The following is a 54,837-nucleotide window of genomic DNA, read 5'->3' as shown; positions in this document are numbered from 1 at the left end:
GTGGATCGCGTACGGCCTGCGGCCGCCCCGCCCGATCAAGGCGGGGGAGGCGCCGGACTTCAACCCGGTCTTCTACACGCTCGACCTGATGCTGCCGATCATCGGCTTCGGCCAGGAGCAGGCCTTCGCGCCGAGCGGCTGGTACCAGTGGCTGTCGTACCTGCTGATCGTGACCGGCTGGATCCTCGCCACCACCACGGCGGCGGGCGTCAGCCGGTCACTCCAGCGGCAGTAGGGCGGGAGGGGCTACGCGGCCTTCGCCTTGGTGGCGTACATGTCCACGTACTCCTGCCCCGAGAGCCGCATGACCTCGGCCATCACCGAGTCGGTGACGGCGCGCAGCACGTACCGGTCGCGGTCCATGCCCTCGTAGCGGGAGAACTCCATCGCCTCGCCGAAGCGGACCGTGACCCGGCCCGGGCGCGGCATGCCGGCGCCGCCGGGCTGGAGCTTATCGGTGCCGATCATCGCGAACGGGACCACGGGGGCGCCGGTCATCAGCGTCAGGCGGGCGATGCCGGTGCGGCCGCGGTAGAGCCGGCCGTCGGGGGAGCGGGTGCCCTCGGGGTAGATGCCGAAGATCTTGCCCTCTTCGAGGATGCGGCGGCCGGTCATCAGGGCCGCGACTCCGCCGTTGGCCCCGTCGCGGTCGACGGGGATCATGCCGGCGCCGGTGAAGAACCAGGCCATGAGCCGGCCCTTGAGGCCCTTGCCGGTGACGTACTCGTCCTTGCCGATGAAGTGGACCGTGCGGTCGCACACCAGCGGCAGGATCATCGAGTCGATGAAGGTGAGGTGGTTGCCCGCCAAAATCACCGGTCCGGAGCCCGGGATGTTCTCGATGCCCTCCACGCGGGTGCGGAACATCAGGCGCATGACCGGTCCGACAGTGGCTTTGATGAGGCGCGTACGGAACAACGTGGGCCCTCCGGCATCGAAAAGCGGATCGCGCATCCCAGCGTACGGCGGTAGCGCAGGTGAGGACGATACTCGCGGCCCGGTGCTGATCGCACATCGGGTTCACGCAGTGGATACGCAGTGTTGACGCACGTTTCCGCCATGTTCCTCGCGCGCTGGCCCCCCGGACATCCCCACCCGCCTACGATCGCCACGCAATTTCGGCCTTTTCACGAGCGGGGAGTGGCACTCATGACGCAGGGTGGGGCAGCGCGGCGCACGGTTCTGGGAGCGGCCGTCCTGGCGGCGGGCACGGGCATCGCCGGACTTTCGGCGGGACCGGCCTCGGCCTCCGAGGACGCAGCGGGCCACCGGGACCTTCCCTACCCCACGGTGATCGGGCACCGCGGGGCCAGCGGCTACCGGCCGGAGCACACGCTCGGCTCCTACCAGCTCGCCCTGGACATGGGCGCCGACGTCATCGAGCAGGACCTGGTCCCCACCCGTGACGGGCACCTGGTCTGCCGTCACGAGAACGAGATCGGCGGGACCACGGACGTCGCCGACCACCCCGAGTTCGCCTCCCGGCGCACGACCAAGTCGGTCGACGGGGTCTCCGTGACCGGCTGGTTCACCGAGGACTTCACCCTCGCCGAGCTGAAGACCCTGCGCGCGAAGGAACGCATCCCCGCCCTGCGCCAGCGCAACACCCTCTACGACGGCCAGTGGGCGGTGCCCAGCTTCGAAGAGGTGCTGCGCTGGGCCAACCGCGAGAGCCGCCGACGGGACAGGCAGGTCTGGCTGCACGTGGAGACCAAGCACCCCAGCTACTTCCGGGGGCTCGGCCTCGGCCTGGAGGAGCCCCTCGCCAAGCTGCTGCGCCGCTACGGACGCGACCGCCGGGATTCGGCGGTCTTCGTCCAGTCCTTCGAGCCCTCCAGCATCCAGCGGCTCTCCCGGCTGGTCTCCGCGCCCCGCGTGGTGCTGCTGTCCGCGGCCGGCACCCGCCCGTGGGACTTCGAACAGGCCAAGGACCCCCGCACGGTCGCCGACCTGGTCAAGCCTGAGGGACTGAAGTGGATCGCCGGCTTCGCCCAGGGCATCGGCCCCACCATGGACCTGATCCTCCCGCGCACCGCGGACGGCAGGCTCGGCGCCCCGACCACCCTCGTCAAGGACGCCCACGCCCAGGGGCTGCTGCTGCACCCCTATACCGCGCGCAACGAGAACAACTTCCTGCCGGCCGAGTACCGCAAGGGCACCGACCCGACCGCGTACGGGGACGCCCTCGGCGCCTTCAAGACGTACTTCGAACAGGGCATCGACGGGATCTTCACCGACAACCCGGACACCGGGCTGCTCGCGGCGGAGGCCTTCCGGCCCGGCCGACGCCCCGTCAACCGCTGAGCGGAGCTTCCCGTACGAGTGGGCCGGGCCCGGTGGGGAAACCACCGGGCCCGGCCCGTTCGTCCCGCCCGGCATGGACCTGCTGAACGAACTGGGCCCGCTGCTCTCCGCCGAAGCGGCGGCGGAGGCACCGGGCACCGGAGTGGACGCGGCCGATCTGGAACAGGCCGTCTGGGTCAGGCTGCTGGAGCAGGGGGGACGCACCCCCGATCCGGACGGGCCGGCCCGCTGGCTGCGCCGGGCCGTGCGCGCGGAGGCCCGCCGCGCCCGGCGCCGCGCCCGCCGCGAGATCCCCTATGACCACCGCCATCACTCCGTGGACGGCCACCGCACGCACCGCTCACCCGGCGCCGCCGAACCGGAAGACGCCCTGCTGCACGGCGAGGAGAACCGGGCCCTGCGGTCGGCCGTCGCCCGATTGCCCGGACGGTGTCCCGAGCTGATGAAGGCACTTCTTTCACCCAGAGACCTCACTTACCGTGAAATCGCAGGAGAGTTGGGTATCTCACAAGGAAGTTTGGGGCCCGTCCGTTCCCGTTGCCTGGGATGTCTGCGCAGAATGCTGGCTGCAGAGGTTGCGGCTCCTGGCCCGTGGGGAAAGGAGCGGTAGACCAACGGGCTACCAGGTGAGCGGGAGGCATGCGCACATGGGCATGAGCGTGACCATTTCGGCGGCGGCTGCCGAGGACGCGGAGCAGATCTTCAAACTGCAGTACCTGGCCTTCCAGAGCGAGGCCGAGCTGTACGGCAACTACCTCATCCAGCCGCTCACCCAGTCCCTGGACTCCCTCAAGGGCGAGCTGGCGACGGACACCGTCCTGGTGGCCCGGCTCGGCGACGAAGTGGTCGGCGCCGTCCGCGGCAGCGTCGACGAGGAGGGCACGGGCAAGATCGCCAAGCTGTGCGTCCACCCGCGCCTGCAGGGTCACGGCCTCGGGTCCCGCCTGCTGGGCGCGGTGGAGGAAGCCCTCGCGGGCGACGGCGCCACCACCCGCTTCCGCCTGCACACCGGCGACAAGAGCGAGTCCAACCTGCGGCTCTACCGCAAGGCGGGCTACACCCGGGTCGGCGGCCGCACCGCCTCGGACGGCGTGCGGCTGGTGATCCTGGAGAAGGAAGCCAAGGACCCGACGGATTTTGCCGTCAGCGCCTAGTGCCCAGCGCTCAGCGCTTGCGCAGCCAGAGCATCCCGGTGATCGGAAGGATCACCGGGATGAACAGGTAGCCCATCCCGAAGTCCGACCACACGGTCGCCTCCGGGAAGGCCTCGGGGCGGACCAGGGTCCACGCGCCGACGGCCAGTACGCCGGCCAGCTCGGCGGCGCAGCACAGCAGCGCCGCCCTGCGGGCCTTCTCCCCGCCGCGCACCAGCGAGTACGTGATGAACGCGTAGACCAGCGCCGCGACCGCGGACAGCGAGTACGCCAGCGGCGCCCGGTCGAACGCGGTGGAGATCTGGTAGGCCGAGCGCGACAGCGCGCCCACCACCATCACCCCGTACAGCCACACGAGCAGCAGCCCGGGCCCGGACACCAGCCGCTTGCGCTCCGCCGGCACGGCGCTCGTCGTGTCAGGCACCGGGGGTCCCCCAGATGTCATAGAGCCGTACTTCGAGGACGGCGAGGACGAACGCGCCCGCGGCCACCGTCACCGAACCCCACTTGGTGCGCTCGGTGAGCGAGAGCATCCCGGCGGCCGGTACGGCGGCGAACGCGCCGATCAGGTAGGCCGCGAAGATCACGCCGCCCTCGTCGGGCTTCTCGCCCCGGGCCAGCTGCACCAGGCCGATGACCAGCTGGGCCAGGACCAGCAGGGTCACCACGGCCATGCCGATGAAGTGCCAGTCCTTGGTCGGCGTGTCCCGCCATGCGGCGTGGCCGCACCAGGCGGCGAGGGCGAGTGCGGCCACGCCGATGGCGACCGTCAGGGCGTCGAGCATGCTGCGAGGGTATTACGGGCCGAAAGACCCGATGCGCGCACCCCTCGCCCCGGGCCCCGCTGCGGATTTGGCCGTGGCCCGAAGCGCCGTCGGCCTCACTCGAGGCCAACCCGCCCCGGAGCCCCTCCCGCTTGCCGCGCGGCGCCTCGGCGTGGTCTTCGAGGACGCCCCGGCCGGCCTCGCGGCAGGTCGCGCGGCCGGGATGAAGACCGTGGCGTTGACCACAACGCATCCGGCCCGCGAGCTCGACGCGGACGTGGTCGTACGGGACCTGTCGGCCGTGTCGGCGCAGGTGACCGACGGGGTCCTGACGCTTGAGACGGACGGCTGAGCCGGACCGGTGTCGTCCGGTATGCGGCCGGATTCCGTCCGCTATCCGGACACTGTTGATCGGTGAAGCGACATGTCTGCTTTACTGGGGCCCATGACCACGACGAGCAGCCGCACCCTTGCGACCGAGGCGACGATGACGCCCGGTGCTCGTTGTATGTGTCGAATGCGCGCCTTCTGAGGGCCCCTTCCGCACGCCTCGCGCCCCGAAGCGAGACCGGCCGAGCCCGTCCGTGCACCCCGGACCGCTCCTGCCCCGCGCACGCGTCGAGACCGCCGATTCCTCCCGGTTTCAGCCCGTACCGCGTCCCCAGATGTTTGCCCCGTGCCCGGCACCCGCACGCGCCGTGCACTCGACAGCGACGGAATTCCTGTGATCACCACATCGGGCCTCACGAAGGTCTACCAGTCCCGTGACCGCGAGGTCACCGCCCTGGACGGCGTCGACCTGCACGTCCGCGAGGGCGAGGTCTACGGAGTCATCGGCCAGAGCGGCGCCGGCAAGTCCTCCCTGATCCGCTGCGTGAACCTGCTCGAGCGCCCCACCACCGGGACCGTGACCGTCGACGGCGTCGACCTCACCGCGCTCGCCGGCCGGGGCCGCCGCGCCGGCAAGGAACTCCGCCAGGCCCGCAGCCGCATCGGCATGGTCTTCCAGCACTTCAACCTGCTGTCCTCGCGCACGGTCCAGGGCAACGTCGAACTGCCCCTGGAGATCCTCGGCGTCTCCGGCCGCGACCGCTCCCGCAAGGCCCTCGAACTCCTCGACCTGGTCGGCCTCGCCGACAAGGCCAAGGCCTACCCGACTCAGCTCTCCGGCGGCCAGAAGCAGCGCGTCGGCATCGCCCGCGCCCTGGCCGGCGACCCCAAGGTGCTGCTCTCCGACGAGGCCACCAGCGCTCTGGACCCCGAGACCACCCGCTCCATCCTCCAGCTGCTGCGCGACCTCAACCAGCAGCTCGGCCTCACCGTCCTGCTCATCACGCATGAGATGGACGTGGTCAAGTCCGTCTGCGACTCGGCCGCCCTCATGAAGCGGGGCCGGATCATCGAATCCGGCACCGTGGCCGAACTGCTCGCCACCCCCGGCTCGGAGCTCGCCGGCGAACTCTTCCCGGTCACGGGCTCCGCGACCGGGCCCGACCGCACGGTCGTCGACGTCACCTTCCACGGCGACGCTGCCACCCAGCCGGTCATCTCCCAGCTCTCGCGGACCTACAACGTCGACATCTCCATCCTCGGCGCCGCGATGGACACCGTCGCGGGCCGGCAGATCGGCCGGATGCGCATCGAGCTGCCCGGCCGCTACGAGGACAACGTCGTCCCGGTGGGCTTCCTGCGCGAGCAGGGCCTCCAGGTCGAAGTCGTCGGAGGCGCCGAGAGCGCCGACGGCCTGGCCGACGAACTCGCCGCACTGGTCAAGGATGGTGCCAAGTGACCTGGTCCGAGATGCAGCCCCTGCTCACCCAGGGCACCTACGACACCCTCTACATGGTGCTGTGGTCCACCCTGGTGACCGTCCTCGGCGGACTGCCCATCGGCATCCTGCTCGTCCTGACCGACAAGGGCGGCCTCCTGCGGAACCGGCCGCTCAACAAGGTCCTCGGCGTGATCGTGAACACGGGCCGCTCGCTCCCGTTCATCATCCTGCTGATCTTCCTGATCCCGGTCACCACGGCGATCGTCGGCACCTTCATCGGCCCCACCGCCATGATCGTCCCGCTCGCCATCGGCGCCATCCCCTTCTTCGCCCGGCTCGTCGAGACCGCCGTCCGCGAGGTGGACCACGGCCTCGTCGAAGCCGTCGAGTCCATGGGCGGCGGCATCCCCACCCTCGTCGGCAAGGTGCTCCTCCCGCAGGCCCTGCCCTCCCTGGTCGCCGGAGTCACCACCACCGTCATCACCCTGGTCGGCTACTCGGCGATGGCCGGCGCCGTCGGCGGCGAAGGCCTCGGCTCCAAGGCCATCACCTACGGCTTCCAGCGCTTCGAGACCGGCTTCATGGTCGCCACCGTCGTCGTCCTGGTCGCCATCGTCACGGTGATCCAGCTGATCGGCGACGGCGTGGTCCGCCTCCTGGCCCGCCGCGGCCGGACAGCCTGAACAGACTTTCCCCTTCGAAAGCCCGCACTTGTCGTGCTTGGGCCACCACCCGGAATAAGCAAGAAAGGCACTCTTCGTGCGTAAGAACATCAAGCTCACCGCCCTCGCCGCCACCGCCTCCGCGCTCGCCCTCGGACTGACCGCCTGCGGCAGCTCCTCGGACCCGTCCTCCACCAAGGCCGACGGCGGCAAGACCGACGAGAGCAAGCCGCTCGTCATCGCGGCCTCCCCGAGCCCGCACGCCGACATCCTCAACTTCGTCAAGGACAAGCTCGCGGCCAAGGAAGGCCTCAAGCTGGAGGTCAAGGAGTTCACGGACTACGTCCTGCCGAACACCGCCACCGAGCAGGGCCAGGTCGACGGCAACTACTTCCAGCACAAGCCGTACCTCGACGACTTCAACAAGAAGAACGGCACGCACATAGTGCCCGTCGTGAACGTGCACCTGGAGCCCCTCGGCCTCTACTCCAAGAAGGTCAAGGCCCTCTCCGACATCAAGGCCGGCCAGACCATCGCCGTCCCCAACGACACCACCAACGAGGGCCGCGCCCTCCAGCTGCTCGCCGCGAACAACCTCATCACCCTCAAGGAGGGCGTCGGCACCGGCGCCAAGCTGTCCGACATCACCGACAAGAAGGGCCTGGAGTTCAAGGAGCTGGAGGCCGCCACCGTCCCCCGCGCCCTGAACGACGTGGACGCCGCCGTCATCAACGGCAACTACGCCATCGAGGCCGACCTGTCGCCCGCCAAGGACGCGCTCATCCTGGAGAAGGCCGAGGGCAACCCCTACGCCAACTTCCTCGCGGTCAAGGACGGCAACCAGGACGACCCGCGGATCCAGAAGCTGGCCAAGCTCCTGAACTCCGACGAGGTCAAGAAGTTCATCGAGGACAAGTACCAGGGCTCGGTCATCCCGGCCTTCGGCACCCCGAAGTCCTGACCACCAGCCGGAACACGGCCCCGCACCCCTCCGGGGGTCGCGGGGCCGAGCTCTGCCCGCTTCCGGGCAACCCGGCCATGCACTTCCCGCGGCGCATGCTGCATGCTGTGGCCTACGACCCCCACAAACGGTCCAGCAAAGGCGATGGAGCTGCGCATGACTACCACCTTCCCGGACGTCACCATCAGCACGGACCGGCTGGTGCTGCGCCCCTTCGAGGAAGACGACGTCACCGCGCTCACCGAGATGATGAACGACGAGCACGTCACGGCCTGGACCTCCGCACCACACCCCTACACCCCGGCGGACGCGCACGGATGGGCCACCCGCCAGTCCCACGCCGAACGCACCGAGGGCCGCGGCATCGTCTTCGCCGTCACCGAGTTCCTCACCCAGCGCCTCGTCGGCATCGTCCACCTCAAGAACACCAACTGGCGCACCCGCTCCACCGAAGTCGGCTACGTCACCGCCCCCTGGGCCCGCGGAGAGGGCTACGCGAGCGAGTCCGTACTCGCCGTCGCCCAGTGGCTCTTCCGCGACCAGGGCTTCGAACGCCTCGAACTGCGCACCGCGGCCGACAACACCGCCTCCCAGCAGGTGGCCCAGAAGATCGGCTGCATCAGCGAAGGCGTCCTGCGGGGCGCGTGGATAGTGCGCGCGCAGAACCCCGACGGCACCTGGACCGACACCCGTACCGACCTCATCGTCTGGAGCCTGCTCCCCGAGGACCTCGACGAATCCGACGCGTACGACAACGGATACGGATACGAAGACGCCTACGCCTACCGACAGCCGGCCGACGCGAACGGCTACGCCGTCGGCGCCGACTGGAGCTGAGCCGGTGACCAGGTAGTCTCACCGTGCCCGACCCCCAACCCCGACGAATCGCACCATGCGCCTGCCCCCACACCAGGAGACCGACGACGATGGCAGACCGGGTCACGGTGATCGGCTGGGACGGCTCGCCCCTGACCGCGGCCGCCCGGTCAGCGCTCTCCGCCGCCACCCTGGTGGCCGGCGCGGCCCACCACCTCGCACTCCCCGAGGTCCCGCCCACCGCGGAACGCATCCGCCTCGGCAGCCTCGGCCTCGCCGCCCGCCGCATCGCCGGCCACCGCGGCACCGCCGTCGTCCTCGCCGACGGCGACCCCGGCTTCTTCGGCGTCGTACGCACCCTGCGCGCGCCCGAACACGGCCTGGAGGTGGAAGTCGTCCCCGCCGTCTCCGCAGTCGCCGCCGCATTCGCCCGCGCCGGGATGCCCTGGGACGACGCCCAGGTCGTCGTCGCCCACCGCCGCACCCTGCGCCGCGCCGTCAACGTCTGCCGCGCCCACCCCAAGGTCGCCGTCCTCACCTCGCCCGGCGCCGGGCCCGCCGAACTCGCGCTGCTCCTCGAAGGAGTCCACCGCACCTTCGTCGTCTGCGAGGAACTCGGCACCGACCGCGAACAGGTCAGCGTCCTCACCTCCGACAAGGCCGCCGACCACAACTGGCGCGACCCGAACGTCGTCATCGTCATCGGCGGCGGGGGACAGGACCCCGAAGCCGAACCGGGCTGGCTGCTCGGCCGCCGCCCCGCCGCCGCCGAGCGTGGCTGGGCCGGGCCGCAGGCCGAGGCCGGGGAGGGGCAGTCCGCGCAGCTGCGCGCCGCGCAGCTCGCCCGGCTCGGCCCCCGCACCGGGGACCTCGTCTGGGACATCGGCGCCGGCACCGGCGGCGTGTCCGTGGACGCCGCCGCCTTCGGCGCGGCCGTCATCGCCGTCGACTCCGACCCCGACGCCTGTGAACGCGTAACTGCCGCCGCCCGCAAGCGCGGAGTGCAGGTCCAGGTCGTCGCCGGGCGCGCCCCCCACGTACTGGAGGACCTGCCCGAGCCCGATGTCGTACGCGTCGGAGGCGGCGGGGCCGAAGTCGTCGCGGCCGTCGCCGACCGGCGCCCCGAACGGATCGTCAGCCACGCCTCCACGCGCGACGAGGCGGAGGCCATCGGCCGGGCCCTCACCGAACACGGGTACGCCGTCGAGTGCGCGCTGCTCCAGTCCGTCGGCCTGGACACCCGGACCTGGGCCGAACAGGACCGTTCCGTCGTGTTCCTGCTGGCAGCCGAACGCCCGGTGAACCGCTGACCCGGAGGCCGGGGTAGGCTGGCCGATCGTCGTACCGCCCAGGACGATTCGGGCATCACGGCACCGCTGCTACGCGCGACGTGGCGCAGTCCACAGAGGACCGCGGCGGTTATGGCCGCCATGACGGCGAACGGGCGCGACAATGCTTACTGGTTGTCGCGCGGACCGTTCGTTCGTCACGTGGACGCCGGGCGATCGAAGAGGCAACACCGATGGGCGAGGGGTACGCATGACTGACACCGGCCAGGTCCCGGGCGAGGGTCACCCGGACAACGCGGGCATGGTGGATCAGCAGGGCATCCCCGCTCCGGTCCAGATCCCGGCACCGATGCCCGCCGGCTACGCCTTCCAGGACCTCGTGGACGACCCGGCCGAGCCGGAGGACGAGGAACTCCTGCTGATGCCGAGCGGCCAGGGCGCGTGGAGCGACCCCCAGGTCGTCCCGCCGGCCCCCGAGTTCCCGGCCTACGGCACCGAGCCCGCGTACGCCGAGGCCCCGGTCTACACCGAGCCGGCCGCGTACCCCGAATTCCCCTCCTACGGCGCCGGCGCGCACGAGGCGGGCGGCCGTGACTCCGGCGCGCTCGACCTCGGCGGGCTCGCCGTCCCTCCCGCAGACCCCCTCCAGGGCTACCCCCAGCCGGTGGCCCCGGCCGCCGCCGCTTCCCCGGTCCGCCGCCCGCTGCACATGGGTCCGCCCGTACCCGAGGCCACCGGCGGGGTCGTACGCTCCCTCGCGGACCGCGGTCCCGCCGCGGCGCCCGCGCCCGTGCGCCAGCCCGGTCCGCCGACCACGGGCCCCGAGTACCTGGACGTCCCGGCGGCCCCCGCCCCGCAGCTGACCGAGATCCCGCCGCAGGCCGGCGCCCCGTGGACCCCGGAACCGCCGCTCGCCGAGCCCGTGCAGCAGCCCGTGATGGAGGCCGCCCAGGCCCCCGAGCCGGAGCCGCAGCCCGCCTTCGCCCCGGAGCCCGCCGCGGCCCCCGCCGCCCCGGCCGAGCCGGAGCCGTTCCCGGCCGCCCCCGCGGCGGTGGAACTCCCGGCCGAGCCCGCCGCCCCGGAGCCGTTCCAGGCGGCCCCGCAGGCGATCGAGCTCCCCGCCGAGCCCGTGGCGCTGCCCGCCCCCGCAGAAGCGGTGGTCCAGGCCGCCGAGCCGGTGCCCGCCGAGGCGCCCCCGGCGCAGGCCCTGCCGGTCGAGCCGCTCGCCGTCGAGCCCGTCGCCGACGCGCCCGCGCCCGCGGAGCCGGTCATGACGGAAGCCCTGCCGGTCGAGCCGGCCGTCGCCGAACAGGCCCCCGCCGAGCCCGTCGCCGCCGTACCGGCCGAGCCCGCTCCCACCGAGCCGGAGCCGGTGCCCGCCCCCGTCGTGGACGCCCCGGCCGACCAGCCCGCCCCCGTACTCGCCGAGGCGCAGCCCGAGCCGCTCGCCCCGGCCGAGCCCGCCGCAGGCGAAGCGGCAGGCGAGGGCGAGCCCGAGCTGCCGACCCCCGCCGAGCCCACCGCAGCTGAACCGGCCGAGCCCACCGCAGGTGAACCGGCCGAGCCCGCCGCAGGCGACCCGGCTCCGGCCTACGACGACGCCGAGCGCGAGGCCGTCCTGCGCGTGATGCGCGAGCGCCGCGACATCCGCAAGGGCTTCCGCACCGACCCGATCCCGCACGAGGTGCTGCTCCGCGTCCTGGAGGCGGCCCACACCGCCCCCAGCGTCGGCCACTCCCAGCCCTGGGACTTCGTCGTGATCCGCTCCGGCGAGACCCGCCGCACGATGCACGAGCTCGCCCAGCGCCAGCGCGAGGCCTACGCGAACTCGCTGCCCAAGGCCCGGGCGAAGCAGTTCAAGGAACTCAAGATCGAGGCCATCCTCGACACCCCGGTGAACATCGTCGTCACCGCCGACCCCACCCGCGGCGGCCGCCACACCCTCGGCCGGCACACCCAGCCGCAGATGGCCCCGTACTCCTCGGCCCTCGCCGTCGAGAACCTCTGGCTCGCCGCGCGCGCCGAAGGCCTCGGCGTCGGCTGGGTCAGCTTCTTCGACGAGCGCGAGATGGTCCGCGCCCTCGGCCTCCCCGAGCACCTGGAGGTCGTCGCCTACCTCTGCGTCGGCTACGTCGACGAGTTCCCCGAGGAGCCCGAGCTGGCCCAGGCCGGCTGGTCGCAGCGCCGGCCGCTGTCCTGGGTGGTCCACGAGGAGACGTACGGGCGCCGCGCGCTGCCCGGCGAGGAGCCGCACGACCTCCTCTCCGAGACCGTCGCCAGCATCCGCCCCCTCGACGCGAAGGCGCTCGGCGAGGCGTGGGAGCGGCAGAAGCGCATGACCAAGCCCGCCGGGGCGCTCGGCATGCTCGAAATCATCTCCGCGCAGCTCGCGGGCCTCTCCCGGGTCTGCCCGCCGCCGATCCCGGAGCCCGCGGCCGTCGCGATCTTCGCGGGCGACCACGGGGTCCACGCCCAGGGAGTCACCCCCTGGCCGCAGGAGGTCACCACCCAGATGGTGGCCAACTTCCTCGGCGGCGGAGCGGTCTGCAACGCCTTCGCCAACCAGGTCGGCGCGGAGGTCTGCGTGATCGACGTGGGCGTCGCGGGCGACCTGCCGGCCACGCCCGGCCTGCTGCCCCGCAAGGTCCGCCCGGGCACGGCGGACCTGTCCACCGGCCCGGCGATGACCCGCGAGGAAGCGATCGCGGCCATCGAGGTCGGCATCGAGACCGCGCGCGACCTCGTCGCGGCCGGCAACAAGGCCCTCCTCACCGGCGAGATGGGCATCGCCAACACCACCGTCTCCGCGGCCCTCATCTCGGTCTTCACGGGTGTCGACCCGTCCGAGGTCACCGGCCGCGGCACGGGCATCAACGACGAGACCCACGCCCGCAAGGTCGAGGTCGTACGCCGTGCCCTGGAACTCCACCAGCCGGACCCCGCGGACCCGATCGGCGTCCTGGCGGCCATCGGCGGCCTGGAGCACGCGGCTATCGTCGGTCTCCTCCTCGGCGGAGCCTCCCTCCGTACGCCCGTCATCCTCGACGGCGTCAGCGCGGGAGCCGCCGCCCTGGTGGCCCGCGCCATCGCCCCGGAGGCCCTGTCCGCCTGCATCGCGGGCCACCGCAGCGCCGAGCCGGGCCACGTGGCGGCCCTCAACAAGCTCGGCCTGCGCCCGCTGGTCGACCTGGACCTCCGCCTCGGCGAGGGCACGGGCGCCCTGCTGGCCCTCCCGCTGGTCCAGAGCGCGGCCCGCGCGATGCACGAGGTCGCCACCTTCGACTCGGCTGGCGTCACGGAGAAGTAGCCCGCCGTTGCCGGGGGCTCCGCCCCCGGCCCCCCCGCCGGGCGAAGATCCAGCCCCTCCGGCGTTTGAGGAGCGGGGTCTGGGGCGGAGCCCCGGTTTCGGGAAGGGGCGGGTAGGGGAAAGCCGCCCGCAGGGCCCGCCCCGCGCCCCCGTCCCCGCCGGGCCGTATCGTGGACCCGCACGAGAAACCGCACGTCAGCACCGCACACCGCACACGCACCCCCGCCGCTCCAAAGCCGCAGCGGCAAGACAGAACGACCGCCGCATCAGGAGCCGCACCGCCATGGCCGAACACCCCGCGTACCCCGTCGGTCTCCGACTCGCCGGCCGCCGCGTCGTCGTCATCGGCGGCGGCCAGGTGGCCCAGCGCCGCCTCCCCGCGCTCATCGCGGCCGGCGCCGACGTCCTCCTGATCTCCCCGTCCGCCACCCCCTCCGTGGACGCCATGGCCGAGACCGGCGAGATCCGTTGGGAGCGCCGCCGCTACGAGGACGGCGACCTCGCCGGTGCCTGGTACGCCCTGATCGCCACCCGGGACCGCGCCGCCAACGACGCCGCCTCCGCCGAGGCCGAGGCCAACCGCGTCTGGTGCGTCCGCGCCGACGACGCCGAGGCCGCCACCGCCTGGACCCCGGCCACCGGCCGCGTCGAGGGCGTCACCGTCGCCGTGCTGAGCGGCAACGACCCCCGCCGCTCCGCCGCCGTCCGGGACGCGGTCGTCGAGGGACTGCGCGACGGCTCCCTCACCGCGGCCCGCCCGCACACCCCCGGCGTGTCCCTCGTCGGCGGCGGCCCCGGCGACCCCGACCTGATCACGGTGCGCGGCCGCCGCCTCCTCGCCGAGGCCGACGTGGTCATCGCCGACCGGCTCGGCCCCCGCGACCTGCTCGACGAGCTCCCCCCGCACGTCGAGGTCATCGACGCGGCGAAGATCCCGTACGGCCGCTACATGGCCCAGGAGGCCATCAACAACGCCCTGATCGAGCACGCCAAGGCCGGCAAGGCAGTGGTTCGCCTCAAGGGCGGGGACCCGTACGTCTTCGGCCGCGGCATGGAGGAGCTCCAGGCCCTCGCCGAAGAGGGCATCCCCTGCACCGTCGTCCCCGGCATCTCCAGCTCCATCTCGGTGCCCGGCGCCGTCGGCATTCCGGTCACCCACCGGGGCGTGGCCCACGAGTTCACCGTGGTCAGCGGGCATGTCGGCCCCGACGACCCGCGCTCGCTCGTGGACTGGGCCTCCCTCGCCAAGCTCACCGGCACGCTCGTCATCCTCATGGGCGTGGACAAGATCGGCCTGATCGCCGAGGCCCTGGTCCGCCACGGCCGCGCCGCAGACACCCCGGTCGCGGTCGTCCAGGAGGGCACCACCGCCTCCCAGCGCCGGGTGGACGCCACCCTCGCCACCGTCGGCGAGCGGGTCCGCGCCGAGGAGGTCCGCCCGCCGGCCGTCATCGTGATCGGCGACGTCGTCCGGGTCAACGCCCCCGGCGACGCGCTTCCCAGCACCAACGCCTGACAGGCCGTTGGCACCGCACCCAGGACAAGGCAGTATCACCCTGTGGCTGATCTCATCACCGTCGAAGACCCCGACGACCCGCGCCTGCGCGACTACACGGGCCTGACCGACGTCGAACTCCGCCGCCGGCGCGAGCCCGCGGAAGGCCTCTTCATCGCCGAGGGCGAGAAGGTCATCAGACGTGCCAAGGACGCCGGGTACGAGATGCGGTCGATGCTGCTCTCCGCCAAGTGGGTCGACGTCATGCGCGACGTCATCGACGAGCTCCCGGCCCCGGTGTACGCCGTCAGCCCCGAGCTCGCCGAGCGCGTCACCGGCTACCACGTGCACCGCGGGGCGCTGGCCTCCATGCAGCGCAAGCCGCTGCCGACGGCCGAGGAACTCCTCGCCACGACCCGGCGCGTGGTCGTCATGGAAGCGGTCAACGACCACACCAACATCGGTGCCATCTTCCGCAGCGCGGCCGCCCTCGGCATGGACGCGGTGCTGCTGTCGCCGGACTGCGCGGACCCGCTCTACCGCCGTTCGGTGAAGGTCTCCATGGGCGCGGTCTTCTCCGTCCCCTACGCCCGCCTGGAGGCCTGGCCCAAGAGCCTGGACTCGGTCCGCGAGGCCGGCTTCAAGCTGCTCGCCCTCACCCCGCACGAGAAGGCCACGCCGATCGACGTGGCCGCCCCGCAGTCCCTGGAGCGGGTCGCGCTGATGCTCGGCGCCGAGGGCGACGGCCTGTCCACGCAGGCGCTGGTCGCCGCCGACGAGTGGGTACGGATCCCCATGGCGCACGGCGTGGACTCGCTGAACGTGGGCGCCGCGGCCGCCGTCGCCTTCTACGCGGTGGCCAGCGGCCGCCCGTAGGACCGCCGGCTACAGCTTCTGGGCCGCCGCGATGCCCAGGGCCACGATCAGCGTCACCACGACGAACACGATCAGCCGCTGCCGCATCAGCCTCGGGTCCGGCCGCGAAGGGCGCCGCCCCGTCCCGGTCGTCCGGGGCGCCGGACGGCCCCCCGTCCGCCCCGCCGTCGGCCGCGAGGACGGGCCGCCGGGGCCCTGCGGGTGGCGCGAGGACGAGGGCCGCGAGTGCGGTCCGCTGGGGGCCGCGCCCTTGCCCCGGGGCACGGTGCCGCCGCCCGTACGACGCTCCGTGCGCTGGTCGGCGTGGTGTTCGACCCCCTCCGGGAGCCGCCCTGTCGGCCGGTCGGCGCGGCCGCCGCGCTGGGCCGGCGGGCGGACCTCCGACAGCCCCTGCGCCTCGCGGGCCGCGATCTCCTTGAGCCGCATCGACAGCTGGAGCGTGCTGGGCCGGTCTTCGGGGTCCTTGGCCAGGCAGGCCCGCACGAGCGGCGCGAGCGCGTCCGGGACCCCCTGCAGGTGGGGCTCCTCGTGCACCACGCGGTACAGCATGACCTCGGAACTGCCGTGCCCGAAGGGCGAGTCGGCGGTCGCCGCGTAGGCGAGGGTGGCGCCGAGGGCGAAGACGTCGGTGGCCGGGGTGACGGCAGCGCCGCGCACCTGCTCGGGCGCGAGGAAGCCGGGGGAGCCGACGGCGGTGCCCACGTGGGTGAGGGTGCTCGCCCCGGTGGCCCAGGCGATCCCGAAGTCGATGATCCGCGGGCCCTTGGGGGAGAGCAGGATGTTCGAGGGCTTGAGGTCCCGGTGGACGACCCCCGCCTCGTGCACGGCGACCAGCCCCTCGGACAGGGCGGCGCCGATCGCGGCGATCTGCGAGGCCGTGAGGGGGCCTTCCTCGGCCACCTTGTCGTGCAGCGAGGGCCCGGGAACGTACTGGGTCGCGAACCACGGCCGCTCGGCCTCCAGGTCCGCCGCCACCAGGCGCGCGGTGCACCCGCCCCGGATCCGCCGGGCGGCGGACACCTCGCGGGCGAACCGGGAGCGGAACTCCTGATCCTCGGCCAGGTCCGGCCGGATCACCTTGAGCGCGACGCGCTGCCCGCGCCGGTCCGACCCCAGGTAGACCACGCCCATGCCGCCGGCGCCGAGCCGTCGGTGCAGTCTGAACGAGCCGACGACACGCGGGTCCTCGCGCCGGAGCCGCATCATCGCCATGTCCACCCCGCTGACCGGTCGTCCTGTTGACGTGGCACAGCTTACGGACCATCCGGCATGCGCGCTCAGAGGCCGCGCCCTCGCCGGGGGATTCGATCGTCAGTACGGCACAACACACTTGAGGGATTCTCAGGGAACCGGCCCCGCGCCGGCCGCCCCGCCCGGCCCCCCGTCAAATCGCCTTCACCTCAAGGAGGTTGGGGCATCCGGGCCCTCGTTCGCGGCCACCGGGGCCCATCGGGAGGCACCGGTACGCCGCCCGCATCGAGTGGATCTCCACGACACGCGGCAGAGGGACACCCATGTGCGGGGAGTGACGGAAGTGAGCGAAGTCACTACGCTCCGGTCATCCCCTCCGGGAAGACCCCGACTCGCGGGGGACGGTCTCCACCCAGGGGAGTACACCGGGCAGGGCCCGTCATCCTCCTGGAGGCCCGCCAAAGGGTACGAGGGCATGAGGCCACGCGACCCCCGCCCACCTAGTGTTGAAGTCAAGCGGCGGGCAGCTCTCGTCCCCCGAGGTCAAGCCCGCCGCTGCCGAATCGACAGGGAGAGGACCATGGCGGACATCGCACGGCAGGGACGCAAGGCATTCGCGTTCAACGGCCATGAGTCCGGTACGCGCCACCCGCTGGTGGCCGCGGCCATGGTCCTCCCCCTGGCCGCCCTCCTGCTCTTCCTCTTCGGAGGTTTCGACCAGGTGGCGGCACAGGCGTCGTCCGTTGGCGTGATGCTGGGGCGCTGAGCGGCGCCCCGGGTCCGGGAGAGCGGCCCGGACCGGGACATCGGCCTGTCGAACCCCGTGGGGACGGGGGAGCGACGACGGACGGCAGGTGAAGGGTGCTGCCCGTACGACTGGGGAGTCGGACGGGCAGCACCCTTTTTCATGCCCGGATGCACTGCCCCGATGTCCGCATTGCGGCGTACGATCCCCGGGAGGCCGCTGCCGCACCACCCACCCCGGGGTTCCCATGACCGACTCGCTGCCCGAGGCCCTCGCCGCCTGTACCGCCCAACCGCTTCCGTACGCCCTCCTCGCGGACCGCGACGACGGCACCGTGGTGCGCTGCGGGGAGGTCGTGGCCAAGGCCCACGCCGGGGACGCCGACCACGCGGCCCTCGCCGTACGCCTGCGCATCGCCGGCCACCAGGCGCTCGGCGGTGTCCTGCTGCCCCCGCTGCTCCCCGTGCCCGGCCGGGTGCAGGACCGGCCGGTCTCCCTGTGGCCCTACGGGGCCCCCGTCGACCCGCAGCGCCCCGAGGAGGCCCCCTGGGAGGCCACCGCCGGGCTCCTGGCCGCCCTGCACCGGACACCGCTCGCCGCCCTCCCCGGCCCGCTCCCGCCGATGCGCGGACCGGCCAAGCTCGCCCGCGCCCTGGAGCGGCTGCGGCTGGCGGAGGCCCTGCCCGCCGGCCCCGACCCGGGCGCGGTGCGCTCCGTACGGACCGCCGCGGGGACGCTGCCCGCCTGGGCGCGCGGAGAGGCACAGGCGCCGCCCGGCGGCGCGCTGTGCCACGGGGACCTGCACCTCGGCCAGCTGGTCCGCTATCCCGCCCCCCAGGGGCCCTGGTTCCTCATCGACGTCGACGACCTCGGCCTCGGCACCCCCACCTGGGACCTCGGCCGGCCCGCCGCCTGGTACGCCGCCGGGCTGCTCGCCCCCGAGGCCTGGCAGCGCTTCCTCGACGCCTACCGGGCCGCAGGCGGCCCGGCCGCGGGACCGCCCGGCACCGACCCGTGGCCGGAACTCGATCTCGCCGCCCGCGCGCTCACCGTGCAGACGGCGGCCCTCGCCCTGGCCAAGGCGGCGGAAGGGCGGCGCCGGCTCGACGAGGGGGAGCGGCTGATGGTGGACGCCTGTGCCCGAATAGCAGCCCTCCCGGGCGACTTGGAACGAGAGCCTCCGTCGTAGGGTGAGCTCCGCGCCACCGGGCATGCATCCGGTCAGCCGGTGGCCCGTCCACGCCGAGGAGTTGAACCGCCCATGCAGTGTCCGAAGTGTCACGCGATGATGCACACCTACAACCGCAACGGTGTCCAGATAGAGCAGTGCAGCGGCTGCCGCGGCATCTTCCTCGACTACGGCGAGCTGGAGGCGCTGACCCGCCTGGAGTCCCAGTACACGTCCCAGCAGTACGGCCAGGTCCCCCCGCCCGCCGCGCCGCCGGCCCCGTACCCGCCGCAGCACGTGGCCCCCGCCCCCGCCTGGGGCGCCCCGCACCAGGGCGGCCACCACGGCCACCACCACCGCGGCGGCTTCGGCCGGATGCTCTTCTCCTCCTGAGCGGTGCGGACAACGCGGAAGCCCCGGCCGTGGGACGGCCGGGGCTTCCGGATGGTGCGCGATACTGGGATTGAACCAGTGACCTCTTCCGTGTCAGGGAAGCGCTCTCCCGCTGAGCTAATCGCGCGGGAACGGCATGGAGCCGCAGGTGATGCAGGTGGTGCTGATGCTGCGTGCGCGATACTGGGATTGAACCAGTGACCTCTTCCGTGTCAGGGAAGCGCTCTCCCGCTGAGCTAATCGCGCGGGGGTCCTTGCGGACCAGTGGACGATACTGGGATTGAACCAGTGACCTCTTCCGTGTCAGGGAAGCGCTCTCCCGCTGAGCTAATCGTCCTTGGAGGTGGAGACGGGATTTGAACCCGTGTAGACGGCTTTGCAGGCCGTTGCCTCGCCTCTCGGCCACTCCACCATGGAGCTGCGGGGGTTCTCGGGAAGAAGACCCCCACTTCGAGCGGACGACGAGACTCGAACTCGCGACATCCACCTTGGCAAGGTGGTGCTCTACCAACTGAGCTACGTCCGCAGGTCACCGTGTTCGCTCCGGGGTTTTTCCCCTTCGCTCCCTGGCGACGTGTTGAACTCTAGCGGATTCCCGGGCCAGCTCAAAAACGCGTTTCCGCAGCGTGCTGCCGCTCGATCACCAGCGGTCACCCGACCGTCACCTCTCCGGCGCCGCCGCGTCACCGGTCATAGACTCACAGCCGTGCACGACCTGCCTCCCATGGCCCGCTTCGGCGGCCTCCTCGCGACCGACCTCCGAGACGTCACCAGCGACCCTGGTGCCCTCGACTCCACCGGCTTCTGGGCGGTGGCCGCCGACTTCGAAGGTCGGCTGGTCTGCGCGCGCTTCGGGGACATACGCCCCGATCCCGTCCCCGCTCCCGTGCCCGGCGCCTGGCACGGCCCCGGTGCCGACCAGTGGACCTCCTCCCTGGACCGGGCCGCCTACCTGGCCGGCGTCCGCCGCATCCGCGAGCACATCGCCGCCGGCGAGGTCTACCAGGCCAACCTCTGCCGCGTGATGTCCGCGCCGCTGCCCGACGCGGCCCGCGCCGATGTCGACGCCCTCACCGCACTCCTCGCGCGCGGCAACCCCGCCCCCTACGCAGGAACGATTCGGCTGCCCGCGCACGGCGTGGAGATCGCCACCGCCTCCCCGGAGCTGTTCCTGCGCCGCGACGGCCGCCACGTCGAGTCCGGCCCCATCAAGGGCACCGGCCGCACCGCGGCCGACCTGCTGCCCAAGGACCACGCCGAGAACGTGATGATCGTGGACCTCGTACGCAACGACCTCGGCCGCGTCTGCGCCACCGGCTCCGTCACCGTCCCCGAACTGTGCGCCGTCGAGGAGCACCCCGGCCTGGTCCACCTCGTCTCCACCGTCAGCGGAGAACTCGCCGACGGCGCGGGCTGGCCCGAGCTGCTCGCGGCCACCTTCCCGCCCGGCTCCGTCACCGGGGCCCCCAAGTCCTCCGCCCTGCGGATCATCGAGGCCCTCGAGACCGCCCCCCGCGGCCCCTACTGCGGCGGGCTGGGCTGGGTCGACGCCGACCGGGGCACCGCCGAGCTCGCCGTCGGCATCCGCACCTTCTGGATCGACCGCGAGGCCCCCGGCGGCCCCCGCCTGCTCTTCGGCACCGGCGCCGGCATCACCTGGGGCTCCGACCCCGACCGCGAATGGGCGGAGACCGAGCTGAAGGCCGCCCGGCTGCTGCGGGTAGCGTCGGGGGCGCATCAGACGACAGGCCGAACGGGATCTTGAGAGGGGCCGCACGGTGAGCATCTGGCTCGACGGAGCACTTCGGGACGTGGACAGCGCGAAGGTGTCCGTCTTCGACCACGGGCTGACCGTGGGAGACGGCGTCTTCGAGACGCTCAAGGCGGAGCGGGGCCGCGCCTTCGCGCTCACCCGCCACCTGGACCGGCTGACCCGATCGGCCCGCGGCCTCGGCCTGCCGGACCCCGACCACGACGAGGTGCGCCGGGCCTGCGCCGCGGTCCTGGAGGCCAACCCGATCGAGCACGGGCGACTGCGCGTCACCTACACCGGCGGCGTCTCCCCGCTCGGCTCCGACCGCGGGGACGGCGGCCCCACCCTGATCGTGGCCGTCGCGCCGTCCTTCCGCCGCCCCGACACCACCGCAGTCGTCACGGTGCCCTGGGTCCGCAACGAGCGCTCCGCCGTGGCCGGCCTGAAGAGCACCTCCTACGCGGAGAACGTCGTCGCGCTCGCCGCCGCCCACAAGGCCCGCGCCTCCGAGGCGCTCCTGGCCAACACCGTCGGCCGGCTCTGCGAGGGCACCGGCTCCAACGTCTTCGTCGTCCTCGACGGACAGCTGCACACCCCGCCCCTGGCCTCCGGCTGCCTGGCGGGCATCACCCGCGCCCTCGTCGTCGAATGGGCCGGCGCCAAGGAGACCGACCTGCCGTTCGAGGTCCTGGAGCAGGCCGACGAGGTCTTCCTGACCTCCTCGCTGCGCGATGTCCAGGCGGTCGTACGGATCGACGCGCGCGAGCTGGGCACGGCCCCCGGCCCGGTCACGGCCGAGGCCATGCGGATCTTCGACGCGAAGGCCGGCGCGGATCTCGATCCGTAAACCCCGGTGACGCGGGCCCGCCGGGCAGGTAGAACACCAAGTGATGACCACTACCCTGCGGCCCGCACAGCCGCTCCAGCGCAACACAGACGGCACCCGCTCGCGGACGTACGAGGTCCGGGTGAACAGCCGGCGCGTGGGCAGCGTCGAACTGGCCACCCGCTCGGCAGCCCAGCCCGGGACCGGGGTGATCAGGGGGCTGTGGATCGACGAGCCGGACCGGCGGCGCGGGCGCGGCACGGTCGCCGCGCTCGCCGCCGAGGAGGTGCTGCGTTCCTGGGGCTGCACGGCCATCGCCGTGTCGGTGCCCGCCGACGAGGCGCCGGCTCTTCGGATGGCCGAGACCCTCGGCTACCGGGTGACCGGCCGGGTCCAGGTCAAGGAGCTGCCAGCCGAGCCGCCCGCGCTCCCGTCGGGCGCGGTCGGCCGCCCGATGACCCGGGCCGAGTACGACGTCTGGCACGAGCAGGCCGTCGTCGAGTACAGCCACCACCTGGTCGCCCCCGGCATGTCTGCCGAGCAGGCCCTGGCCGCGTCCCGAGCCGAGCACGCCGAGCTGCTGCCGGCCGGGCGGGACACCCCTGGCGCGGCCTTCCTCCTCCTCCAGGCGCCGGACCGGGCCGTCCTCGGCACCCTGTGGGTGGGGGCCCGCGATCTGCCCGGCGGGGGCCGGGTCCCGTACGTATGGGACGTGGACGTCGCCGCCGAGCACCGCAGGCAGGGGCACGGCCGGACCCTCATGCTGCTGGCCGAACACGCCGCCCTGGCCACGGGCGCCCGCCGGCTGGCGCTGCACGTCCACGAGGACAACACCCCGGCCCGGCGCCTCTACGAGTCGCTCGGCTACCGGGACAGCACCGTGAACGCCCGGAAGGAGCTGATCTAGGGGGCCTGGCCGAGCAGGCGGTCGGCGATCTCCTCGATGCGGGCGCGCAGGCCCTCCTGGCTCTTGCCGCCGTCGAGGCGTTCGCCGTCGATCACGTAGGTCGGGGTGCCGGTCACGCCGATCGCCTTGCCCTCGGCCTGGTCGGCGTCCACGATCAGGATGTGCCGGCCGTCGATCAGGGCGGTGTCGAACTCCTCGACGTCCAGGCCCAGTTCACGTGCCACGTCCAGCAGTACCGACTCGCCGCGCTCGCTGAGCTCCGCGGTCCTGGCCAGTACGGCCTCCGCGTACGCCCAGCCCTGCCCCTGCTCCAGGGCCTCCTCGGCGGCCTGCGCCGCGGCGAAGGCGTGCTTGTGCTTCTCCAGCGGGAAGTGGCGCAGCCGGATGTCCAGCCGGTCGCCGTAGCGGGCCCGCAGGGCGCGTACGTCGTCCAGAGCGCTGAGGCAGTCCGGGCACTGGAGTTCGCACCAGACGTCGAGGATCACGGAATCGGTCATGCCCCCAGTCTCCCAGCCTCCGCGCACGCCCACCGACCGGCACCTGCGGATGAGGTCCGACCCCGAGATGTCCCGGAGATCCGCCCGGGGGCGGCTCCGGGCCTGGCAGCCGGGGGGAGGGCCGGTGCAGGATGGATGGGGACAGACCGCCCAGCCGTCGAACCGCCGGAGGACCGCATGCTCGCCGAGACCATATGTTCCGCGGTGTCCGCGGCGGGCCTGGGCATCGCCGCGCTGACCGCCTACCGCAAGCGGTTCCTGGCGGCCACGCGGATCGCCGCGTACTCGCTGGTGCCGGTCGCCCTCGTGATGACGGGCCTGGTGGAGTGGGTGTCCGGGATCGTCTTCAACCCGACCGTCTGGATCGGCTTCGGGCTGCTCGGGCTGGCCTGGCTGCTCCTGTTCACCACCCGCGCCGTCGAGCGGCGGGGCCTGGGCAAGAAGGCCGGTCGGACCCCCGAGGCCGTCGCCCCGGCCGCCTCCGCGCCCTCGCTCGGCGCCGGATCCGCCTCCGGGCCGCAGGGCGCGGCGGGCCGGAAGCCGTCGGCCGCGGCGGGGGACGACTTCTCCGACATCGAGGCCATTCTCAAGAAGCACGGCATCTGACCCGAGGTCCCGGAATCCGGCGGTGATCCACAAGATCGGGCGAACTGCCGCACGGATATTGGCGTGTTGAAGCGCGGTTGGCGGCGCGCTGCGTCATCATCGCCCCGACATGCTCGAGACATCGCAGGGTGAGCCGTCGGTTCCCGCGCCGGCCACCGCCCCCGTTGCCGAGGAGCCGCGAGGCTGCCTCTTCGCCCTGTCCCAGCCGCCCCTGATGATCTTCCTAGCCGTGATCGGCGTCCTGCTGCTGCTCGCCGCCGTGCACGACCTCTTCATGCTCTGACGGCCCCGCGTCGGCTCCCTTGCGCCGGGCCCGGTACGCCGCCACGTGCAGCCGGTTCCCGCAGGTCCGGCTGTCGCAGTAGCGCCGCGAGCGGTTGCGGGAGAGGTCGACGAAGGCGCGGCGGCAGTCCGGGGCCTCGCAGCGGCGCAGCCGCTCCTGTTCGCCGGAGACCACGATGAAGGCCAGGGCCATGCCGCCGTCGGCCGCCAGGTGGTCGCCCACCGACGCGCCCGGCGCGAAGTAGTGCACGTGCCAGTCGTAGCCGTCGTGGTCGGTCAGCTGGGGGGTGGTGCCGGCCGTCGCCACCAGTTCGTTGATCAGCGTGGCTGCGGCGCGCGGGTTCGGCGAGGCGAAGACCTTCGCGAACTTCGAGCGCACCGTCCGGACGCCCGCCAGATCGCGGGCGCCGAGCTCGCCGACGTCGCTGATCGCGTACTCCTGGACGAAACCGCGCAGCGCACCGAGGTCCGCGAGCCCGTCGGGCTGCCCCGGCTCGGCCGCGGTGTTCACCAGCGCGACGACGACGTCGAGTGCGCGACGGGTGTCGTGGGGGATCTGCACGGGGTCTCCCTCAAGGGCCGGGCCTGCGGCGACGACCTCTGCCGCCGCTGGTGGCCGACTCTAGCGGGTCGTCCCAACGCGCAACGGCGCCGTCCACGCGGGTGGCTTCCGCGGGAACAGCGCCGGTGCGTCCGTATGTGGTTTTCCGACACGCACCGTCGCCCCGAGTCGGACGGTGTCGCGCGGGTGTGGGCCTGGCTCAGCTTTCGGCCAGGATGTGGGAGAGCTCCTTGTCGAGGTCGAAGTGCCGGTGCTCGGTCCCCGGTGGGACCGCGGCATCCGTCCGCTTGAGGAATGACTCCAGTGCTCGGGCTGGTGCTTCGAGCAGTGCTTCTCCCTCCGGTGAGCTCAGGGCGATGCAGACGACGCCCTGACCGTGGCTGCGGGACGGCCAGACGCGGACGTCGCCGGTACCGGTGGGCCGGTGGAGGCCCTCTGCGAGGAGGTCGCGGGCGAATACCCATTCGACCGTCTCCTCGGCGCCGGTGTGGAAGGTGGCGTGCACGGCGTAGGGGTCGGCCGTGTCATACCGCAGGCCCGCGGGAACAGGCAGTGAGGACTCGCTCGACACAACGAGGCGCAGGTGCAGCTCGCAGCTGACCGTGGTGTTCATAAGCGCCAGGGCCTTTCGCTCAGTGTGCGCTCGGGGATTCGCACGTCGGCGAAATCGACATGCCACCTACGGTGCCGTTGTAAACCCCTCTGACCGTTTTGCGGACCTCTGGGTCCCTCGGACGGCGGATCCAAAGCGGCATTCACGTGTGCTTCCGGCTCCGGTAGATTCGGTCCCATGAATACGGGGAGTGACCGCGGGGCCAACGAGCCCGCAGCCGACGAATCCGCCACCGAGGCCGCTGCAGAGACCACTGCCGAGGCCGCCGAGGAGGCGCCGCACGTATCGAAGGCGCCCGCCTTCATCAAGGCCAGCCGGGGCCTGCACCTGAGCTGGCAGGTCGGCGTCTTCGTCGTCGGCCTGGCCGTCATCGGCGCCGGTGTCGCGATGCTCGTCCTGCCCGGCCCCGGCTGGGTGGCGATCTTCGCGGGCCTGGCGATCTGGGCCACCGAGTTCGCCTGGGCCCACCTCGTGCTGCGCTGGACCAAGCGCAAGGTCACCGAGGCCGCGCAGGCGGCGCTCGATCCGAAGGTCCGCCGCCGCAACATCATCCTGACCAGCGTGGGCCTCGTCATCGCGGGCGCGCTGATCGGCTTCTACCTGTGGAAGTACGGGCTCGTCCTGCCCTGGAACATCAAGGACCAGTGACGGACCGGGGATGGTCAAGGAGCACCGCTGACATGCGGTAATGTTTGCGGTGCGTCCGGGCGATTAGCTCAGTGGGAGAGCACTTCGTTCACACCGAAGGGGTCACTGGTTCGAACCCAGTATCGCCCACCCGGACCAGAGGCCCGGAGACTTTCACAGTCTCCGGGCCTCTGGCGTTCAGCCCAGCCTCGCGATCGCGTCCCGCAGGCGGCGGGCGTCGCGCAGCCGCTTCTCGTACGTCGCGCCCACCATCAGCAGCAGCAGTCCCGCCAGCGCCGGCGGCACCCAGCGCGGCAGCGCCCCCGCCACCTGCACCACGTACGGGGCCAGCTCGTGCAGCGCCACCACCGCCAGCACCCCGCCGCCCAGCAGCAGCGGGGCCTGGAGGCGCCGCTGGGCGCCCGCCAGGGTCACCGCCAGCGCGGCCGCGCCGAGCAGCAGCGGGCGCACCCAGTCCGGGTCTCCCCAGGCCGCCAGCAGGCTCGGCAGCAGCGTCGCCGAGAGACCCGGGCCGTAGGCCGTCCACGAGGACGCCGCCGGGTCCCTGCGCCGCCGCAGCAGGCCCACCGCCAGGGCGGGCAGCGTCACCGGGAGGGTGTACGCCTCCGGCGCCGCCACCCCGGCATCGGCCAGCCGGACCCAGGTCGCCGCCACGAACAGCGCCCCCGCCGCCCAGCCCAGCACGCGCCGCTCCGGCCGCACCGCCGCGCCCGCGCAGACCACCCCGAGCAGCGCCAGGACCAGTGCGAGGGTCCCGGCCCGCCCGGCCGACAGGGCCAGCGCCAAGACGCCCGCCGCGCCCGCCGCGATCTCCGCGGGCAGCCGCACCCCGCCGAGCCGGGGCCCGAGCGCCGCCACCGAGGCCGGGACCGCGAGCACGGGCAGCGCCCACCACACCACCGCCAGGTCCGTCAGGGCCGCCGCGGCCGCCGGCAGCCCCGTGGCGTACCCGACGGCGCACGCGGCCGCCCCGGAGCGGGCCCAGCGCGCGGCCGGCCCGTACGCCGCCGCGGCCGCGCAGAGGGCGCCCAGCAGCCCCCACACCGCGAAGGTCGCCACCCGGCCGTCCAGCGCGCCCAGGGACACGTTCGCGGCCCCGGCCAGCGCGCAGACGCCGGCCGTGATCCCGGTCCCGCGGTCCGGGGAGCGCAGCGCGAGCAGCCCCGCCCCCGCCGTCACCGCGAGCTGTGCGGCGAACACCGCCGCCGGCGGGAAGCCGAGCAGCAGTGGAGCCGTGAACAGCCCCGCCCAGGCGAGGACCGCCGCGACCGCCGCCGGCTCCGGACGGGACAGCACCCGCGACAGCCACCAGGCGGCCCCCGCCGCCAGCAGCAGACCCACCGTGACGGCCGCCCCCGCCCCGAACGGATCGGCGGCCGGGGTCGTCGCGGCCCACACCTCCTCCAGCACCCCGACCCGGGCCAGCAGCGCCGGCGCCACCGCCGTCCAGCCGAACAGCGCCGTCAGGGCGCCCACCACCGCCCCGGCCCAGCCCAGCCCGCGCCGGACGTGCGCCGGGAGCGCGTGGACCCGTACGGCGGCCAGCAGCGGCAGCGCCACCAGCAGGTGCACCACCACCGCCCACGAGAGGGCGAGCTCCGGCCGGGGCAGGCCGCCCACGGCCAGGACCGCCAGCAGGCCGCCCGCCAGGGCGGCGGCCCAGGCGCGCGGCTCCCGCCAGGCCGCGGCCACCCCCAGGGCCGCGCCCGCCAGCAGCAGCGCCGACGGGTGCCACGCCTCGGCGGCCGAAGCGGCCGACCAGGACTCGGACACCCCGGTCAGCACCGCGGCCACCCCCAGCGCGGCCCCCGGGAGCGCCGCCCACCGCAGCCGCAGCGCGAGCGCCGCGTCCAGCGCGGCCGTCGCCAGCAGCGCCCAGGCCAGGTCCAGCGGGCCCGCCTGCGCGGCCAGCGCCGCCAGCGGCAGCGGGAACTGCGCCGCGAGCACCGCCGCCCCGGGCGGGATCCGCAGCGTGCGCAGGGCGGACCCGTACCCGGCCCAGACGCCCGCGAGCACCGCGGCCGCCCCCGCCGCGTACGCCCGGGGGTCGGTGTCCGGCATGCCGACCCGGTGGAGCGCGTAGGCGTCCAGCACCGTCAGCAGCAGCCCCACCGCCGCGACCGACTCCGCCGTCGAGCGCAGCCCGCGGCGCAGCAGCGGCACGGGCGCGGCCAGCGCCGCGGCGGTCACCGCGCCGAGGACCGCCGCGCGCCCGGTGATCCCCAGGGAGCCCCAGCTCACCAGCGTGAACGCCAGCGCGGCCACGGCCAGCAGGACCGCGCCCAGGACGAGCAGCACGTTCTGCGCGCTCGGAGCCGAGGCGTCCTTGGCGGGCCCGGCCGCGGGCCAGGCCGCCGGGCCGGGCGCGGACACCGGCACGGGTGCGTTCAGCAGGCGCAGCAGCCAGTCCCGGCGGCCCAGCAAGTAGTGGCGGCGGGCGTCGAGTTGAGCCAGCTCGCGGTCGATGAGCGCCAGCTCCTCGGCCGGCGGCAGGGGGGTGTTCATATCCGGAGTGTGGCGCCGGTCACGTGGTCAGGACATGGGCGTGCGTACTCAGATGTGCCTGAGTACCTGCGAAGCGGGCACACGGGCACCCGTCGCGGGCCACACTGGATCCATGGACCGCAGCCACTGGGACCGCTGGAACCGCTACCGGTTCCGCAGCGTGTGGGACCTGGACGCCCCGCCCGCGCGGGTGTTCGCCGTACTGGAGCTCCCGGGGGAGTACCCGCAGTGGTGGCCGCAGATACGCCGGGTCGAGGAGCTCGACGAACGCAGCGGCACCGCCACCATCCGCTCGGTCCTGCCGTACTCCCTCCACGTCACCGCCACCCAGCTCCTGCGCGACCCGGGGCGGGGCCTCCTGGAAGTGTCGCTGCGCGGCGATCTCGACGGCTGGGCGCGATGGACCGTACGGGCCCGCCGAACGCCCGGCGGAGCCCCGCGCACGCGGGCGCTGTACGAGCAGGAGGTCGAGGTGCGGCTGCCGCTGATGCGCCGGCTCGCGCTGCCCGGGCGGCCGGTGTTCCGGCTCAACCACGCCCTGATGATGCGGGCCGGACGGCGCGGTCTGGCGGCCCGACTGGCCCGCCCGCCGGAAGCGGTTTGAACCAGCCCCAAGCCTTCTGTATTGTTCAGTGCGTTCCCGGGCGATTAGCTCAGCGGGAGAGCACTTCGTTCACACCGAAGGGGTCACTGGTTCGATCCCAGTATCGCCCACCGGGACAGGCCGGTCCGTCGTAAGACGGACCGGCCTTCCGCATTTCCCGGCCGTGGCCGCTAGGCCGCCGTCGACAGGTCCGGGCGCAGCGGCCAGTGCGGATCTACCGGCTCCGGCGTCCCCTGGCGCGCGAACCAGGCCTGCAGGCCGCGCGCCTGTGCCGCGTGCCACACCGCTTGCAGCGTGTGCAGTTCGGCAGGGGTCAGCCGCTCCAGGCGGGCCGCGAACCGGCGCCCCACCGCCCGTACGAGCTCCAGCGAGGCCTGCGCGTCCGCCGCCGCGTCGTGGGCGCCCTCCAGCTCGATCCCGTAGTGCTCGCACAGGTCCGTCAGCGTCCGGCGGCCCTTGCGGTACCGGTCGAGGTGCTTGTCCAGCACCCGCGGATCCAGCACCGTCAGCGGCCGGTTGTCCAGGTGCCGGGCCAGCGAGGACGCCCGGTGCCGGCGCAACTCCCGGTCCAGCAGGGTCAGATCGAACGGCGCGTTCATCACCACCACCGGGCGGCCCGCCACCTGCTGCTCACCGAGGGCACGGGCTATCTCCTCCACGACCGGCGCCGGCCAGCGGCCGTGGCGCTGCAGGTGCTCGTCGGTGAGGCCGTGCACTTCCGTGGCGCCCGGGGGCACCGGAATCCCGGGATTGACCAGCCAGCGCGTGGTGCGGACCCGGCCGCCCGCACACTCCTGGACGATGAGCGCGGCGGACACGATCCGGTCCTGCTCGACGTCCACCCCGGTCGTCTCCGTGTCAAATGCGGCCAGCGGGCCCTCGTACCAGCGTGTCATGGCGAACTCCTCGTCCACGGTCGGCAGATGGCGGCGCCCGGATCACGCCGACCTTGCCCGAATCGGTGATACCCGGGCTGTTTGCCGCGTACGCCGTTTGCGCGGGCCCGGGTGCGGAGACAACACCCCTGGGGGGCCGTACACATGACCGGTCGTCACCCCGCCACCAGACACGGCAGAGCCCGGAAGGCATGGGGGAGCCGGCCATGGCGCTCGCGCAGCCCGAACCGAGCGGGGTGCCGGCGCTGCAGATCGATCCGCGCACCGGCGAGCCGGGGGCAGCGCGGAGCGGACCGCTGCGCGGCACACTCGCCACCACCGCCTGCATGGAGACCCTTCAGGTGGGATACCTGCACGCCGTCGCGGCCGCGGCCGGCTGCTCGCTCTCGCAGCCCTTTCCCGACAACGGCATCGACTGGCACGTCAGCCACGGCGCCCCCGAACACACCGTCGACGACGAGGTCACCATCAAGGTGCAGTTGAAGGCGACCTACCAGATACCGCCGCGGCCGGCCGGGCCCACCTTCGCCTTCACCCTCGACAACGAGCACCTGGTGAAACTGGCCCGCACCCCGGTCGCCGTCCACAAGATCCTCGTCGTGATGCTCGTCCCGCGCGAGCGCGACCAGTGGCTCGCCGCCGGCCACGACCGGCTCGACCTGCGGCACTGCTGCTACTGGACCAACCTCGCGGGACACCCCGTGACCGGCCGGCGCCGGACCACCGTACGGATCCCGACCACGCGGATCTTCGACGACCGCGCGCTGTGCGAGATCATGACCCGGGTCGGGTCGGGAGGGACACCCTGATGCACTGGAACCCGCCGCACCTCGAACCGCTGCCGCCCCCCGAGTTCGCGGACCCCGCCGTGCCCGACCCCGGGCAGATCGACCCCGCGGTGCTGGGCGCGCTGCTGCACCGGCACGGCTGGCTGCGGCGCGGCGGGGCCGCCGGGAGGTACGGGCGCTGGACGCCGCCCGGGTTCCAGGGGACCAGCGTGCTCGTCCCCGAGACCCGGACCTTCCCCGACTGCGCGGACCTGCTGGAGGAAGCGCTGACCGCGCTCTCGCGCTGCGGACTGCCGTCGGCGCGGGAGGTGCTGTTCGGCCTGAGCGTGCCCAGTGACGAGGTCCGATGGGAGCGCGAGGTCCCGGAGGGGCCGTACGGGCTCCAGAGCGAGGCGGCCTGGACCGTGCAGGAGCAGCTGCGCTCGGCGGCCCGCCGGATGCTGCTGGCCGGCGCGCTGGCGGACCGGGCCCGCGCCGGGTACTACGGCGCCCGCCACCGGGCCCAGGCCGAGCGCACCCTCGACGGAGTCCTGGTGGGGCCCGCCCCGGGCGGGCGCAGGCTGGCCGCCTACGTACCGGTGGACGGCGGCCGGGGAGCGGTCACGCGGCTGCACCACGCGCTGCACGCGGCGCGCGAGGCGGTGGACTACCAGCGGGCCACCGGAGGCATGGAGGCCTTCGACGCGGCGGTCGAGGCGGGCGTCAGCCGGGAACTCGCCGACGCCCTGATCGCGCTGGTCCACGGTTCGGAAGGGGCCCGGATCGTCCTGGCCTGGGCGCCCGCGGCCGGTGTCCCTGCGGGCTGCGCGGCACGGCCCGAGCCGGTGGAGTTCTCGCCCGGGGACCTTCCGGTGCTGCGGGAGGCCGCCGCCCGCTACACGCGGGACGAACCGGCCGTCCCGGTCCGGATCGCGGGCGCGGTGGTGCGGATGCGGCGGGCGGCGGCGGGCGGCGGCGGCACCGTGCGGCTGCGGGTCCTCGCCGGGGCGGAGGTCCCGCAGGTACGGGCCGCGCTCGACGAGGAGGCGTACCGGATCGCGGTCCACGCCCACCTGGCGGGCCTGCCGGTCCGGGTCAGCGGCCGCCTCCAGCGCCGCGGCGGCTTCCGACGGCTGGCGGACGCCGCGGACGTGGCGCCCGTACCGCTGGACGAGGTCGAGCGGGACCGGCTGATGAAGTCCCTGGACGAGGCCTTCGACCCGGCGGACGTCCTGCCGTCGGACGACTAGCGGCACGGCGATGCCCCCGCCTTCCCGGAAGGCGGGGGCATCGCCGTGGCTCAGGCCGTGGTGCGGCGCCGGCGGCCGGTGCCGGCGACGAGGGCCACGCCCATGGCCACGGCCACGCCGGCGCCGCCGAGGGCCCAGGAGGTGGCCGGGTCGGCGCCGGTGGCGGCGAGTTCGCCGCCGACGGGGGCGGTGCCGACCGGGGTGGCGCCGCCGTTGGGCTCCGGCTGGTTGCCCGGAGTGCCGGGGTTCCCGTTGCCGGTGTCGCCGCCGTTGTCCGTGTCGCCGCCGTTGTCCGAGTCCGCGGCGACGATCTTGGTCAGGCGGGCCTTGGAGCGCGAGAGGACCTGCGTCTCGGTCTCCTCGTCGTACGATCCGCCCCAGAACCGGATGCTGAGGTCGCCCGTGGGCGCATCGGCGGACACCCGGATCCGGACCTGGACGTCGAACGCCTTGCCGCTGCCGACCGGCCCGGACGCGATCTCGTAGGCGAAGTGGTCCTGGTCCCCGATCCTGTCTTCCGTCGGGTGCCAGCCGAGGACACCGTTCTCGTCCTTGCTGTAGACCTCGACCTGGACCTGGTCGCGGGTCATGCCGGACGGGTCCAGGCGGTCCAGGCTCATCCCCAGGCCGAAGTCCGGCAGGGCGTCCTTGCCGGCGTTGTCGACGTGGACGGTCACGTTGGCCCAGCCACCGCCGGCGGAGAGGGAGCCGGGAGCCTCGCTCACCGTCAGGGCGGGTCCCTCGACGACCGTCGGCTGTCCTTCGCCCCCGTCCTCGCTGCCCTCGATCTTGGTCTGGTACCAGGAGCCGGGGGAGGAGCTGACGACCGAGCCGTCACGGCTGGTGCCGTCGGTGTACATCTCGAAGGGGAGGGCCGGGGTGTCGGCGGCGAAGCTGATGCGCACCTTCACCGTGTAGTCCGCCTCGGCGGCCACCGAGGCGGTGGTCCCGAGGTAGTACTTGAACCCGGGCCCCATCTGCTCGGCGGTGACGGCCTTGACGGGCTGCCACGCGCCGCCGACCAGCCGCTCGACCTTGACCTGCGAGGTCGTGAAGGCCCCGTCCCACTGCATGATGTTGAGGCTCGGGGTGTAGTTGGGGACGGTGCGGTGGCCGGCGTTGTCGACCTCCACGGTCAGGTTCGCCCAGCTGCCGTCCTTCTTGAACCCGTCCTTGGGGATGCCGTGGAGGGTGACCTCCGGGCCCATCAGGATGCCGGTGGGCTGCTCGTACTCGTCCTCGGCGGGGCTCTCGGCCGCCTTGGGTGCCGTCGGCGTCCGGACCTCGGGCTGCTTCGTCTCCGGGGCGGCCGGAGCCTCGGGCGCCGGAGCGGGCGCGGTGTCGTCCTTCGGCTCGGAGTCCGGGACGGTCACGGCGGGCTGGGCCGCCTCGTCGGCCATCGCGGGCGTGGCCATGAGCATGGTCGGGCCGACCACCGCGGCGGCGGCGACTGCGGCCAGACGCTTGTTGAGCTTCACTGCTCTGTTCCCCCTCTGATTTGAACGGGATCAGATTAGGAGGCGGGTGACGCTTCAACCATCAATCCGGGTCACAGCTTGGCCTCGATACCGCCGACCGCCTTGGCGAAGGAGGCCATGCGCAGGCGCGGAACGGGGGAGAAGTCCGCGCCCCGGACGAAGCCGAGACGTTCGTACAGGGCCACCGCGGGGGCGTTGGCGGCGCCGGTGGTGACCTCGACGCGACAGCCGGGGAACAGCTCGGCCAGCGCGTGGCGCAGGAGCAGCGACGCGACGCCCCGGCGGAACCAGGCCGGGTCCACGCAGAGCCGGTCCAGGCAGACAGTGCCGTCAGCCGGTGCCTCCCAGGCGAGGAATCCGGCGATCTCCCCGTCCCCGGAGACGGCGCCGACCCACTCCAGCTGCCGTGCCCGCATCTCGGCGAGGCTCTCGCGGAGGGCCGGGATCCCGTCGAAGCCGATGAGCTCCGCCTCCACCGCGTACGCGGCCCGCCCGATCCGGTGCACGGCGGCCGCCGTGGCCTCGTCGGCCAGGTCCAGCGGGCATATCCGCATGAGGGTCCCTCCGGAAAGTCGTCAGTACGGACCAAGCTACCCGCGGCTCCGCCCCCCGGGCCCCGCGTCTCAAAGGTTGTGGGCTCGGCCCGGCACCCGGTCGTCACTGTGGGGGCCGCGCTTCGGGTGGGGCGGGGACACTCCGGGGCGTCCCCGCAGGTCGAGCGAACCCAATGCCGGGCAACAGGCCGGTCCGCTCGGGGTTCGCGAGCCGAGGAGACGCCCCGGAGGGGCACCGCCCCACACCCCGCCCGCGCTCCGCAGGCCCCGCGCTCCGCGCGCTCCGCCCCCCCCCAGGCTCCGCGTGCCCCAGGCCCCGCTCCGCAGGCCCCGCGCCCGGCCCCCGTAGGCCGTGCCCGGACCCCGGTCCGGGCGCCACCCGGTAACCGTTTCGCGGCGCGGCCACTCCGCTCGGTACGATTCAGGCGCGCAGCGTTCGCTCGCGCACCCCCTGAGTCAGGAGAGACCGGTGTCAGACGTCCGTGTGATCATCCAACGCGATTCCGAGCGGGACGAGCGCGTGGTGGCCACGGGCACTACGGCGGCGGAGCTCTTCGCCGGCGAGCGCACCATCGTCGCCGCGCGCGTCGCGGGCGAGCTGAAGGACCTCGCCTACGAGGTGAAGGACGGCGAGACCGTCGAGCCCGTGGAGATCTCCTCCGAGGACGGCCTGAACATCCTGCGCCACTCCACCGCGCACGTCATGGCGCAGGCCGTGCAGGAGCTGTTCCCCGAGGCCAAGCTGGGCATCGGCCCGCCGGTCCAGAACGGCTTCTACTACGACTTCGACGTCGCGAAGCCCTTCACCCCCGATGACCTCAAGGCCATCGAGAAGAAGATGCAGGAGATCCAGAAGCGCGGGCAGAAGTTCGCCCGCCGCGTGGTCACCGACGAGGCGGCCCGCGAGGAGCTCGCGGACGAGCCGTACAAGCTGGAGCTCATCGGCATCAAGGGCTCCGCGTCGACCGACGACGGCGCGAACGTCGAGGTGGGCGGCGGCGAGCTGACCATCTACGACAACCTGGACGCGAAGACCGGCGAGCTGTGCTGGAAGGACCTCTGCCGCGGTCCCCACCTGCCCACCACCCGCAACATCCCGGCCTTCAAGCTCATGCGCAACGCCGCCGCCTACTGGCGCGGCAGCGAGAAGAACCCGATGCTCCAGCGCATCTACGGCACCGCGTGGCCGTCGAAGGAGGAGCTGAAGGCGCACCTCGACTTCCTGGCCGAGGCCGAGAAGCGCGACCACCGCAAGCTCGGCAACGAGCTGGACCTCTTCTCCATCCCGGACGAGATCGGCTCCGGCCTCGCCGTCTTCCACCCGCGCGGCGGCATCATCCGCCGCACCATGGAGGACTACTCGCGCCGCCGGCACGAGGAGGAGGGCTACGAGTTCGTCTACTCCCCGCACGCCACCAAGGGCGCCCTCTTCGAGAAGAGCGGCCACCTGGACTGGTACGCGGAGGGCATGTACCCCCCCATGCAGCTCGACGGTGGTACCGACTACTACCTCAAGCCCATGAACTGCCCGATGCACAACCTGATCTTCGACGCGCGCGGCCGCTCCTACCGCGAACTGCCGCTGCGCCTGTTCGAGTTCGGGACGGTCTACCGGTACGAGAAGTCGGGTGTGGTCCACGGCCTGACCCGGGCCCGGGGCTTCACGCAGGACGACGCGCACATCTACTGCACCCGTGAGCAGATGGCCGAGGAGCTCGACCGCACGCTCACCTTCGTGCTCAACCTGCTGCGCGACTACGGTCTGACCGACTTCTACCTGGAGCTGTCGACCAAGGACCCGGAGAAGTTCGTCGGCTCGGACGAGGTGTGGGAGGAGGCCACCGCCGTCCTCCAGCAGGTCGCCGAGAAGCAGGGCCTCCCGCTGACCCCCGACCCTGGCGGCGCGGCCTTCTACGGCCCGAAGATCTCCGTGCAGGCGCGCGACGCCATCGGCCGTACCTGGCAGATGTCGACCGTGCAGCTCGACTTCAACCTGCCGGAGCGCTTCAACCTGGAGTACACCGCGCCCGACGGCTCGCGCCAGCGGCCGGTCATGATCCACCGCGCGCTGTTCGGCTCCATCGAGCGGTTCTTCGCCGTACTGCTGGAGCACTACGCGGGCGCCATGCCGCCGTGGCTGGCCCCGGTCCAGGCGGTCGGCATCCCGATCGGCGACGGGCACGTGGAGTACCTGCAGGAGTTCGCCGCCGAGGCGAAGAAGCAGGGCCTGCGGGTCGAGGTGGACGCCTCCTCCGACCGCATGCAGAAGAAGATCCGCAACCACCAGAAGCTCAAGGTCCCGTTCATGATCATCGTCGGTGACGAGGACATGGCCGCGGGCACCGTCTCCTTCCGCTACCGCGACGGTTCGCAGGAGAACGGCATCCCGAAGGACGAGGCGCTGGCCAAGCTGGCCAAGGTCGTCGCGGACCGCGTCCAGGTCTGACAGGTCTGACCGGTGTGGCGGGCCCCCGGAGAGTGATCACTTTCCGGGGGCCTTCTCCGTCCGTACCGGCAAGGTCATATGCTTGCCGCCATGACGAGTGAGCCGGAGCAGCAGAACGGCGTTGGCACGCATGACGGGTTCCAGCGCCTGTGGACCCCGCATCGGATGGCCTACATCCAGGGCGAGAACAAGCCCACCGGCCCCGAGGCCGGCGACGGGTGCCCCTTCTGCGGGATTCCGGAGATGTCCGACGAGGACGGGCTGGTCGTCGCCCGCGGCAAGCACGTCTACGCGGTGCTCAACCTCTACCCGTACAACGGCGGGCACCTCATGGTCGTCCCCTACCGGCACGTCGCCGACTACACCGATCTCGACGCCCTCGAGACCGCCGAGCTGGCGGACCTCACCAAGCGGGCCATGATCGCGCTGCGCAAGGCGTCCGGGGCGCACGGTTTCAACATCGGGATGAACCAGGGCAGCGCCGCCGGAGCCGGCATCGCCGCGCACCTGCACCAGCACATCGTGCCCCGCTGGGGCGGGGACACGAACTTCATGCCGATCGTCGGTCACACCCGCGTCCTGCCGCAGCTCCTCGCGGACACCCGGCAGATGCTCGCCGACGCCTGGCCCACCGGCTGATCAGGCGGCCCGGGCCGCGCGCCACTCCTCCAGTACGGCCTCTACGTCGAACTCGGTCAGGTTCAGCGGCGGCCCCGGCGGCGGCATGCGCAGGGCCGCGGCGATCTTCTCGTTGACCTCGGTGAGGATGTCCCGTACCCGGCGCTCGGAGCGTGCCGCGCGCGCCGCCTCCAGGGCGTCCTCGGCCTCCTTGCGCAGCGCGAGCGCCGGCGGCAGGGCGGCGAAGCCCTCGCGGTGCATCTTGCCCTTGATCCACCACAGCTCGTCGTAGGGCGCGTCGAGCGAGGCCAGCGGCTTGCCCCAGCCCGGCAGGTTCTCGAACTCGCCGCGGTCGGCGGCCTCCCTGATCTGCCGGTCCACCCAGGACTCGATGTCGACGCCAGGCGGTTTGCGCTCGGTCATACGGCCTCCTCGGGGATCACTCCAGCCTAACCGGGCGCCCGCCTACGCGTCGTAGACGTCCGCCTTGCGCGGGGCCGGCTCCTGGATGAGGCCGCTCATGATCGAGGAGCGGTTGGTGAAGCGGTCGGTGTCGACGCCGTTCTCCTCGAGGACCTTGAAGGTCGCCGCGTGGACCGAGCGCAGCACCGGGGCCACCGTGCGCAGGGCGTCGTCGGCCATGAAGCGGTGCCGCCACATCGAGCCGGCCCACACGTGCCGGATGCCGAAGGGCTCCGGCAGGACCAGCTTGCCGCCGAGGAAGTCCAGCAGCGGCGGGAACCAGGTCAGCGGGGCCCGGACGGCGAGGCGTACGACCTCACTGGCATCGACCAGCGGCTGCGGGCGCTCGACGGTCTCCCAGAAGCGGATGCTCTTGGGGACCTCCACCACCGGGGCCTTGGACTTCGTCGTGAACAGGCCGTGTACGGGCCCCAGGGCGTGCGCGGTGACGTCGACGCGCAGCGTCTTGTAGAGCACGGTGACGGTGACCAGCATGTTGATGACGAGCTGGCCGTCCCAGAGCGGGTACTGGATGCCCAGGTAGTGCCGGTTGCCCGCGCTGAACTGCTGCTCGTTGCAGATCCGGGTGATCTCGTGCGGCTTGATCAGGAAGTTGTCCATGTTCTCGCCGGTGGGGCGGGCCACCTCCGCGGCGCCCTCGCCGATCGGCGTGACGATCCAGTGCTGGATGGCGGCCGTCGGGAAGCCGCCGGTGTGCAGGGGGCCGCGCTCCAGCTTGCGGAGCTGGGTGTCGATCGCGCGTATCACGTCCCAGCTGCGGAAGGGGTGGATCTCGGTGCCCTCGTTCAGGGGCTCGAGCTCCTCGGCCATCTGCCAGCTGCCCCAGCGGGTGCCCATGCCGAGGATGCCCTTGGGGCCCGCGTAGAAGACCTGGTTGCTCCGGTCCTCCGCGGTCAGTTTGGCGAGCTGGTGCCGCAGGTCCTCGCGGGCCTTCTCGTCGGGGTTGCCCGGCACCGCCTGCGGGATCTTCGCGCCGACCCCGTCGCCCGCCAGCAGCCCGTCCCAGCGGGCGCGCAGGTCGGCGGCGGTGGACTCGCACAGCCGGCGGGCGAGCAGCCAGCCCAGGGCCGGGGCGATGACCATGCCGCGCAGGTAGAGGCCGAGGAAGCCGGTGAGGGGCAGCCGGAACATCAGGACCGCCACCACGAGGGCGATGCCGACCAGGACCGCCGTGCCCATCCAGGAGGCGCGCTTGCCCTCCCCGGCGGCCAGGGTCTTGCGGAGCTGGAAGAGCCCCAGCCACAGCAGCAGGCCGGGCAGGAACAGCACGCCGCAGACCAGCATGATCAGTCGGAGCCTGCCGTCGCGCTCCTTGCGGATGCGCGTCGCGGCCAGGCAGTGCTCGACGACCGTCTGCGGGTCGGCGCCGAAGGACTGGATCAGCGGCTTCCGGGCGGAGCCGAGCGTGCGGGCCTCGACGGCGCGGCAGAAGGCCTCGCCGAGGTTGGGCTCGAAGAGGGATATCTTGCCGGCTTTGAGCGTGGCGGGGTGGTTCTCGCTGTTGGCGGTGAGTATCGCCTGGAGTTTCGTGTCCCCGCCGCCGTCGCGGTACGCGGCCGAGGCCAGGGCGTTGGTCGCCGCCGTCTGCCCGCCACCGCCCTGGAGAGGAATCTGCGCTCCGGGCCTGAAGTCGAATCCGTCGTCCGCCACCGCTGCCCCCATCGCTGTGCGTTCGTGCTCTTTGGTGCGCCGACGAGCCTATCGGCGCATCCCGCCCCATGGTCATGGGACAGGGAAATGCCGCCCACCGCAAGCGGGTTGGCGGGCGGCCCTTCCCGACGCTATGTCAGCCAGCTTCCCTTCTCGGCCTGTTCGCGCACCTTGTCCGCGATCTGCGGCGGCATCGGCTCGTGCCGGGCGTAGGCCCGGGCGAAGCGGCCCGTGCCGTGCGAGACGGAACGCAGCTCGACCGCGTACCGGCCGATCTCGATCTCGGGGATCTCGGCGCGGACCCGGGTGCGCCCGGGACCGGCCTGGTCGCTGCCGACGACCCGGCCGCGGCGGCCCGCGAGGTCGCTCATGACCGGGCCCACGTACTCGTCCGGGACCAGGACGGCGAGCTCGGCGACCGGTTCGAGCAGGTCGATGCGGGCCTCGGCGGCGGCCTCGCGCAGGGCCAGCGCGCCGGCCGTCTGGAAAGCGGCGTCGGAGGAGTCCACCGAGTGCGCCTTGCCGTCGAGGAGGGTGATGCGCACGTCGACCAGCGGATAGCCGGCGTCGACCCCGCGCGCGGCCTGCGCCCGTACGCCCTTCTCCACGGACGGGATGAACTGGCGGGGTACGGCGCCGCCGACCACCTTGTCCACGAACTCGATGCCGCTGCCCGGCGGGAGCGGCTCGACCTCGATCTCGCAGATCGCGAACTGGCCGTGGCCGCCGGACTGTTTGACGTGCCGGCCGCGGCCGGAGGCCTTGGCGCCGAAGGTCTCGCGCAGGCTCACCTTGTGGGGGACGGCGTCGACCTGGACGCCGAAGCGGGTGCGCAGCCGTTCCAGCGCGAGGTCCTGGTGCGCCTCGCCCAGACACCACAGCACGACCTGGTGGGTGTGCGGGTTCTGCTCCAGCCGCATCGTCGGATCCTCGGCGACGAGCCGGGCCAGGCCCTGGGAGAGCTTGTCCTCGTCGGCCTTGCTGTGCGCCTCGATGGCGAGGGGGAGCAGCGGGTCCGGCATGGTCCAGGGCTCCATGAGGAGCGGGTCGTCCTTGGCGGAGAGGGTGTCGCCCGTCTCCGCGCGGGCGAGTTTGGCCACGCAGGCCAGGTCGCCGGCGATAGCGCGGTTCAGGGTGCGCTGCTGTTTGCCGAAGGGGGAGCTGAGGGCGCCGATCTTCTCGTCGACGTCGTGGTCCTCGTGGCCCCGGTCTTCGAGGCCGTGGCCGCTGACGTGGACGGTCTCCTCGGGACGCAGGGTGCCGGAGAAGACGCGGATGAGGGAGACGCGGCCCACGTACGGGTCGGAGGAGGTCTTGACGACCTCGGCGACGAGCGGGCCGTCCGGGTCGCAGGTGACGGCCGGGCGGGGGGTGCCGTCGGGGGTGGTGACGTTCACGGCGGGGCGTTCCGGGGGAGTGGGGAAGCCGCCGGTGATCAGTTCGAGTAGCTCCACGGTGCCCAGGCCCTGCTTGGCCCCGTCGGCGGCGGGGGCCGCCATCAGGACGGGGTGGAAGGTGCCCCGGGCGACGGCCCGCTCCAGGTCGTCCACGAGGGTCTTGAGGTCGATGTCCTCACCGCCGAGGTAGCGGTCCATGAGGCTCTCGTCCTCGCTCTCGGCGATGATCCCCTCGATCAGGCGGGAGCGGGCGCCGTCGATGAGGGCGAGCTCGGCCGGGTCCGGGTCGCGCTCCGCGCGCGCGCCGGAGGAGTACTCGTACACGCGCTGGGAGAGCAGGCCGAGCAGGCCGGTGACGGGGGCGTGGCCGTCGGCGCCGGCGGGGCCGTGCAGCGGGAGGTAGAGGGGGATCACGGCGTCGGGGTCGTCCGCGCCGAAGATCTCGCCGCAGACGGCCGTCATCTGCGTGTAGTCGGAGCGGGCTGCCTCCAAATGGGTGACGACGATGGCGCGCGGCATGCCGACGGCCTCGCACTCGTCCCAGACCATGCGGGTGGCCCCGTCGACGCCGTCGGAGGCGGAGACGACGAAAAGGGCCGCGTCCGCGGCGCGCAGACCGGCCCTGAGCTCACCGACGAAGTCGGCGTATCCGGGGGTGTCCAGAATGTTGATCTTGATTCCGCCCCATTCGACGGGGACGAGGGAGAGCTGGACGGAGCGCTGCCGACGGTGCTCGATCTCGTCGTAGTCGGAGACGGTCCCGCCGTCCTCGACCCGGCCCGCCCGGTTGACCGCTCCCGCGGTCAGGGCGAGGGCCTCGACCAGCGTGGTCTTGCCCGATCCGCTGTGGCCGACCAGCACGACGTTCCGTATGGAAGACGGGCGGTCGGCCGTTGGTGCCCTGCCGGCGGCTCCGGCTTGGTGTGATGTGGCTCCCATGGTTCTCGTGCCTCCCGATGGTGTCGGTGAGGAGGTGGGTGTCCTTCGAGCTTTGCACCGCTGTCACACCGCGTCCATACGTCGTACCGGAGGCGGCCCCACCGGGGGCCCCGGACGTGACGACGAGGGCAAGCGGAACGAACCGGTGGGTGCGCGGCGTCCACCGGGCGGCGTGCTGGCTACGATGGGCCAGCCGGTGGCCGTGGTGGCCGTGCGGCCCAGCGACCCTCCGGGAAGGCCATGCTGAACAAGTACGCGCGTGCATTCTTCACGCGTGTTCTCACGCCATTCGCCGCTTTTCTGCTCCGGCGGGGGGTGAGCCCGGACGCGGTGACCCTGATCGGCACGGCCGGAGTGGTGGCCGGAGCCCTGGTCTTCTTCCCCCGGGGCGAGTTCTTCTGGGGCACCATCACCATCACCCTCTTCGTCTTCTCCGACCTGGTGGACGGGAACATGGCCCGCCAGGCCGGCGTCTCCAGCCGCTGGGGCGCCTTCCTCGACTCCACCCTCGACCGGGTGGCCGACGCGGCGATCTTCGGCGGGCTCGCGCTCTGGTACGCGGGCACCGGGAACGACAACGCGCTGTGCGCGGTGGCGATCTTCTGCCTGGCCAGCGGGCAGGTCGTCTCCTACACGAAGGCCCGCGGCGAGTCGATCGGGCTGCCCGTGGCCGTCAACGGGCTCATCGAACGGGCCGAGCGCCTGGTGATCTCACTGGTCGCGGCCGGCCTGTCCGGCCTCCAGACCTTCGGCGTCCCCTCCTGGATCGGGGTGCTGCTGCCGATCGCGCTGTGGATCGTGGCGGTGGGCTCCCTCGTCACGCTGATCCAGCGCGTGGTCACCGTACGCCGCGAGTCGGCGGAGGCCGACGCCGCTGCCGCGGGCGCGCCCGCCGAGGGCGGTGCCGCCTGATGGGCAAGGCACAGGACAAGCTGGTCGACGGCCTGTACGGGCTCGGCTGGGCCGGGGTCAAGAAGCTCCCCGAGCCGGCCGCCGCGGCCCTCGGCCGCCGCATCGCCGACTACACGTGGAAGCGGCGCGGCAAGAGCGTGCTGCGCCTCGAATCGAACCTGGCCCGGGTGGTGCCGGACGCCACGCCCGAGCGGCTGCGCGAGCTGTCGCAGGCCGGGATGCGCTCGTACATGCGGTACTGGATGGAATCGTTCAGGCTGCCGACGATGGATCCGGAACGGTTCGGCGAGGACGTCCAGCTCAAGGACGACCACATCCTGCGCGAGGCCATCGCCTCCGGGCGCGGGGTCATCGCGGCCCTCCCGCACCTCGCCAACTGGGACCTCGCCGGGGCCTGGGTCACCGGCCACCTCGGCGTCCCCTTCACCACGGTCGCCGAACGCCTCAAGCCGGAATCGCTGTACGACCGCTTCGTGGCCTACCGGGAGAGCCTGGGCATGGAGGTGCTCCCGCACAGCGGCGGCGCCGCCTTCGGCACCCTCGCCCGCCGGCTCCGCTCCGGCGGCCTGATCTGCCTGGTCGCCGACCGCGACCTGTCGGCCTCCGGGGTCGAGGTGGACTTCTTCGGCTCCACGGCCCGCATGCCGGCCGGGCCGGCGCTGCTGGCGCAGCAGACGGGGGCGGTGCTGCTCCCGGTGACGCTGTACTACGGCGACTCGCCGAAGATGTACGGCCGGTTCCACCCCGAGGTGGAGGTGCCGAAGACCGGGACCCGCGTCGAGAAGACCGCCGCCATGACGCAGGCGCTCGCGGACGCCTTCGCCTGGGGCATCGCCGAGCACCCGGAGGACTGGCACATGCTGCAGCGGCTGTGGCTGGACGACCTGGAGGAGCGCCCGTAGTGAAGATCGGCATCGTGTGCCCGTACTCGTGGGACGTGCCGGGCGGCGTCCAGTTCCACATCCGGGACCTGGCGGAACACCTGATCCGCCTCGGCCACGAGGTGTCGGTCCTGGCCCCGGCCGACGACGAGACCCCCCTGCCGCCCTACGTGGTCTCGGCCGGCCGGGCCGTCCCCGTCCCCTACAACGGCTCCGTCGCCCGCCTCAACTTCGGCTTCCTCTCCGCCGCCCGGGTACGCCGCTGGCTGCACGACGGCACCTTCGACGTGATCCACATCCATGAGCCGGCCTCGCCCTCGCTGGGGCTGCTGTCCTGCTGGGCGGCGCAGGGGCCGATCGTGGCCACCTTCCACACCTCGAACCCGCGCTCCCGGGCGATGATCGCGGCGTACCCGATCCTCCAGCCGGCGCTGGAGAAGATCAGCGCCCGGATCGCGGTGAGCGAGTACGCCCGGCGCACGCTCGTCGAGCACCTCGGCGGAGACGCGGTGGTCATCCCCAACGGCGTCGACGTGGACTTCTTCGCCAAGGCCGACCCGAACCCGGACTGGTCCGGCCAGACCCTCGGCTTCATCGGCCGCATCGACGAGCCGCGCAAGGGCCTGCCGGTGCTCATGGCGGCGTTCCCGAAGATCGTCGAGGCCTGCCCGGACGTACGGCTCCTCGTGGCGGGCCGCGGCGACGAGGAGGAAGCGGTGGCGACGCTGCCCGCCGATCTCCGCTCCCGCGTCGAATTCCTCGGCATGGTCTCGGACGAGGACAAGGCGCGGCTGCTGCGCAGCGTCGACGTGTACGTCGCCCCGAACACGGGCGGCGAGTCCTTCGGCATCATCCTGGTCGAGGCCCTGTCCGCGGGCGCGGCGGTCCTCGCCTCCGACCTGGACGCCTTCGCCCAGGTCCTGGACCAGGGCGGCGCGGGCGACCTCTTCACCAACGAGAACGCGGACGCCCTCGCGGCGGGCGCCATCGCCCTGCTGCGCGACCCGGCCCGCCGCGCGGAACTCAGCACCCGCGGCTCGGCGCACGTGCGGCGCTTCGACTGGTCCACGGTCGGGGCGGACATCCTGGCGGTCTACGAGACCGTCACGGACGGCGCGGCGGCGGTCGCCACGGACGAGCGTGTCCCGCTGCGGACCCGGCTGGGCTTCTCGCGGGACGCGTAGGGCGCTCCGGGGCGCCCCGTACGGCTCACCAGCCGGCGGAGACGACCCGGTCGGGCCGGCCGCCGGGGGTGAGGGTCACCTCGTGGACCTCGCCTTCCCCGGTGGTCAGCCGGATCCGGTCGGGGGCCGTCCACACGGCCTCGCGGAGCTCGTTGTGCGGGTCGTCGCCGTTGAACCGGCCGACGGCCCAGCGGCGCTGCAGGGGCCAGGTCCCCTCGTGGACGTAGACGTACCAGAGCGGGTCGATCATGGCAGCGCCCTCCTCCACGACGAGCCGCCGGTCGTCGCGGCCCGGGGCCGCCAGGTTCTTCGTCTCCTCGGAGGGGCCGGCCAGCGCCGAAAGGAGGCCGACGAGCAGCAGGAACGGGATGCCGAGGACGAGCAGCACGCTGCACAGCACGAGGCGCAGCACGGACTTCGCCAGCCCCAGCAGCAGGGCCCCCAGCAGCGCGGCCAGGGTGAGCCACCCCAGCAGGACGACGTGCTCGGTCACCCGGGCCAGCAGGACGAGGCCGCCGCCGCGCATCTCCTGCAGGAAGCCCGCCACGCCGGCCGCCATGATGGCGACGGCCAGAGCCAGCAGCGCGAAGGCCGACGGCCTGCGGTGACGCGTGAAATCCATGATCCCCCCGAGCGGTGTGACCAGGCAGCCTAAGGGTCCGGGCAGCCGCGGAGCCAGGCCTGATGGAGGCCGCGTCGCCGCGGAGCGGTAGGGTCGCGCAGCGTGATCGAAACCCTTGTCTGGATTGCCCTCGCTCTCGGAGTCATCGGGGTCTACCTCAGCTGGACCGCCGGCCGGCTCGACCGGCTGCACTCGCGGATGGACGCCGCGCGGGCCGCGCTCGACGCGCAGCTCGTGCGGCGGGCCTCCGTGGTGCTGGAGGTGGCGACCTCCGGGGCGCTGGATCCCGCGTCCTCCCTGGTGCTGTACGAGGCCGCGCACGCGGCGCGGCAGGCCGAGGAGGAGAACCGGGAGGTCGCCGAGAGCGAGCTCAGCCAGGCTCTGCGGGCGGTGTTCTCGGACGCCGACCAGGTCGAGGTGCTGAAGGCGGCCCCGGGAGGCGTGGAGGCCACCGAGGAGCTGGCGGCAGCCGTGCGGCGGGTGCCGATGGCCCGGCGGTTCCACAACGACGCCGTACGGGCCGCACGCGCCCTGCGCAGGCACCGCAAGGTGCGCTGGTTCCGGCTGGCCGGGCACGCCCCGTTCCCGCTCGCCTTCGAGATGGACGACGAGCCCCCGGTGGATCTTGCGGACCGGCCCGTTTAGCGGTCACCCGGCGGCGCGACAGGCCGCAATGGACCGCAATGGACCAGTCGAGGGGCCACCTGCTCCATATTGGCCCTTGCAGTGGACTGGTCCGCCGGGGTTTCCTCTGCCAGTAGTACCCGTCCCTTTTCGAGTTCCCTTCGAGTGAGGTCAATCCGTGAGCACGCTTCCCACCACCCCCCAGTCCGCTGAGTCGGCCATCGGCACCTCGCGCGTCAAGCGCGGCATGGCCGAGCAGCTCAAGGGCGGTGTGATCATGGACGTGGTCAACGCCGAGCAGGCGAAGATCGCCGAGGACGCGGGCGCCGTGGCCGTCATGGCCCTGGAGCGGGTCCCCGCCGACATCCGCAAGGACGGCGGCGTGGCGCGCATGTCGGACCCGAACATGATCGAAGAGATCATCGAGGCCGTCTCGATCCCCGTCATGGCCAAGTCCCGCATCGGCCACTTCGTCGAGGCCCAGGTCCTGCAGTCCCTCGGCGTCGACTACATCGACGAGTCCGAGGTCCTGACCCCGGCCGACGAGGTCAACCACTCCGACAAGTGGGCGTTCACCACCCCCTTCGTCTGTGGCGCCACCAACCTGGGCGAGGCCCTGCGCCGCATCGCCGAGGGCGCGGCCATGATCCGCTCGAAGGGCGAGGCCGGCACCGGCAACGTCGTCGAGGCCGTCCGCCACCTGCGCCAGATCAAGAACGAGATCGCCAAGCTGCGCGGCTTCGACAACAACGAGCTGTACGCCGCCGCCAAGGAGCTGCGCGCCCCGTACGAGCTGGTCAAGGAAGTTGCCGAGCTCGGCAAGCTCCCGGTCGTGCTGTTCTCCGCCGGTGGCGTCGCCACCCCGGCCGACGCCGCCCTGATGCGCCAGCTCGGCGCCGAGGGTGTCTTCGTCGGCTCCGGCATCTTCAAGTCGGGCGACCCGGCCAAGCGCGCCGCCGCCATCGTGAAGGCCACCACCTTCTACGACGACCCGAAGATCATCGCGGACGCCTCCCGCAACCTGGGCGAGGCCATGGTCGGCATCAACTGCGACACGCTGCCCGAGGCCGAGCGCTACGCCAACCGCGGCTGGTAGTCACTGCCATGACCACCCCCGTTATTGGTGTCCTGGCACTCCAGGGCGACGTACGGGAGCACCTGATCGCCCTGGCCGCGGCTGACGCCGTGGCCAGGCCGGTCCGGCGCCCCGAGGAGCTCGCCGAGGTCGACGCCCTGGTGATCCCCGGCGGCGAGTCCACGACCATGTCGAAGCTCGCCGTGCTGTTCGGCATGCTGGAGCCGCTGCGCGAGCGCGTGGCCGCCGGCATGCCCGTGTACGGCACCTGCGCCGGCATGATCATGCTCGCGGACAAGCTCCTGGACGGCCGTGAGGACCAGGAGACCCTGGGCGGCATCGACATGATCGTCCGCCGCAACGCCTTCGGGCGGCAGAACGAGTCCTTCGAGGCGAAGATCGACTTCGCGGGCATAGCGGGCGGCCCCGTCGAGGGCGTCTTCATCCGCGCCCCCTGGGTCGAGTCCGTCGGCGCCTCCGTGGAGGTGCTCGCCACCTACGACGGCCACACGGTCGCCGTGCGCCAGGGCAACGTCCTGGCGACCTCGTTCCACCCCGAGCTGACCGGAGACGACCGCGTTCACGCGTACTTCGTCGACATGGTGCGCGCGGGGCTGTGACGAGCTCCCGGTAGGATCGGAGACGAACACTGTTGGTTACGCGAAGGAGACAGGCGGATGTCCGGCCACTCTAAATGGGCTACGACGAAGCACAAGAAGGCCGTGATCGATGCCAAGCGCGGCAAGCTCTTCGCGAAGCTGATCAAGAACATCGAGGTCGCGGCCCGTATGGGCGGTGCCGACATCGAAGGCAACCCGACGCTCTTCGACGCCGTTCAGAAGGCCAAGAAGCAGTCGGTCCCGAACAAGAACATCGACTCCGCGGTCAAGCGCGGCGGCGGCCTCGAGGCCGGCGGCGCCGACTACGAGACGATCATGTACGAAGGCTACGGCCCGAACGGTGTCGCGGTGCTCATCGAGTGCCTCACCGACAACCGCAACCGCGCCGCCTCCGACGTCCGCGTCGCCATGACCCGCAACGGCGGTTCGATGGCCGACCCGGGCTCGGTCTCGTACCTGTTCAACCGCAAGGGCGTCATCCTCCTGCCCAAGGCGGAGCTGTCCGAAGACGACGTCCTCGGCGCGGTCCTGGAGGCCGGTGCCGAAGAGGTCAACGACAACGGCGAGACCTGGGAGATCATCAGCGAGGCCACCGACCTGGTCGCGGTCCGCACCGCGCTCCAGGAGGCCGGCATCGACTACGACTCCGCGGACTCCAGCTTCGTCCCGACCATGCAGGTCGAGCTCGACGAAGAGGGGGCGCGCAAGATCTTCAAGCTGATCGACGCGCTGGAGGACAGCGACGACGTGCAGAACGTCTTCGCGAACTTCGACGTCTCGGACGAGGTCATGGAGAAGGTCGACGCCTGAACCGGGCGCTGATCCAGGCGACGGGCCGACAGGACACACCCTGTCGGCCCGTCGCTTTGTCAGTGGCGGCGGATAGCCTGCACCGGACAGGCGATCGAAGAGCGGGGGTGGGGCCAGGTGCGGGTACTCGGTGTGGACCCGGGGCTGACGCGGTGCGGTGTCGGCGTCGTCGAGGGCGTGGCCGGCCGTCCTCTCACCATGCTCGGGGTGGGAGTCGTACGCACGCCCGCGGACGCGGAGTTGGGCCACCGGCTCGTCGCCATCGAGCGGGGCATCGAGGAATGGCTCGATGAGCACCGCCCCGAAGTCGTCGCCGTGGAGCGGGTCTTCAGCCAGCACAACGTCTCCACCGTGATGGGCACCGCCCAGGCCAGCGCCGTCGCCATGCTGTGCGCGGCCCGCCGCGGGATACCGGTCGCCCTGCACACCCCCAGCGAGGTCAAGGCCGCCGTCACCGGCAGCGGCCGCGCCGACAAGGCCCAGGTCGGCGCGATGGTCACCCGGCTGCTGAGGCTGGCCGCACCGCCCAAGCCGGCCGACGCCGCCGACGCGCTCGCCCTCGCCATCTGCCACATCTGGCGGGCTCCCGCCCAGAACCGCCTCCAGCAGGCGGTCGCCCTGCACGCCTCGAAAGGCCCCACCCGATGATCGCCTTCGTCAGCGGCCCCGTCGCCGCGCTCGCCCCCACCCTGGCCGTGATCGAGGTCGGGGGAGTGGGCATGGCCGTGCAGTGCACGCCGAACACCATCGCCGGCCTGCGGATGGGGGAGCAGGCCCGGCTGGCCACGTCGCTGGTCGTCCGGGAGGACTCGCTGACGCTGTACGGCTTCGCCGACGACGACGAGCGGCAGGTCTTTGAGCTTCTGCAGACCGCGAGCGGGGTCGGGCCGAGGCTGGCGCAGGCCATGCTGGGGGTGCACAGCCCGGACGCGCTGCGGACGGCCGTTTCGACGGGGGACGAGAAGGCGCTGGTGGCGGTGCCGGGCATCGGCAAGAAGGGCGCGCAGAAGCTGCTGCTGGAGCTGAAGGGCAAGCTGGGGGCGCCGCTGGGCTCCTCGGGCCTGGTCGGCGCGCAGCGCGCGGCGGCGGCGTCCGGCCCGGCCCCGTGGACGGAGCAGCTGGCCGCGGCGCTGATCGGGCTGGGCTACGCGTCCCGGGAAGCGGAGGAGGCCGTCTCGGCGGTGACGCCGCAGGCCGAAGCCGCCATTGCCGCCGGTGGCTCGGCGCCCGTTCCGCAGCTCCTGCGGGCGGCCCTCCAGTCCCTGAACCGCGCCCGCTGAGGGTAGTCCGCTGCGCGGAGCAGTCCCCTACCCGCCCTTCCACCGTTCCCCGGGGCTCCGCCCCGGACCCCCACGGGAAGTGCCCCGCCGGGCGGAAATCCAGCCCCGCCGGCGTTTGAGGCGCGGGGGGCCGGGGGCGGAGCCCCCGGGGAACGGTGGAAGGGCGGGTAGGGGAGTGGCTCCGCGCAGCGGCCCGCGCAGCCACCGGCACCCCGGACCGACCACCGCAATGACGCAGAAGGCAGACTGACACCGTGAACTGGGACGACGACACTGACGCCACCGCCGAGGATGAGGCCCGCATCGTCGCGGCCTCGGCCGACGGGGAGGACACCGCCGTCGAGGCTGCGTTGCGGCCCAAGGACCTCGGGGAGTTCGTCGGGCAGGAGAAGGTCCGCCAGCAGCTGGACCTCGTCCTCAAGGCGGCCAAGCAGCGCGGAGCGACGGCCGACCACGTCCTGCTCTCCGGCGCGCCCGGGCTCGGCAAGACCACGCTGTCGATGATCATCGCGGCCGAGATGGGCGCGCCCATCCGGATCACCTCCGGCCCCGCCATCCAGCACGCCGGCGACCTCGCCGCCATCCTCTCCTCCCTCCAGGAGGGCGAGGTCCTCTTCCTCGACGAGATCCACCGCATGTCCCGGCCCGCCGAGGAGATGCTGTACATGGCCATGGAGGACTTCCGGGTCGACGTGATCGTCGGGAAGGGGCCGGGGGCCACCGCCATTCCCCTGGAGCTGCCGCCCTTCACCCTGGTCGGGGCCACCACCCGGGCCGGCCTGCTGCCCCCGCCCCTGCGCGACCGCTTCGGGTTCACCGGGCACATGGAGTTCTACGCCCCCGAGGAGCTGGAGCGGGTCATCCACCGCTCCGCCCGCCTCCTCGACGTCGAGATCGACACCGCCGGCGCCGCCGAGATCGCCGGCCGCTCCCGGGGCACCCCCCGCATCGCCAACCGCCTGCTGCGCCGTGTCCGCGACTACGCCCAGGTCAGGGCCGACGGGGTGATCACCCGCGAGGTGGCCGGCACCGCCCTCCAGGTGTACGAGGTGGACGCGCGCGGGCTGGACCGGCTGGACCGGGCCGTACTGGAGGCGCTGCTCAAGCTCTTCGGCGGCGGCCCCGTCGGGCTGTCCACCCTCGCCGTGGCCGTCGGCGAGGAGCGGGAAACGGTGGAGGAGGTGGCCGAGCCCTTCCTCGTACGGGAGGGACTCCTCGCCCGCACCCCCCGGGGGCGGGTCGCGACGCCTGCCGCATGGGCTCACCTGGGGCTTGTCCCGCCGCAGCACGGCGGGAGCGGATCAAGCGGACAACAGGGCTTGTTCGGGGCCTGACGGCGCGGAGGTTCGCCCCGTCAGGAACTGCGGTGCCATGCTGGGCGTTGTTCCATCGGTGCGGACTCGCCTAGACTCCGCCGATGCCGACCCTTCGGGTCGGCGTGCCCACCCCCGTAGAAATGGCCGTCGTCCGCGTGCGGTCGTGCGAAGGAACTCCGTCCCGTGAACAACAGTCTCCTGACCTTCCTCCCGTTCATCGTGATCATCGGGGCGATGTTCCTGATGACCCGCTCCGCCAAGAAGAAGCAGCAGGCGGCCGCGCAGATGCGCGACCACATGACGCCGGGCACCGGGGTCCGCACCATCGGCGGCATGTACGCCACGGTGAAGGAGATCGGCGACGACACCGTCACCCTCGAGGTGGCTCCCGGCGTCCACGCGGTCTACGCGAAGAACGCCATCGGCGCGGTTCTGGAGGACGCGGAGTACAACCGCATCGTCCACGGCATCGAAGACGACGCGTCGGCGGACTCGCCGGTCGTCCCCGATGACGCCTCCTCCCTCACCGAGGCCCCGGCCGAGACCGAGGACGAGGCCCCGAAGCTCGACCTGGGGAAGAAGGACGAGCCGAAGAAGGACGAGCCCAAGGACGGCAAGGCCGACGGCGAGGCCGACGCGAAGTAGCGCGCGGCCGGGATCGCGAGGGCGCCTGACCGGCGGCCGTCGCGGTCCCGGTCAGTGACCCACTTCTGCGGGGGGCAGGGGTCCCCACCACACATTTCGTGGCCGTCCGCGCGCTGACCCGGCGCGGGACGGTTGGACAGGGAGAAACGACAAGGTGGCAGCACCGAAGAAGGGCCGGCGGCCCACGGGGGCTCAGGGGAGGCCGGGGCGCGCCCTGGCGATCATCCTGATCGCGATGGTGGCGCTCACCGCGGGGATGTTCGTCTCCAAGCAGACGACTCCCCGGCTCGGCATCGACCTCGCGGGCGGCACGAGCATCACGCTCAAGGCCAAGAGCGAGCCCGGCAAGCCGGACGCGATCAACGAGACCAACATGAACACGGCGGTCGGCATCATCGAGCGCCGCGTCAACGGTCTCGGCGTCTCGGAGGCCGAGGTCCAGACGCAGGGCCGCGATCACATCATCGTGAACATCCCCAAGGGGATGAACGAGAAGCAGGCCCGCGCGCAGGTCGGTACCACCGCCCAGCTGTACTTCCGCCCGGTCATCGCCTTCGCGGACGGCGCTCCCGCCGCCCCCCAGGGCACGCAGAGCCCGAGCCCCTCCGCGAGCGGTTCCGGCGCCCCCAAGGCCGAGGGCGACAAGTCCAGCCCGCAGGCCCCCCCGTCGTCCAGCGCCACTTCCCAGGGCCGTGCGGTCAGCGAGGCCCTCAAGGCCCCCGCCGCGCCCTCCGCCTCGCCCTCGGCGAGCGCGTCGAAGAAGGCAGACGACAGCAAGGCCACCCCGGCCGCGACCCCGCCCGCGACGCCGTCCGCGACCCCTTCGGGTGACGCGGCGGCCTCCGACCTCCAGGCCAAGTTCGCGGCGCTCGACTGCTCCGACGAGAAGCAGCGCGCCGCCCTCAAGGGCGCCAAGCCCGAGGAGCCGACGCTCGCCTGCGGCAAGCGCGGCGACACCTGGGGCAAGTGGGTGCTCGGTCCGGCCGGCGTCGAGGGCAAGGACGTCAAGAGCGCCAAGGGAGTCATCGATCAGCAGACCGGCTCCTGGATCGTCACGATGGACTTCAACGAGAAGGGCGCCGAGGCCTTCGCGAAGGTGACCGGCGAGCTGGCCGCCAAGCAGACCCCGCAGAACCAGTTCGCGATCGTGCTGGACGACGACGTCGTCTCCGACCCGTTCGTCAGCGGCGCGATCCTGGGCGGCAACGCCCAGATCTCCGGCGGCTTCAACCAGCAGACCGCTCAGGACCTGGGCAACATGCTCTCGTACGGCGCCCTGCCGCTCTCCTTCAGCGAGGACAGCGTCACCACCGTCACCGCCGCCCTCGGCGGCGAGCAGCTGCGCGCCGGTCTGATCGCCGGTGCCATCGGTCTGCTCCTCGTGGTGATCTACCTGCTGGTGTACTACCGGGGCCTCGCGTTCGTGGCGATCGTCAGCCTCCTGGTCTCCGCGATCCTCACCTACACGATCATGGCGCTGCTCGGTAAGGGCATCGGCTTCGCGCTGAACCTGCCGGCCGTCTGCGGTGCGATCGTCGCGATCGGTATCACGGCGGACTCGTTCATCGTGTACTTCGAGCGCATCCGGGACGAGATCCGCGAGGGCCGCACCCTGCGTCCGGCCGTCGAGCGTGCCTGGCCGCGTGCCCGGCGCACGATCCTGGTCTCCGACTTCGTGTCGTTCCTGGCGGCCGCGGTGCTGTTCATCGTCACCGTCGGCAAGGTGCAGGGCTTCGCCTTCACCCTGGGTCTGACCACCCTGCTCGACGTGGTCGTGGTGTTCCTCTTCACCAAGCCGATCATGACCCTGCTGGCGCGCACGAACTTCTTCGCCAGCGGTCACCCGTGGTCCGGCCTCGACCCGAAGCGGCTCGGCGCCAAGCCGCCGCTGCGCCGGTCCCGTCGTACCGGCTCCGCCCCCGTCCCCGTCGACGCAAAGGAGGCGTGAGAGATGTCGAAGCTGGGAGATCTCGGCGCCAAGCTGTACCGCGGTGAGGTCGGCTACGACTTCGTCGGCAAGCGCTTTCTCTGGTACGGCGTTTCCATCCTGATCACCATCACGGCGATCGTGGCCCTGGCCGTTCAGGGCCTCAACATGGGCATCGAGTTCAAGGGCGGTGCCGTCTTCACCACCCCGAAGACGGCCGTCTCCGTCGCCAAGGCGACCGAGGACGCGGAGAAGGCCTCGGGCCACGACGCGATCGTCCAGGAGCTCGGCACCGGCGGCCTGCGGATCCAGATCTCCGGTCTGGACACCAACGCCGCGGCCGACGTGAAGAAGGAGCTCGCCGCCGACCTCAAGGTCAACGAGGCGGACATCAACGCGGACCTGGTCGGCCCCAGCTGGGGCGAGCAGATCGCCAACAAGGCCTGGACGGGCCTCGGGATCTTCATGGTCCTCGTGGTGATCTACCTGGCCATCGCGTTCGAGTGGCGGATGGCCGTCGCGGCGCTGATCGCGCTGATCCACGACCTCACGATCACCGTCGGCGTCTACGCGCTCGTCGGCTTCGAGGTCACGCCGGGCACCGTGATCGGTCTGCTCACGATCCTCGGTTACTCCCTCTACGACACCGTCGTCGTCTTCGACGGTCTCAAGGAGGGCTCGAAGGACATCACCAAGCAGACCCGCTACACGTACAGCGAGATCGCCAACCGCAGCATCAACGGCACCCTGGTCCGCTCGATCAACACCACGGTCGTCGCGCTGCTCCCGGTCGGCGCCCTGCTGTTCATCGGCGGCGGCTTCCTGGGCGCCGGCATGCTGAACGACATCTCGCTCTCGCTGTTCGTCGGCCTCGCGGCCGGCGCCTACTCGTCGATCTTCATCGCGACCCCGCTGGTCGTGGACCTGAAGGAGCGCGAGCCGGCGATGAAGGCCCTCAAGAAGCGGGTGCTCGCCAAGCGGGCGTCCGGTGCGGGCAAGGGCGAGTCCGGGAACGAGGGCCACGCGTCCGAGGACGAGCCGCAGGTCGTGGCGCAGGGCCGGCCGGGGCGGCGGCGGTGACCGAGCTCTCCCCGGAGGTCCGCCGGCTCCTGCTCAGCCGGATCAAGGACGTACCGGACTACCCGAAGCCGGGCGTGATGTTCAAGGACATCACCCCGCTGCTGGCGGACCCGGAGGCGTTCGCCGCGCTGACGCAGGCGCTGGTGGAGCTGGCCGCGCGGTGCGGGGCGACGAAGATCGTCGGCCTGGAGGCGCGGGGGTTCATCCTGGCGGCTCCGGTGGCGGTCCAGGCCGGGATCGGCTTCGTGCCGGTGCGCAAGGCCGGGAAGCTGCCGGGGGCGACGCTGGCGCAGTCGTACGAGCTGGAGTACGGGACGGCGGAGATCGAGGTCCACGCGGAGGATCTGTCGGCGGGTGACCGTGTTCTGGTCATCGACGACGTCCTCGCCACCGGTGGCACCGCGGAGGCCTCGCTTTCGCTGATCCGGCGGGCCGGGGCGGAAGTCGCCGGCGTGGCGGTCCTGATGGAACTGTCGTTCCTTCCGGGACGGGCCAAGCTCGCCGAGTCCCTGGCGGGGGCTCCGCTGGACGCGCTGATCGTGGTCTGACCATCTCGCTGCCGAGCGGCGGGTACCCGGGTTCGTCCTGGGCCCTGCAGACGATCTCCGGGACCGGCCGCCAGGCACTGGCCGAGATGCGCCGGCTGCTGGGCGTACTGCGCACCGGCGAACCGCAGGAGTCCGA

At 72.5% G+C, this 54,837-nt stretch carries 55 protein-coding genes, 7 tRNA genes and 1 pseudogene (1 of these 63 only partly in view); 43 read left to right on the top strand and 20 right to left on the bottom strand.

The window, feature by feature from the left end; genetic code table 11:
- Positions 1-235, top strand: the final stretch of a protein-coding gene (locus tag AB0O21_RS30150) for a membrane-associated oxidoreductase (RefSeq protein WP_365176013.1). The gene continues 1,241 nt to the left of window position 1, outside the view; 235 of the gene's 1,476 nt are visible here — the last part of the coding sequence; its start codon lies off the left edge, out of view; the stop codon is at positions 233-235.
- Between the two features lie 11 nt (positions 236-246).
- On the opposite strand, the gene AB0O21_RS30145 is transcribed toward AB0O21_RS30150, so the two are convergent.
- A complete protein-coding gene (locus tag AB0O21_RS30145; RefSeq protein ID WP_365176012.1) occupies positions 247-954 on the bottom strand; it encodes a lysophospholipid acyltransferase family protein in 708 nt (235 codons plus the stop codon).
- A gap of 195 nt (positions 955-1,149) precedes the next feature.
- On the opposite strand from AB0O21_RS30145, the gene AB0O21_RS30140 reads away from it, so the two are divergent.
- The 3 genes from AB0O21_RS30140 (at position 1,150) to AB0O21_RS30130 (ending at position 3,458) form a co-directional block, all read left to right on the top strand.
- The gene (locus tag AB0O21_RS30140) at positions 1,150-2,304 is read left to right on the top strand and encodes a glycerophosphodiester phosphodiesterase (RefSeq protein ID WP_365176011.1); all 1,155 of its coding nucleotides are present in this window, start codon (positions 1,150-1,152) and stop codon (positions 2,302-2,304) included.
- Positions 2,305-2,377: 73 nt separating this feature from the next.
- The gene (locus tag AB0O21_RS30135; RefSeq protein WP_365176010.1) at positions 2,378-2,914 is read left to right on the top strand and encodes a sigma-70 family RNA polymerase sigma factor; all 537 of its coding nucleotides are present in this window, start codon (positions 2,378-2,380) and stop codon (positions 2,912-2,914) included.
- 37 nt (positions 2,915-2,951) lie between these two features.
- A complete protein-coding gene (locus AB0O21_RS30130) occupies positions 2,952-3,458 on the top strand; it encodes a GNAT family N-acetyltransferase (RefSeq protein WP_365176009.1) in 507 nt (168 codons plus the stop codon).
- Between the two features lie 10 nt (positions 3,459-3,468).
- On the opposite strand, the gene AB0O21_RS30125 is transcribed toward AB0O21_RS30130, so the two are convergent.
- Entirely contained in the window at positions 3,469-3,903 is a 435-nt protein-coding gene (locus tag AB0O21_RS30125; RefSeq protein ID WP_365176008.1) for a hypothetical protein, read from the bottom strand.
- Positions 3,875-4,243 carry a hypothetical protein gene (locus AB0O21_RS30120; RefSeq protein ID WP_365176007.1) on the bottom strand — a complete coding sequence of 123 codons (369 nt, stop codon included), beginning with the start codon at positions 4,241-4,243 and terminating at the stop codon, positions 3,875-3,877. Before AB0O21_RS30120 ends, AB0O21_RS30125 begins: the two co-directional genes overlap by 29 nt.
- A gap of 82 nt (positions 4,244-4,325) precedes the next feature.
- Between AB0O21_RS30120 and AB0O21_RS30115 the strand changes: the two are divergent.
- The 9 genes and pseudogenes from AB0O21_RS30115 to AB0O21_RS30075 form a co-directional block, all read left to right on the top strand.
- Positions 4,326-4,574 (top strand): annotated as a pseudogene (locus AB0O21_RS30115) (HAD family hydrolase); the annotation flags it as partial.
- Between the two features lie 372 nt (positions 4,575-4,946).
- A complete protein-coding gene (locus AB0O21_RS30110; protein ID WP_365176006.1) occupies positions 4,947-6,011 on the top strand; it encodes an ATP-binding cassette domain-containing protein in 1,065 nt (354 codons plus the stop codon).
- A complete protein-coding gene (locus AB0O21_RS30105; protein WP_365176005.1) occupies positions 6,008-6,676 on the top strand; it encodes a methionine ABC transporter permease in 669 nt (222 codons plus the stop codon). Before AB0O21_RS30110 ends, AB0O21_RS30105 begins: the two co-directional genes overlap by 4 nt.
- A gap of 76 nt (positions 6,677-6,752) precedes the next feature.
- The gene (locus tag AB0O21_RS30100) at positions 6,753-7,616 is read left to right on the top strand and encodes a MetQ/NlpA family ABC transporter substrate-binding protein (RefSeq protein WP_365176004.1); all 864 of its coding nucleotides are present in this window, start codon (positions 6,753-6,755) and stop codon (positions 7,614-7,616) included.
- A gap of 156 nt (positions 7,617-7,772) precedes the next feature.
- Positions 7,773-8,453, top strand: coding sequence for a GNAT family N-acetyltransferase (locus tag AB0O21_RS30095; protein WP_365176003.1), 681 nt, complete (start codon positions 7,773-7,775; stop codon positions 8,451-8,453).
- Positions 8,454-8,542: 89 nt separating this feature from the next.
- On the top strand, positions 8,543-9,742 hold the full coding sequence (gene cbiE, locus AB0O21_RS30090) for a precorrin-6y C5,15-methyltransferase (decarboxylating) subunit CbiE (protein WP_365176002.1): 1,200 nt from the start codon (positions 8,543-8,545) through the stop codon (positions 9,740-9,742).
- Positions 9,743-9,971: 229 nt separating this feature from the next.
- Positions 9,972-13,028: a nicotinate-nucleotide--dimethylbenzimidazole phosphoribosyltransferase gene (gene cobT, locus AB0O21_RS30085; protein ID WP_365176001.1), complete on the top strand. Its 3,057-nt coding sequence runs from the start codon at positions 9,972-9,974 to the stop codon at positions 13,026-13,028.
- Positions 13,029-13,311: 283 nt separating this feature from the next.
- Positions 13,312-14,544 carry a uroporphyrinogen-III C-methyltransferase gene (gene cobA / locus AB0O21_RS30080; RefSeq protein WP_365176000.1) on the top strand — a complete coding sequence of 411 codons (1,233 nt, stop codon included), beginning with the start codon at positions 13,312-13,314 and terminating at the stop codon, positions 14,542-14,544.
- A 42-nt stretch (positions 14,545-14,586) separates the two neighbouring features.
- On the top strand, positions 14,587-15,399 hold the full coding sequence (locus tag AB0O21_RS30075) for an RNA methyltransferase (RefSeq protein ID WP_365175999.1): 813 nt from the start codon (positions 14,587-14,589) through the stop codon (positions 15,397-15,399).
- Positions 15,400-15,408: 9 nt separating this feature from the next.
- Here AB0O21_RS30075 and AB0O21_RS30070 read toward each other — a convergent pair whose 3' ends face one another.
- Entirely contained in the window at positions 15,409-16,611 is a 1,203-nt protein-coding gene (locus AB0O21_RS30070; protein ID WP_365175998.1) for a serine/threonine-protein kinase, read from the bottom strand.
- Between the two features lie 559 nt (positions 16,612-17,170).
- On the opposite strand from AB0O21_RS30070, the gene AB0O21_RS30065 reads away from it, so the two are divergent.
- From AB0O21_RS30065 to AB0O21_RS30055, 3 genes are all read left to right on the top strand, one after another.
- Positions 17,171-17,356 carry a hypothetical protein gene (locus AB0O21_RS30065; RefSeq protein WP_037797219.1) on the top strand — a complete coding sequence of 62 codons (186 nt, stop codon included), beginning with the start codon at positions 17,171-17,173 and terminating at the stop codon, positions 17,354-17,356.
- 226 nt (positions 17,357-17,582) lie between these two features.
- Positions 17,583-18,524, top strand: a complete 942-nt coding sequence (locus tag AB0O21_RS30060; protein ID WP_365175997.1) for an aminoglycoside phosphotransferase family protein — start codon at positions 17,583-17,585, stop codon at positions 18,522-18,524.
- Between the two features lie 72 nt (positions 18,525-18,596).
- Positions 18,597-18,896 (top strand): zf-TFIIB domain-containing protein, encoded by a 300-nt coding sequence (locus AB0O21_RS30055; RefSeq protein WP_365175996.1) that lies wholly within the window; start codon positions 18,597-18,599, stop codon positions 18,894-18,896.
- Between the two features lie 52 nt (positions 18,897-18,948).
- On the opposite strand, the gene AB0O21_RS30050 is transcribed toward AB0O21_RS30055, so the two are convergent.
- The 5 genes from AB0O21_RS30050 to AB0O21_RS30030 form a co-directional block, all read right to left on the bottom strand.
- Positions 18,949-19,023 (bottom strand) — tRNA-Val (locus AB0O21_RS30050).
- Between the two features lie 47 nt (positions 19,024-19,070).
- A tRNA-Val gene (locus AB0O21_RS30045) sits at positions 19,071-19,142 on the bottom strand.
- A 19-nt stretch (positions 19,143-19,161) separates the two neighbouring features.
- A tRNA-Val gene (locus AB0O21_RS30040) sits at positions 19,162-19,233 on the bottom strand.
- A gap of 1 nt (position 19,234) precedes the next feature.
- Positions 19,235-19,308 (bottom strand) — tRNA-Cys (locus tag AB0O21_RS30035).
- A 41-nt stretch (positions 19,309-19,349) separates the two neighbouring features.
- Positions 19,350-19,422 (bottom strand) — tRNA-Gly (locus AB0O21_RS30030).
- A gap of 180 nt (positions 19,423-19,602) precedes the next feature.
- Here AB0O21_RS30030 and AB0O21_RS30025 point away from each other — a divergent pair.
- From AB0O21_RS30025 to AB0O21_RS30015, 3 genes are read left to right on the top strand one after another with little or no spacing between them, the layout of a single operon-like run.
- Positions 19,603-20,661 (top strand): chorismate-binding protein, encoded by a 1,059-nt coding sequence (locus AB0O21_RS30025; protein WP_365175995.1) that lies wholly within the window; start codon positions 19,603-19,605, stop codon positions 20,659-20,661.
- A gap of 13 nt (positions 20,662-20,674) precedes the next feature.
- Positions 20,675-21,496 carry an aminodeoxychorismate lyase gene (locus AB0O21_RS30020; RefSeq protein WP_365175994.1) on the top strand — a complete coding sequence of 274 codons (822 nt, stop codon included), beginning with the start codon at positions 20,675-20,677 and terminating at the stop codon, positions 21,494-21,496.
- Between the two features lie 43 nt (positions 21,497-21,539).
- Positions 21,540-22,382 (top strand): GNAT family N-acetyltransferase, encoded by an 843-nt coding sequence (locus AB0O21_RS30015; RefSeq protein WP_365175993.1) that lies wholly within the window; start codon positions 21,540-21,542, stop codon positions 22,380-22,382.
- Here the strand turns inward: AB0O21_RS30015 and AB0O21_RS30010 are convergent.
- Positions 22,379-22,879, bottom strand: a complete 501-nt coding sequence (locus tag AB0O21_RS30010) for a DsbA family protein (protein ID WP_365175992.1) — start codon at positions 22,877-22,879, stop codon at positions 22,379-22,381. The genes AB0O21_RS30015 and AB0O21_RS30010 overlap by 4 nt on opposite strands.
- 177 nt (positions 22,880-23,056) lie before the next feature.
- Here AB0O21_RS30010 and AB0O21_RS30005 point away from each other — a divergent pair, with 177 nt between their 5' ends.
- The gene (locus AB0O21_RS30005; protein ID WP_365175991.1) at positions 23,057-23,485 is read left to right on the top strand and encodes a hypothetical protein; all 429 of its coding nucleotides are present in this window, start codon (positions 23,057-23,059) and stop codon (positions 23,483-23,485) included.
- A 109-nt stretch (positions 23,486-23,594) separates the two neighbouring features.
- Complete coding sequence (locus AB0O21_RS30000; protein WP_365175990.1) at positions 23,595-23,768, top strand: hypothetical protein; 174 nt, start codon at positions 23,595-23,597, stop codon at positions 23,766-23,768.
- Here the strand turns inward: AB0O21_RS30000 and AB0O21_RS29995 are convergent.
- Both AB0O21_RS29995 and AB0O21_RS29990 read right to left on the bottom strand, forming a co-directional pair.
- The gene (locus AB0O21_RS29995) at positions 23,709-24,329 is read right to left on the bottom strand and encodes a CGNR zinc finger domain-containing protein (protein WP_365175989.1); all 621 of its coding nucleotides are present in this window, start codon (positions 24,327-24,329) and stop codon (positions 23,709-23,711) included. The genes AB0O21_RS30000 and AB0O21_RS29995 overlap by 60 nt on opposite strands.
- A gap of 199 nt (positions 24,330-24,528) precedes the next feature.
- Positions 24,529-24,942, bottom strand: a complete 414-nt coding sequence (locus AB0O21_RS29990; protein ID WP_030011909.1) for an SsgA family sporulation/cell division regulator — start codon at positions 24,940-24,942, stop codon at positions 24,529-24,531.
- 177 nt (positions 24,943-25,119) lie between these two features.
- On the opposite strand from AB0O21_RS29990, the gene AB0O21_RS29985 reads away from it, so the two are divergent.
- Together AB0O21_RS29985 and AB0O21_RS29980 are read left to right on the top strand one after the other, a co-directional pair.
- The gene (locus AB0O21_RS29985; RefSeq protein WP_365175988.1) at positions 25,120-25,590 is read left to right on the top strand and encodes a TIGR02611 family protein; all 471 of its coding nucleotides are present in this window, start codon (positions 25,120-25,122) and stop codon (positions 25,588-25,590) included.
- A gap of 57 nt (positions 25,591-25,647) precedes the next feature.
- Positions 25,648-25,719, top strand: a tRNA-Val gene (locus AB0O21_RS29980).
- Between the two features lie 48 nt (positions 25,720-25,767).
- On the opposite strand, the gene AB0O21_RS29975 is transcribed toward AB0O21_RS29980, so the two are convergent.
- Positions 25,768-28,095 (bottom strand): hypothetical protein, encoded by a 2,328-nt coding sequence (locus AB0O21_RS29975; protein WP_365175987.1) that lies wholly within the window; start codon positions 28,093-28,095, stop codon positions 25,768-25,770.
- Positions 28,096-28,207: 112 nt separating this feature from the next.
- Between AB0O21_RS29975 and AB0O21_RS29970 the strand changes: the two genes are divergently transcribed.
- Positions 28,208-28,699: an SRPBCC family protein gene (locus AB0O21_RS29970; RefSeq protein WP_365175986.1), complete on the top strand. Its 492-nt coding sequence runs from the start codon at positions 28,208-28,210 to the stop codon at positions 28,697-28,699.
- A gap of 38 nt (positions 28,700-28,737) precedes the next feature.
- Positions 28,738-28,809 (top strand) — tRNA-Val (locus AB0O21_RS29965).
- A 60-nt stretch (positions 28,810-28,869) separates the two neighbouring features.
- Here AB0O21_RS29965 and AB0O21_RS29960 read toward each other — a convergent pair.
- Positions 28,870-29,595: a 3'-5' exonuclease gene (locus AB0O21_RS29960; protein ID WP_365175985.1), complete on the bottom strand. Its 726-nt coding sequence runs from the start codon at positions 29,593-29,595 to the stop codon at positions 28,870-28,872.
- Positions 29,596-29,801: 206 nt separating this feature from the next.
- Between AB0O21_RS29960 and AB0O21_RS29955 the strand changes: the two genes are divergently transcribed.
- Positions 29,802-30,404, top strand: coding sequence for a DUF4365 domain-containing protein (locus AB0O21_RS29955; RefSeq protein WP_365175984.1), 603 nt, complete (start codon positions 29,802-29,804; stop codon positions 30,402-30,404).
- Positions 30,404-31,612 carry a hypothetical protein gene (locus AB0O21_RS29950; protein ID WP_365175983.1) on the top strand — a complete coding sequence of 403 codons (1,209 nt, stop codon included), beginning with the start codon at positions 30,404-30,406 and terminating at the stop codon, positions 31,610-31,612. Before AB0O21_RS29955 ends, AB0O21_RS29950 begins: the two co-directional genes overlap by 1 nt.
- A 50-nt stretch (positions 31,613-31,662) precedes the next feature.
- Here AB0O21_RS29950 and AB0O21_RS29945 read toward each other — a convergent pair whose 3' ends face one another.
- Positions 31,663-33,090: a hypothetical protein gene (locus tag AB0O21_RS29945; protein ID WP_365175982.1), complete on the bottom strand. Its 1,428-nt coding sequence runs from the start codon at positions 33,088-33,090 to the stop codon at positions 31,663-31,665.
- Positions 33,091-33,161: 71 nt separating this feature from the next.
- Entirely contained in the window at positions 33,162-33,644 is a 483-nt protein-coding gene (locus AB0O21_RS29940) for a GNAT family N-acetyltransferase (protein WP_365175981.1), read from the bottom strand.
- A gap of 469 nt (positions 33,645-34,113) precedes the next feature.
- Between AB0O21_RS29940 and thrS the strand changes: the two genes are divergently transcribed.
- Together thrS and AB0O21_RS29930 are read left to right on the top strand one after the other, a co-directional pair.
- Positions 34,114-36,090 carry a threonine--tRNA ligase gene (gene thrS / locus AB0O21_RS29935; protein WP_365175980.1) on the top strand — a complete coding sequence of 659 codons (1,977 nt, stop codon included), beginning with the start codon at positions 34,114-34,116 and terminating at the stop codon, positions 36,088-36,090.
- A gap of 78 nt (positions 36,091-36,168) precedes the next feature.
- Entirely contained in the window at positions 36,169-36,729 is a 561-nt protein-coding gene (locus AB0O21_RS29930) for an HIT domain-containing protein (RefSeq protein ID WP_365175979.1), read from the top strand.
- On the opposite strand, the gene AB0O21_RS29925 is transcribed toward AB0O21_RS29930, so the two are convergent.
- From AB0O21_RS29925 to AB0O21_RS29915, 3 genes are all read right to left on the bottom strand, one after another.
- Positions 36,730-37,131, bottom strand: coding sequence for a DUF1992 domain-containing protein (locus AB0O21_RS29925; RefSeq protein ID WP_365175978.1), 402 nt, complete (start codon positions 37,129-37,131; stop codon positions 36,730-36,732).
- A 42-nt stretch (positions 37,132-37,173) separates the two neighbouring features.
- Positions 37,174-38,841 carry a hypothetical protein gene (locus tag AB0O21_RS29920; RefSeq protein WP_365175977.1) on the bottom strand — a complete coding sequence of 556 codons (1,668 nt, stop codon included), beginning with the start codon at positions 38,839-38,841 and terminating at the stop codon, positions 37,174-37,176.
- 131 nt (positions 38,842-38,972) lie between these two features.
- Positions 38,973-41,177: an elongation factor G-like protein EF-G2 gene (locus tag AB0O21_RS29915; RefSeq protein WP_365175976.1), complete on the bottom strand. Its 2,205-nt coding sequence runs from the start codon at positions 41,175-41,177 to the stop codon at positions 38,973-38,975.
- Between the two features lie 240 nt (positions 41,178-41,417).
- Between AB0O21_RS29915 and pgsA the strand changes: the two genes are divergently transcribed.
- From pgsA to AB0O21_RS29900, 3 genes are read left to right on the top strand one after another with little or no spacing between them, the layout of a single operon-like run.
- Complete coding sequence (pgsA, locus tag AB0O21_RS29910; protein WP_365175975.1) at positions 41,418-42,089, top strand: phosphatidylinositol phosphate synthase; 672 nt, start codon at positions 41,418-41,420, stop codon at positions 42,087-42,089.
- Positions 42,089-42,991 (top strand): phosphatidylinositol mannoside acyltransferase, encoded by a 903-nt coding sequence (locus AB0O21_RS29905; RefSeq protein WP_365175974.1) that lies wholly within the window; start codon positions 42,089-42,091, stop codon positions 42,989-42,991. Before pgsA ends, AB0O21_RS29905 begins: the two co-directional genes overlap by 1 nt.
- On the top strand, positions 42,991-44,154 hold the full coding sequence (locus AB0O21_RS29900) for a glycosyltransferase family 4 protein (protein ID WP_365175973.1): 1,164 nt from the start codon (positions 42,991-42,993) through the stop codon (positions 44,152-44,154). Before AB0O21_RS29905 ends, AB0O21_RS29900 begins: the two co-directional genes overlap by 1 nt.
- 25 nt (positions 44,155-44,179) lie before the next feature.
- On the opposite strand, the gene AB0O21_RS29895 is transcribed toward AB0O21_RS29900, so the two are convergent.
- Positions 44,180-44,776 carry a hypothetical protein gene (locus AB0O21_RS29895; RefSeq protein ID WP_365175972.1) on the bottom strand — a complete coding sequence of 199 codons (597 nt, stop codon included), beginning with the start codon at positions 44,774-44,776 and terminating at the stop codon, positions 44,180-44,182.
- Positions 44,777-44,878: 102 nt separating this feature from the next.
- On the opposite strand from AB0O21_RS29895, the gene AB0O21_RS29890 reads away from it, so the two are divergent.
- The 11 genes from AB0O21_RS29890 to AB0O21_RS29840 all read left to right on the top strand — a co-directional run bounded on the left by AB0O21_RS29890 (position 44,879) and on the right by AB0O21_RS29840 (position 54,701).
- Positions 44,879-45,421 carry a hypothetical protein gene (locus AB0O21_RS29890; protein WP_365175971.1) on the top strand — a complete coding sequence of 181 codons (543 nt, stop codon included), beginning with the start codon at positions 44,879-44,881 and terminating at the stop codon, positions 45,419-45,421.
- 157 nt (positions 45,422-45,578) lie between these two features.
- Positions 45,579-46,496, top strand: coding sequence for a pyridoxal 5'-phosphate synthase lyase subunit PdxS (gene pdxS, locus AB0O21_RS29885; RefSeq protein ID WP_365033999.1), 918 nt, complete (start codon positions 45,579-45,581; stop codon positions 46,494-46,496).
- Between the two features lie 8 nt (positions 46,497-46,504).
- Entirely contained in the window at positions 46,505-47,095 is a 591-nt protein-coding gene (gene pdxT / locus AB0O21_RS29880) for a pyridoxal 5'-phosphate synthase glutaminase subunit PdxT (RefSeq protein WP_365175970.1), read from the top strand.
- 57 nt (positions 47,096-47,152) lie between these two features.
- Positions 47,153-47,905 (top strand): YebC/PmpR family DNA-binding transcriptional regulator, encoded by a 753-nt coding sequence (locus tag AB0O21_RS29875; RefSeq protein ID WP_365175969.1) that lies wholly within the window; start codon positions 47,153-47,155, stop codon positions 47,903-47,905.
- A gap of 117 nt (positions 47,906-48,022) precedes the next feature.
- Entirely contained in the window at positions 48,023-48,553 is a 531-nt protein-coding gene (ruvC, locus tag AB0O21_RS29870) for a crossover junction endodeoxyribonuclease RuvC (protein ID WP_365175968.1), read from the top strand.
- On the top strand, positions 48,550-49,185 hold the full coding sequence (ruvA, locus tag AB0O21_RS29865) for a Holliday junction branch migration protein RuvA (protein WP_365175967.1): 636 nt from the start codon (positions 48,550-48,552) through the stop codon (positions 49,183-49,185). The genes ruvC and ruvA overlap by 4 nt, the downstream gene beginning before the upstream one ends.
- A gap of 254 nt (positions 49,186-49,439) precedes the next feature.
- Positions 49,440-50,519 (top strand): Holliday junction branch migration DNA helicase RuvB, encoded by a 1,080-nt coding sequence (gene ruvB / locus AB0O21_RS29860; protein WP_365175966.1) that lies wholly within the window; start codon positions 49,440-49,442, stop codon positions 50,517-50,519.
- Positions 50,520-50,684: 165 nt separating this feature from the next.
- Positions 50,685-51,146, top strand: a complete 462-nt coding sequence (yajC, locus tag AB0O21_RS29855; protein ID WP_365175965.1) for a preprotein translocase subunit YajC — start codon at positions 50,685-50,687, stop codon at positions 51,144-51,146.
- A gap of 154 nt (positions 51,147-51,300) precedes the next feature.
- Entirely contained in the window at positions 51,301-53,094 is a 1,794-nt protein-coding gene (gene secD / locus AB0O21_RS29850; RefSeq protein WP_365175964.1) for a protein translocase subunit SecD, read from the top strand.
- 3 nt (positions 53,095-53,097) lie between these two features.
- Positions 53,098-54,153 (top strand): protein translocase subunit SecF, encoded by a 1,056-nt coding sequence (gene secF, locus AB0O21_RS29845; protein ID WP_365175963.1) that lies wholly within the window; start codon positions 53,098-53,100, stop codon positions 54,151-54,153.
- Positions 54,150-54,701, top strand: coding sequence for an adenine phosphoribosyltransferase (locus tag AB0O21_RS29840; protein ID WP_365175962.1), 552 nt, complete (start codon positions 54,150-54,152; stop codon positions 54,699-54,701). The genes secF and AB0O21_RS29840 overlap by 4 nt, the downstream gene beginning before the upstream one ends.
- The last annotated feature ends 136 nt before the right edge of the window (positions 54,702-54,837 follow it).

This window comes from Streptomyces sp. NPDC091371, assembly GCF_040684275.1.
Taxonomy (GTDB): domain Bacteria; phylum Actinomycetota; class Actinomycetes; order Streptomycetales; family Streptomycetaceae; genus Streptomyces.
This window is presented reverse-complemented; position numbering and strand designations above follow the sequence as displayed.

What these genes read in the sequence shown, in the direction of transcription:
- AB0O21_RS30000 (WP_365175990.1), top strand. Translation starts at nt 23,595, where the DNA reads ATGCTCGAGACATCGCAGGGTGAGCCGTCGGTTCCCGCGCCGGCCACC.
- AB0O21_RS29975 (WP_365175987.1), bottom strand. Translation starts at nt 28,095, where the DNA reads ATGAACACCCCCCTGCCGCCGGCCGAGGAGCTGGCGCTCATCGACCGC.
- AB0O21_RS30135 (WP_365176010.1), top strand. Translation starts at nt 2,378, where the DNA reads ATGGACCTGCTGAACGAACTGGGCCCGCTGCTCTCCGCCGAAGCGGCG.
- AB0O21_RS30120 (WP_365176007.1), bottom strand. Translation starts at nt 4,243, where the DNA reads ATGCTCGACGCCCTGACGGTCGCCATCGGCGTGGCCGCACTCGCCCTC.
- AB0O21_RS30070 (WP_365175998.1), bottom strand. Translation starts at nt 16,611, where the DNA reads ATGGCGATGATGCGGCTCCGGCGCGAGGACCCGCGTGTCGTCGGCTCG.
- secF (WP_365175963.1), top strand. Translation starts at nt 53,098, where the DNA reads ATGTCGAAGCTGGGAGATCTCGGCGCCAAGCTGTACCGCGGTGAGGTC.
- AB0O21_RS30125 (WP_365176008.1), bottom strand. Translation starts at nt 3,903, where the DNA reads ATGACATCTGGGGGACCCCCGGTGCCTGACACGACGAGCGCCGTGCCG.
- AB0O21_RS30055 (WP_365175996.1), top strand. Translation starts at nt 18,597, where the DNA reads ATGCAGTGTCCGAAGTGTCACGCGATGATGCACACCTACAACCGCAAC.
- AB0O21_RS30145 (WP_365176012.1), bottom strand. Translation starts at nt 954, where the DNA reads ATGCGCGATCCGCTTTTCGATGCCGGAGGGCCCACGTTGTTCCGTACG.
- AB0O21_RS29960 (WP_365175985.1), bottom strand. Translation starts at nt 29,595, where the DNA reads ATGACACGCTGGTACGAGGGCCCGCTGGCCGCATTTGACACGGAGACG.
- AB0O21_RS29955 (WP_365175984.1), top strand. Translation starts at nt 29,802, where the DNA reads ATGGCGCTCGCGCAGCCCGAACCGAGCGGGGTGCCGGCGCTGCAGATC.
- cobT (WP_365176001.1), top strand. Translation starts at nt 9,972, where the DNA reads ATGACTGACACCGGCCAGGTCCCGGGCGAGGGTCACCCGGACAACGCG.
- AB0O21_RS29895 (WP_365175972.1), bottom strand. Translation starts at nt 44,776, where the DNA reads ATGGATTTCACGCGTCACCGCAGGCCGTCGGCCTTCGCGCTGCTGGCT.
- AB0O21_RS29940 (WP_365175981.1), bottom strand. Translation starts at nt 33,644, where the DNA reads ATGCGGATATGCCCGCTGGACCTGGCCGACGAGGCCACGGCGGCCGCC.
- cobA (WP_365176000.1), top strand. Translation starts at nt 13,312, where the DNA reads ATGGCCGAACACCCCGCGTACCCCGTCGGTCTCCGACTCGCCGGCCGC.
- AB0O21_RS29875 (WP_365175969.1), top strand. Translation starts at nt 47,153, where the DNA reads ATGTCCGGCCACTCTAAATGGGCTACGACGAAGCACAAGAAGGCCGTG.
- AB0O21_RS30065 (WP_037797219.1), top strand. Translation starts at nt 17,171, where the DNA reads ATGGCGGACATCGCACGGCAGGGACGCAAGGCATTCGCGTTCAACGGC.
- AB0O21_RS29905 (WP_365175974.1), top strand. Translation starts at nt 42,089, where the DNA reads ATGGGCAAGGCACAGGACAAGCTGGTCGACGGCCTGTACGGGCTCGGC.
- AB0O21_RS30005 (WP_365175991.1), top strand. Translation starts at nt 23,057, where the DNA reads ATGCTCGCCGAGACCATATGTTCCGCGGTGTCCGCGGCGGGCCTGGGC.
- AB0O21_RS30095 (WP_365176003.1), top strand. Translation starts at nt 7,773, where the DNA reads ATGACTACCACCTTCCCGGACGTCACCATCAGCACGGACCGGCTGGTG.
- AB0O21_RS29985 (WP_365175988.1), top strand. Translation starts at nt 25,120, where the DNA reads ATGAATACGGGGAGTGACCGCGGGGCCAACGAGCCCGCAGCCGACGAA.
- AB0O21_RS29990 (WP_030011909.1), bottom strand. Translation starts at nt 24,942, where the DNA reads ATGAACACCACGGTCAGCTGCGAGCTGCACCTGCGCCTCGTTGTGTCG.
- AB0O21_RS30060 (WP_365175997.1), top strand. Translation starts at nt 17,583, where the DNA reads ATGACCGACTCGCTGCCCGAGGCCCTCGCCGCCTGTACCGCCCAACCG.
- cbiE (WP_365176002.1), top strand. Translation starts at nt 8,543, where the DNA reads ATGGCAGACCGGGTCACGGTGATCGGCTGGGACGGCTCGCCCCTGACC.
- AB0O21_RS29925 (WP_365175978.1), bottom strand. Translation starts at nt 37,131, where the DNA reads ATGACCGAGCGCAAACCGCCTGGCGTCGACATCGAGTCCTGGGTGGAC.
- AB0O21_RS29950 (WP_365175983.1), top strand. Translation starts at nt 30,404, where the DNA reads ATGCACTGGAACCCGCCGCACCTCGAACCGCTGCCGCCCCCCGAGTTC.
- AB0O21_RS30140 (WP_365176011.1), top strand. Translation starts at nt 1,150, where the DNA reads ATGACGCAGGGTGGGGCAGCGCGGCGCACGGTTCTGGGAGCGGCCGTC.
- pgsA (WP_365175975.1), top strand. Translation starts at nt 41,418, where the DNA reads ATGCTGAACAAGTACGCGCGTGCATTCTTCACGCGTGTTCTCACGCCA.
- AB0O21_RS30010 (WP_365175992.1), bottom strand. Translation starts at nt 22,879, where the DNA reads ATGACCGATTCCGTGATCCTCGACGTCTGGTGCGAACTCCAGTGCCCG.
- AB0O21_RS30130 (WP_365176009.1), top strand. Translation starts at nt 2,952, where the DNA reads ATGGGCATGAGCGTGACCATTTCGGCGGCGGCTGCCGAGGACGCGGAG.
- AB0O21_RS29970 (WP_365175986.1), top strand. Translation starts at nt 28,208, where the DNA reads ATGGACCGCAGCCACTGGGACCGCTGGAACCGCTACCGGTTCCGCAGC.
- AB0O21_RS29915 (WP_365175976.1), bottom strand. Translation starts at nt 41,177, where the DNA reads ATGGGAGCCACATCACACCAAGCCGGAGCCGCCGGCAGGGCACCAACG.
- AB0O21_RS29930 (WP_365175979.1), top strand. Translation starts at nt 36,169, where the DNA reads ATGCTTGCCGCCATGACGAGTGAGCCGGAGCAGCAGAACGGCGTTGGC.
- pdxT (WP_365175970.1), top strand. Translation starts at nt 46,505, where the DNA reads ATGACCACCCCCGTTATTGGTGTCCTGGCACTCCAGGGCGACGTACGG.
- ruvA (WP_365175967.1), top strand. Translation starts at nt 48,550, where the DNA reads ATGATCGCCTTCGTCAGCGGCCCCGTCGCCGCGCTCGCCCCCACCCTG.
- AB0O21_RS30015 (WP_365175993.1), top strand. Translation starts at nt 21,540, where the DNA reads ATGACCACTACCCTGCGGCCCGCACAGCCGCTCCAGCGCAACACAGAC.